Source organism: Paraburkholderia unamae (genome assembly GCF_003268775.1).
GTDB lineage: Bacteria > Pseudomonadota > Gammaproteobacteria > Burkholderiales > Burkholderiaceae > Paraburkholderia > Paraburkholderia unamae.
The window spans coordinates 287314-340184 of record NZ_QLSU01000007.1; the positions used below are offsets into that span (position 1 = coordinate 287314).

The following is a 52871-nucleotide window of genomic DNA, read 5'->3' on the forward strand; positions in this document are numbered from 1 at the left end:
AAGGAACTCGGGCAGCTTGATGTCCTTGAAGCGGTTGTACAGCATGCCCGCAACGACGCCGGCGACCACGCCCGACAACACGCCCATGTTGAGCTTGTCGTTGATGTCCTTCATCACGGCGGTCTGGACCAGATAGCCCAGCGCGCCCGCGAGCGCCGCGACGCCGTTGTTTTCCTTCGCGAAGCCCACCGCGATGCCGATCGCGAACAGCAACGGCAGGTTATCGAAGATCGCGCCGCCCGCGTCGGCGATGATCTTGATGTTGAACATGTCGGCCTGCCCGAAACGAAGCAGGATGCCGGCGACCGGCAGCACTGCGATCGGAAGCATCAGCGCGCGGCCGAGGCTTTGTATCTTGAGAAACGGATTGCCATCCATTGAACTGCCTCCAGTCCCTGTCTCTTGCGTGACGTACGTGGGTGAGAGAGGCCGGCGCGCGATCGCTGCGCACGCCGGCGCATTTTTTAAGGATTACTTAAAGCGTGGTGAATAGAGAAACTCGATCGAACCCTCGATCAAACAATCGACCGAACGATCAACCGAACGATCAACCGAACGATCAACCGAACGATCAATCGAGCGGCCAACTTTCGCGGCTCGCGGCGCGCACGGCTTGCGCCGATTCGAACGCGAGCGCGTCCTGCGCACGCTGGCGACATTCGCTGTAGTCAAGCTTGCGCACGCGCGCCTTGATCGACGGCACGGAAACCGGATCGACGGAAAGCTCGCTCACGCCAAGGCCGACGAGCAGCGGTGCCGCGAGCGGATCGCCCGCCAGCGCGCCGCACACGCCCACCCACTTGCCGTGTTTGCGCGCGCCTTCGACCGTCGCCGCCACGAGGCGTAGCACGGCCGGGTGCAAGCCGTCGGCCTGCGCCGCGAGATCGGGCTGGCAGCGGTCCATCGCGAGCGTGTACTGCGTGAGGTCGTTCGTGCCAATCGAGAGGAAATCGGCGTGGCGCGCGAGCTGGTCGGCGAGCAATGCGGCCGAGGGCACCTCGATCATCACGCCCACTTCGATCGGCTCGGTGCGGCCCGCTTCGCGTGCGAACGCGTCGATGCGCTCGCGCAAGCGCACGAGTTCGCCCACGTCGGTCACCATCGGCAGCAGGATGCGCACCTTGCCCGCCGGCTTCACGGCGAGAAGGCCGCGCAACTGGTCGTCGAGCAGGTCGGGGCGCACCTGCGCGAGGCGAATGCCGCGCAGGCCCAGCGCCGGGTTCGGTTCGGGCGGCAGCGTCAGATAGTCGACTTCCTTGTCCGCGCCCACATCGAGCGTGCGGATGATGGCGGTGCGGCCCGCTAGCGCGTCGGTAATGGCCTGGTAGCTCTGACGATGCTCCTCCACCGTCGGCGCGGCCTGGCGGTGGATGAACAGCAGCTCCGTGCGCAGCAGACCCACGGCGTCCGCGCCGTTTTCCACCGCCGTCGCGGCGTCTTCCAGCGTGGCGATGTTCGCCGCGACTTCGACCGCGTGACCGTCGCGCGTGCTCGCCGCTTCGTGCGAGGTGCGGCGGTTCGCTTCGCGCACGCCCGCAAGGCGCTGCTTCTCGCTGCGCGCACGCTCGACATCGAGCGCGCTCGGCGTATAGGCGAAGCGGCCCGCGCCGGCATCGACGACCACTTCCGTGCCCTCGGCCACCGCAAGGAGCGCGTCGCCGAGCGCGACGATCGCCGGAATGCCGGCCTGGCGCGCGATGATCGCCGCGTGCGAGGTCGCGCCGCCGCGCGACATCACGAGCGCCGTCACGCGCTTGCGGTCGAGCGTGGCGAGATCGGAAGGCGTGAATTCCTCGGCGGCAAGCACGGCTTCTTCGGGTAGCGTGCGCGCGGCCGTGTTCGAGAGTCCGAGCGCGCGCAGCACGCGCTTTTCGAGGTCGCGCAGATCGGCGGCGCGCTCCGCGAGCAGCGGATCGTCCACCTTGCCGAGCACGGCGATCTGCGCGCGAATCGCTTCGCGCCATGCGTAGCCCGCGCTCTTGCCGAGGCTGATCGCGTCGCGCGCGGCGTCCACGAGCGTCGGGTCTTCGAGCAGCACGCGGTGCATCGTGAAGATGCCCGCCTCGCCGATCGCGCCGCGCTGCGAAGCGGTGCGCACGCTCTGGTTCAGCTCGGCGTCCACCTCCGCGATGGCCTTGTCCAGCAGGCGGCTTTCCGCGGCCGAGCTGCCGCTCGCGAGTTCGGGCGGCGTGAGTTCGGCTTCGTCCCAGCGCACCAGCTTGCCGACCGCGACGCCCGGCGCCGCGCATACGCCCGCGAGCACACCCGGCTCGGCGGATGACGCCGCGGCCGCGGCTTGCTGTGTCACGGGCGCGGGCGAGTGCTGCCGCGCCGGCGCTTCGCCGCCCTCGCCGGGCGCTTCACGCAGGAGTTCGTTCGCCACGGCGTCCACGGCGCGCTGCGCCTCGTTGCCGATGCCGACGAGTTCGATGGTCGCGCCCTCGCCCGCGCCAAGGGCCAGCAGGCCCACGACGCTTTCGATAGCCGCCTTGCGCTCGCCAAAGCGGACTTCCACGCGTGCGTCGATGCCGCGCACGGCTTCGCGCGCTCGCGCTGCCGGACGCGCATGGAGGCCGCCCGCATGCGTGAGCGTGATGCTGCGGCGCACTTCGTTCGCAACCAGTTCGTTGGCCGGGGCGATCTGGGCGCCGTCACGCGGGCGCAGCACGAGCAGTGCGCTCTTGCCCGCTTCGACGTGGCCGGCGCCTGCGCGATCGACCACTTCGAAGGCGTCCGAATTGGCGATCGCAACGACCGAGACGAGGCTCGGCGCATTGCACGCCACTACATCGAGATCGAAATCGATCAGCGTGTCGCCCCGGCGCACCTGCGCGCCCTGCGCGACCTTCGGCGTGAAACCCTTGCCGTTCAGCTCGACGGTGTCGATGCCGACATGCACGAGCACCTGCGCGCCTTCGGCCGTTTGCAGCGTGACCGCGTGGCTGGTGCGCGCAAGATGGACGACGATCCCGTCGCACGGTGCGACCACACTGCCGACGAGCGGATCGACGCCAATGCCGTCGCCGAACAGGCCTTCCGAGAACACCGGATCAGGCACCGACACAAGCGGCACGACCGGCCCGGTGAGCGGCGAGACCAGTACGATCTGCCCCTCTACGCGAGTATGCGGATCCATCAGGCGAGACTCCTCGATGCGTTCCATTCGCTTTCCAATCTAGTGGGTTTCGGTGACTTTGTTCAGGTAGCGCGGCTCGTCGGGGTTGCGGCCGCGCGCGGCGGCAAGTCCCGCCGCCATCACGTAGAACGACAGAATGGCCGCGATGGGGTCGAGCGCCGCGTCGGCGGCCGTCTCCAGCGGCAGTGCCGCGCCGGGCACGTCGGCGGGTGCGGCGAGCAGCACGCGCGCACCGCGCTTTTCCATGTCGCGCGCGAAGTCGATCAGGCCCGCCTGCTCCGGCCCGCGCGGCGCGAACACCAGCAGCGGGTAATCGCGATCGATCAGCTCCATCGGGCCGTGCCGCACTTCGGCGCTCGAAAACGCCTCGGCCTGGATACCCGACGTTTCCTTGAGCTTGAGCGCCGCTTCCTGCGCAATGGCCAGGCCCGGGCCGCGTCCGATCACGATCATTTGCTTGACGTCGCGCAACTCATCGACGGCCTTCGACCAGTCGAGCGTGCCCGCGCGATCGAGCGCGTCGGGCAGCGCGCGCACGGCGGCGAGAAATGCGGTGTCGCGCTGCCAGAAGCCCACGAGTTGCGCGGCCATCGCGAGCATCGCGATATAGCTCTTGGTGGCCGCCACGCTCAACTCCGGCCCCGCGAGGAGCGGCAGCTCCGTGCCAGCGGCCTCGGCGAGCGGCGAGCCCGCCACGTTGACCATCGCCGCCGTCAACGCGCCCGCTTCGCGCAGCGCCTTGATCGTCGCAACGAGATCAGGACTCCTACCCGATTGGGAGAAAGCTAGGGCAAACTGGCCGCGCACGCGTAAGGGCGCCTGCTGGAGCGTGGCGATCGACATCGGCAGCGTGGCCACCGGCACGCCGATGCGGCTCATGGTGAGCGCGGCGAAATAGCTCGCCGCGTGGTCCGAACTGCCGCGCGCGACGGTGAGCGCGACGTGGCGCGGCTCGGCTTCGAGCGCGCGGGCGAGCGCCTCGACGCGCGAGGTGTCCGCCAGTTGCGCGGCGACGACGCCGGCCGAGGCCAGCGCTTCCTTAAGCATATTCGACAATCGATTCTCCTTCGACGTAGGTCGCAGTGAGCGCCAGCTCGCGGTCGAACACGTTGACATCGGCCCATGCGCCGCGCTTGAGGCGGCCACGGTCTTCGATGCCGAGGTAGTCGGCGGCATAGCGCGACAGGCGTGCGGACACATCGGCGATCGGCAGGCCGATCGAGACGAGGTTGCGCAACGCCTGGTCCATGGTGAGGGTGCTGCCCGCGAGCGTGCCGTCGGCGAGACGCACGCCGCCCAGGCACTTCGTCACGTGCTGGCTGCCGAGGCGGTATTCGCCGTCGGGCATGCCGGTGGCCGAGGTGCTGTCGGTCACCACATAAAGTCGCGGAATGGCGCGCAGCGCGGCGCGGATCGCGCCCGGATGCACGTGCAGCAGGTCGGGAATGATCTCGGCGTACTCGGCATGCGCAAGCGCGGCGCCCACCACGCCCGGGTTGCGATGATGCAGCGGCGACATCGCGTTGAAAAGGTGCGTGAAGCCGCAAGCGCCGTGCTTGAGCGCGGCCACGGCGTCGTCGTAGGTCGCGAGCGAATGGCCGAGCTGCACGCGCACGCCGCGCGCCGCCATCTCGCCGATGATCTCGATATGGCCCGCAATCTCGGGCGCCACGGTCACCACGCGAATGGGCGCGATCGACAGGTACTTGAGCACTTCGTCGAGCACCGCCGAAACCGCCGCGTCGGGTTGCGCGCCGAGCTTGCCGGGGTTGATGTACGGACCTTCGAGGTGCACGCCCAACACGCGTGCGCCGCCCGGCGTGCGGTTGCGGGTGACGTCGCCGAGCCCGGCGACCACGTTCATCAGTTCGTCGCGCGGCGCGGTCATGGTGGTGGCGAGCAGGCTCGTCGTGCCGTAGCGCGCGTGGGTGCGCGCGATGGTTTCGATCGCGTCGCCCGCCTCCATCACATCGGCGCCGCCGCCGCCGTGCACGTGCAGGTCGATGAAGCCCGGCAGGATGTAGGGCGCGTCGTTCTTCGCGGGATCGGCGGCCACGCCCGTGATCGCGGTGATGCGTCCGTTCTCGAACGACAGGGAGCCGTTGATCCAGCCGTCAGGGGTGAGTATGTTTCCGCTCAGCATGAGATTCTTCCGATAAGGCGCTTCAATGCGCGGTAGGACGTTTCGGTGACGTGCATGAGAGAGATAACGGCGGCGTTCCGTTCCCGCGGGCGGCGCTCACTGGCGCAGCTCCGCAACGAAGTCGTAATAGCCGTCGCGGCAATAGGTGTCGGTCAGCTCGATGGCGCGCTGATCGGCGGAAAATCCCACGCGCGTGATGACGAGCAGCGCCGCGCGCGGCTCCACGTCCATCAGCGCGGCGATCTCGCCCGTCGCATTGACCGCGCGAAAGTGCTGCAAGGCGCGCACCACGGGCACGCGGCGCTGCTCCAGATACGCGTAGAGCGAGCCTTCGATGGCCTGCGGGTCCGGCACGATCGAGGCCGGCAGCGCCGAATGCTCGACGGCCATCACGATGCCGTCCGCGCGGCGCAGCCGGCGCAGGCTCGCCACCGACGAGACCGGCGAAAGCCCGAGCTGCACGATCTCTTCGCGGTGCGCCGGGCGCACTTCGCGCTCGAGCCACACCGAATCGGCCGTGAAGCCGCGCTGTTCCATCTTTTTCGTGAAACCGGTGAGGCGTGACAGCGGATCTTCCACACGCGGCGTGATGAAGCTGCCCGCGCCGCGCGCGCGCCGGATCAGGCCCTGCTCGACAAGCAACTCGATCGCCTTGCGCGCGGTGATGCGCGACACGCCGATGGCGTCCGACAGCGTGCGCTCCGAGGGCAGCGCCTCGCCCGCCGACCACACGCCGCAGTGGATGGCCGTGGCAAGGTTGCGCGCCAGCTGCAAATAGAGCGGCGTCACATTGCGCGCATCGGGCATCAGGGCAGACCAACGGGTTTCCATGGACTTGGCGCCAGCGGTTGGACAGATCGTGGGATGGCCGGACGGTTGGACGGGCCGCATGGCGGCGCAGACAGGTCCGGTGCGAAAGCGAGCCCATTATATAACCACAATAAGACCAGTCAACACACAGCAGCGCACTGAACCACGACAAAAATTATCACTAAAAATCAAATACTTACACGAACACATAAGGCTCAGCGCGCAGCCCGTCTGGTACCAGGATTTACCCTGGAAGTCCCTCAGTGGACTCCTCATCAGGACCAGATTGGCATTACACAGGGGACCGCCGATAGCCCAACGCAGTACCGCCATAGGACCAACGGTCTGACTTCCGTGGGAAAGATAGCGCGCGTCCAGGCGATCCCCTAGCGTCTCAATTGATCACCATCAAAATGACGCGTTGCGCCGCCCATTTCTGATCGATTCCGACCCGGCGTGCACCCAACAAAAAACGCCGTGGCTTTCGCCACGGCGTTCGGGTGCTGCTGGAGGCTTGCCGCGTCGATCGGACGCGGACCGCAGCTCGAATATCGCTTAGAACGACGGGACCATCGCGCCCTTGAATTCGTTCTTCATGAACTGGCGCACGTCTTCCGACTGGTATGCGGCAACCAGTTTCTTCACCCACGGCTTGTCCTTGTCCTGGGTGCGCACGGCGATCACATTCGCGTACGGGCTGTGGATGTCTTCCAGCGCAATCGCGTCCTTGGTCGGCTGAAAGCCGGCGGCGAGCGCGTAGTTCGTGTTGATCACGCCGGCGTCGACGTCGGCGAGCGAGCGCGGCAGTTGCGCGGCGTCCAGTTCGACGAACTTGATCTTCTTCGGGTTCTCGGCCACGTCGAGCGGCGTGGCGTTGCTGCCGTTCGTGCCGGCGCCCGCGCGCAGCTTGATCACGCCCTTCGATTGCAGCAGCAGGAACGCGCGGTTCTCGTTCGACGGATCGTTCGGCACCGCGACCTTCGCGCCTTGCGGCAGGTCGTTCACCGACTTGAGCTTCTTCGAGTACACGCCGATCGGCGAGATGTAGGTGGTGCCCACGCTCACGAGCTTGTAGCCGCGCTGCTTGACCTGGCTGTCGAGGTAAGGCTGGTGCTGGAAGCTGTTGGCGTTGAGGTCGCCGGCGTCGAGCGCGGCGTTCGGCTGCACGTAGTCGTTGAATTCGATGACCTTGACGTTCAGGCCTTCGCGCTTGGCGACCTTCTGGACGACGGCCCAGACTTGCGCGTCCGGACCCGAAACGGTGCCGACCTTGATGACCTGGTCGTCGGCGCGGGCGCCGAAGCTGGCCGCGAGGGTGGTCGCGGCAACGCCGGCGAGGAGTGCTTTAATCAGATTTCTGCGCTGCATGGAGGTGATGTTCCTGCGTGGTTTTGTTGTCTCTCCGGTACGGCGGCATCGTGTGCCGCCGGTCGGACAATATAAATGGTCTCATATGGGCGAGGCCGCGCGAAATAAAGAATTCGCATACCGGTATGCCGGCGCGACGCTGAAGCGCGCACCGTGACGCATGAGCGCCAGGGCGGGCTTCAGTCGGGCCTCAGACGGACTTCAGTCCGGATTGGAGCCGAGGAGGATCTTCAGATCGTGCAGCCAGGGCGTGACGCCCTGCCCGTCGCGCGCGAAGAGGCGCAGCTTGCCGGTCGTGTCGAACACGTAGCTCGCGGCGGTGTGGTCCATCGTGTAGCTGTCGGGCGTCGTGCCGGGCACCTTCGCGTAATACACGCGGAAGTCCTTGGTCACCTGCTTGAGCTGCTCCTCGTTGGCGGGGCGCAGCGCGATGAAGGTCGGATTGAACGCGGCCACGTACTGGCCCAGGATCTGCGCACTGTCACGATCGGGATCGACGCTCACGAACACCACCTGCACGCGTTTCGCGGCATCGGGTCCCAGTTGTTCGAGCGCCTGCGAAAGCTCGGCCATGGTGGTCGGGCAAACGTCCGGGCAGTGCGTGTAGCCGAAGAACAGCACGACCACCTTGTCCTTGAAGTCGGCGAGCGTGCGCGTCTTGCCGTTCGAGTCGGGCAGCGAGAAGTCCTTGCCGAACTGCGTGTTGCCGGTGATATCGAGATTCGAGAACGACGGCGGCTGCTGGCCGCAGCCTTCCAGAACCAGAGTGCCGCCCAGCGCACCGGCAGCGGCAAGCGCGACAACCGTGGCGCGCACGAGGCGCGCTAGCGTGCGATGGGCCATAGCGTTACGCCGCGATGAGCGCATGCACGTAGTGATCGACGAGCAACGCCACGAACAGCAACGAGAGGTAGATGATCGAATAGCGGAAAGTCCTGCGGGCGAGTGCGTCGGAGTACTCGACATAGATCTTCCACGCGTAGGCGAGGAACACCGCGCCGAGCAACACGGCCGAGGCCAGATACAGCACGCCGCTCATGCCCGAGATATAGGGCATCAGCGTGACCGCGAACAGGATCACGGTGTAGAGCAGGATATGCAGACGCGTGTACTTCTCGCCGTGCGTGTTGGGCAGCATCGGCAGGCCGGCGTTTTCGTAGTCCTTGCGGCGGTAGAGCGCGAGCGCCCAGAAGTGCGGCGGCGTCCACACGAAGATGATCAGCACGAGAATCCAGGCGTCGCCGGGCACGTGACCCGTGACGGCCGCCCAGCCGAGCGCGGGCGGCATGGCGCCCGAGGCGCCGCCGATCACGATGTTCTGCGGCGTGGCAGGCTTGAGCAGCAGCGTGTAGATGATCGCGTAGCCGATAAAGGTCGCGACCGTGAGCCACATGGTGAGCGGATTGGTGAAGGTGTACAGCACCCACATGCCGATGCCGCCGATCACCATGGAGAAGATCAGGATTTGCGTGCTTGTGATCTCGCCACGCGCCGAAGGACGCCAGGCAGTGCGACGCATGCGCGCATCGACTTTTTGCTCGACCAGACAGTTGATCGCGAAAGCCGCGCCGGCCGTGAGCCAGATGCCGACGGTGCCGCCGATCAGTTGCTGCCAGGGCACCATGCCCGGCACGGCGAGGAACATGCCGATGACCGCGCAAAACACGGCCAGTTGAGTCACGCGCGGCTTGGTCAGCGCAAGATATTGCGAAATCCGGCTGCCGGGCGATTGAGGGAGGGTTGTACTTTCCATAGGGCGGGATCACACCGCAGCGGTGTCGCGCGCAGGGAGAACGGCGCGGCCGGGGCGGCTACAAGCAATTCGAAAGTTTAGCACGACGAGCAAAAGCAGCAGGATCGCCGCGCCACCGTTGTGCGCCACCGCCACAGGCAGCGGCCATTGCAACACGATGTTAGATAGTCCTGTCAGAAACTGGAGCGCGATCACGATGATGACCCAGTTTGCCGGACGCCGGAGCGAGGCATAGCGTCGCAACTTGAGGGCGAACCATACCAGATAAGCGATCACGATGAACGCGAACGTGCGGTGTGTCCAGTGAATCGCGACGAGCGCGTCCTGCGTGATCACATCGCCGTTGGCGTCCATGCCGAGCGCGCGCCAGAGGTGAAAGCCGTGATGGAAATCCATCGGCGGAATCCATGCGCCGTTGCAGGTCGGAAAGTCGGTGCAGGCGAGCACCGCATAGTTCGTGCTGACCCAGCCGCCCAGCGCGATCTGCACGACGAGCAGCACGAGCGCCGCGAGCGCGGCCACGCGCCAGCGCGCGGCGTCGGGCTCGAACGCGGGCAGCGGCGTCATGCGTGCGCCGAGCCACGCGAGCGAACCGAGCAGCGTGAGGCCCAGCAGCAAGTGCGTGGTCACGATGACGGGTTGCAGTTTCATCGTGACCGTCCACGCGCCGAACACGCCCTGCACGACAATCAGGCCGAGCAGCGCGGTGGGCCACCACGGCGAAACGTGCAGCGGCAGGCGCTTGATGCGCGCGCGCCAGGCAATCGCCATCTGCGCAATGATCAGGACACCGATGGCCATGGCGAAATAGCGATGGATCATCTCGATCCATGCTTTCGTCATGCTCACGGGGCCGCTCGGCATGGCCAGATGCGCGGCGGCGATCTGCACGTGCGCGATGAACGGCGACGACGTGCCGTAGCAGCCCGGCCAGTCGGGGCAGCCGAGGCCCGAGTCGGTCAAGCGCGTGAAGCCGCCGAACATCACGAGGTCGAGCGTCATGAATGTCGTGAGCCACACGAGCTTACGGAACTTGTCGTCGTCGGCCTTCACCCAGACCCACGACAGCGGCAGCAACGCGACGCACAGGCCGATCAGGCCCAGCTCCAGGATAAACATCTCGATTACTCTTTTCTGTCAGATTCGCGCTGCGCACCTTAACCGATGCGCGACCACTTGAGGAGCTTAGTCACGTCTTGTTTGATTTTCGACGGATCGGGGTTCGCGGGGTACCGCATCATCAGGTTGCCGTTCGGATCGACGAGGTAAATGTGGTCGGTGTCTTTCGTCGTATCGGTGGCGGGCAGCCACGCGGCAACCGCAGCGGGATCGACGCGCAGCATGCGTGTGTCGGCATACGCGCCCTTCACTTTCTCGGGCACGCTTGCGTCGTCGGTGCGCAGCCATACGGTGACGATGCGTTCGCGCTCAGGCCCCTGCGTCGCGCGCACCTGGCGCATGAAATAGAGCTTCTTCGCGCAGGCTTCGTCGCAGGCGCCGCCATTCACCGAGATCATCAGCCAGCGGCCCTTGAGCGAGCCCAGCGGCACTTCATGACCGTCGTCGCCCGTCACCAGCAGCGCGCCGGGAATGGGCCGCTGCGGTTCGATGAGCGCGCCATAGCTCGTCGTGCCGCCCTTCGGCTTGATCACGTAGTACGTGAAATAGGAGATCGCGATGGGCGCGCCGCAGATCAGCACGATGAGGAGCAGCGTCCAGCGGCCACGCCGCCGCGCGGCCTGGGCTTGCGGGGCGGCCGGCTGCGCGACCTGGGCGGAACGGGGGGATTGCGTCGACACTCTCGGGGAACCTCGCTTCTGTCGCTTTCAGTTGTCCATGTGCTGCATGCGCCGCGCCGATGTCCGCACGATGTCTGGATGACATTGATTCGTCGGACAGATCATCAGGCGTCCTTCGCGCTGCCGTTGCTGCCGGCCTGGCGTCTGGTCGCACCTTCGGTGCGCTCTTTTGCCGCAGCCTTGCGGGCCGCGTAAATCCCGAAACCGAGCGCCGCGAGCGCCATGCCCCACCACTGGAGCATATAGCCGTAGTTACGCTCGACATCGGTGTCCGGCACCGGCCAGTCGCGCACGAGCCCGTCCTTGAAGCCCGGCACGAAGCCGGTTTGCTGGATCACGAACGGTTGCAGCGGCAATCCGGTTTCCGCTGCGTAGGAAGCGACGCCGAGATTCTGCCGTATCTTCTGATGCGGTGCAGAGCCGCCCGCACCGAGTTCGAATGCCTGCGTCGCGGTCGCACGCGCGATGCCCACGACTTCGACCGGCCCCGGCGGCGTTTCGTAGGGCGCGATCGCCGTGCGGTCCGCGATGTTGCGCGGCAGCCAGCCGCGATTCACGAGCACGTAACCGCCGCCTTCGAGTTTAAGCGGCATCACGACATAAAAGCCCGGCTGGTCGTTATAGGGACGATTGTCGAGATACACCACACGCTCGGGCAAGAACGTGCCCTTCGCGCTCACGCGATGAAATTCGATGTCCTTCAACGCGAGCGGGGCCGCGCCCACCGCTTGCGGGGTCGACGTCGCGTACTGCGTGATCTGCGCCTGCAACGCTTCCTTTTGATGCGCGCGGTCGCGTTGCCAGAAGCCGAGCCGGATCGTCACGGCCATCGCGATCAGGATGAGCAGAGCGGGAACGAGCCGGATTTTCATTGGGCACGTCCGATGCGGAACATACCGGTGATCGAACCCCGCGCTGCGCGAGCCGGTGCCATAATGAGACAGGCGTTTTCAGGCATGCCAAATTCCGTGAACTTCATGCACATACTGGTCCCCGTTGCGTTCGCGCTGATCATCGCGAGCATGATCTCCGCGCTCTATTTCATGATGCACGACCGGGGCCGCACCAAGCGAATGGTCTGGTCGCTCGCCACGCGCGTGGGCCTTTCCATCTCGCTCTTTCTCTTCATCCTGTTCGCGCACTGGATGGGCTGGATCCAGTCCACCGGGATTCCTTACGGTCGCTGAACGCCGCGCCGAAGCGAAGCCAAACCGAAGCCGGAACGAAGCCCAGGCGAACCCCGCACCGCGCAAAACACAAGGCGCCGCGCCGACTACGTCGGGCGGCGCCTTGTTGCATTTTCCGCTCTTGCGCCGCTGCATGCGCGCGGCGCGGCGCGCGTCACAACCAGTACACGACGATGTAAAGACCGAGCCACACCACGTCGACGAAGTGCCAGTACCAGGCGGCGCCTTCGAAGGCGAAGTGATGTTCGGCGGTGAAGTGCCCGCGAATCATCCGGACCAGCACCACCGTGAGCATCGTGCCGCCCAGGAACACGTGGAAGCCGTGAAAGCCCGTGAGCAGGAAGAACGTCGAACCGTAGATACCCGAAGCGAGCGTGAGGTTCAGTTCGCCGTACGCGTGGATGTACTCGAACGCTTGCAGGAAGAGAAAGCACACGCCCAGCACGATCGTGGCCGCGAGCCAGGCGATGGCCTTCGAGCGATGATTGTCGCGCAGCGCATGGTGCGAGACCGTGAGCGTCGCGCCCGAGGAGAGCAGCAGCGCCGTGTTGATGGTCGGCACGGGCCACGGCGTCATGGAACGGAAGTGCGAAACCAGCGCCGCAGGACCGGTGTTCGGCCACACAGCGGAGAAGTCCGGCCAGATCAGCTTGTAGTCGAGGCTGCCGAGTTGATGCAGGGCGATCGCGCGCGCGTAGAACAGCGCGCCGAAAAACGCTCCGAAGAACATCACCTCGGAGAAGATGAACCAGCTCATGCTCCAGCGGTACGACACGTCGACACGCTTGCCGTACATGCCGCCCTCGGACTCGGCGATGGCGTCGCCGAACCAGTGCCAGAGCGTAAAGAGCAGCCACAGCAGACCGATGGCGACGCCGATCGGCGCCCACGAATCGCCGTTGATCCACGACGCCAGCGAGGCGAGCATGACCAGAAGGCCAATGGCCGCGCTGATCGGATGCCGCGATGGGTGCGGTACGAAGTAGTACGGGCTATCGTTTTGGCCGCTCATGCCTGTTTCTCCAATTTCCAGTTGCACCGGACACCGCCGGCTGCTTTTGCTCGAGTTCGTCCTCGTTATTCACTGCTTCGCACACGCCGCGGCGCGCGCGCCCTCATCCCACCACCGCGTGCACGATCAACAGCAGCACGACGATGAACAGCACCGCGCCGACGATGCCCGCGATGATCAACTGCACCGGGTGCAGTTGCGCGGCGTCGGATTCGAGGTCGGCGCGCTTGCGCACACCAAGGAACGACCACGCCACGGCCTTCACCACCTGAAGGAAACCGCCCTTCTTCTGCTTTGCCGGTCCCGCGCCGCCGCCTTCGTGACTCATGCCCCGTCGCCTCCGTGTCCCTTCGCTGCTTCCCGCACTTGCCGCACGAACATCACGCCCCGGCCGACTGCTTCGGCGGCGGCGGCACGCCCGGCTTGTTGAGCTCGAAGAACGTGTACGACAGCGTGATCGTCTTCACGTCCTTCGGCAGCTTCGGGTCGATCACGAACACCACCGGCATGCGCTTCGTCTCGTTCGCCTTCAAGGTCTGCTGCGTGAAGCAGAAGCACTCGATCTTGCGGAAATACTCCGTTGCCTGCTTCGGCGCGTAGCTCGGAATGGCCTGCGCGTCGATCGTGCGTCCTTCGTTATTCGAAATGTCGTACATCACCGTCATGACTTCGCCTGGATGCACGTCGATGCTCGACTGCTCCGGCTTGAAGCCCAGCAGTCCGCGCGCGTTCGCGTCGAGCTCAACCGAGATCGTGCGCGTCATGTCCACCTGCGTGTTGCGCGCCTCGCGCTCGGTGGCGTCGCGCTGCACCAGGTTGTTGATGCCGGTGACCTGGCAGATCGCGCGATACATCGGGATCAGCGCGAAGCCGAAGCCGAACATCAATACCGCCACGACGACGAGCTTGATGAGCATCGACCGGTTGAACGCGCGATCGCTACGGGCATGCGTGGACATCGGACTTCCTCGAACGGTCTTCCGGCAAACGCCTGCGCGTCAGTGGCCGGCGAAATACACCTGCTTGATGACGCCGGCCAGAAAAAACGCGGCGACCACGGCGAGCAGAATGAGGCCGATTCGCCGGTTGCCCGCGCGAATTTCCGCAGGCGTGCGTCGTTGTTGTGGATCGCGGGTCATGCTTGCAGCGCGGCTGGCCGCGGCCTCTCCTTCGATCGTGATGCGCATCGTGAAATGTTCCTCGTGCGTGCGTCGATGAAAACCGCGGGGTTCGTTTGCATCCGGCGCGCTGCGCTGCGTGTGCGTTGCATGGACACTGCGCGCGCGGCCGGACGCTTCGGGCCAACGGCTTATTCGACCGTCGGCGGATTTTCGAACGTATGGAACGGCGCCGGGCTCGGCACGGTCCACTCGAGGCCCGTTGCACCGTCCCACGGCTTGTCGCCGGCTTTTTCGAGTTCGCCGCCGCCGCGATACGCGGGCAGCGCCACCGCGAACAGGAAGTACACCTGCGAGAGGCCGAAGCCGAAGGCGCCGATCGTGATGACCTGGTTCCAGTCGGTGAACTGGGCCGGATAGTCGGCATAGCGGCGCGGCATCCCGGCGAGGCCGACGAAGTGCATCGGCAGGAACGCGAGGTTGAAGAAGATGAGCGAGCACCAGAAGTGGATCTTGCCGCGCGTCTCGTTGTACATCCAGCCGGTCCATTTTGGAGACCAGTAGTACCACCCTGAGAACAACGCGAATAATGATCCCGCCACCAGCACGTAGTGGAAGTGCGCCACCACGAAGTAAGTGCCGTGGTACTGGATGTCGAGCGGCGCCATGGCGAGCATGAGGCCCGAGAGACCGCCGAACGTGAACACGATCAGGAAGCCCACGGCCCACAGCATCGGCGTCTCAAACGTGAGCGAGCCGCGCCACATCGTGGCGACCCAGTTGAACACCTTCACGCCCGTGGGCACCGCGATCAGCATGGTCGCGTACATGAAGAACAACTGGCCCGTGACCGGCATGCCCGTGGCGAACATGTGGTGCGCCCAGACCATGAACGAGAGAATCGCGATCGACGCCGTGGCGTACACCATCGAGCTATAGCCGAACAGCGGCTTGCGCGAGAACGCCGGAATCACCTGCGACACGATCCCGAACGCCGGCAAGATCATGATGTAGACCTCGGGGTGCCCGAAGAACCAGAAGATGTGCTGGTACATGACCGGGTCGCCGCCGCCGGCCGGGTTGAAGAAGCTCGTGCCGAAGTGGCGGTCGAACAGCAGCATCGTGATCGCGCCCGCGAGCACCGGCATCACGGCGATCAGCAGGTAGGCGGTGATGAGCCAGGTCCACGCGAACATCGGCATCTTCATGAGCGTCATGCCCGGCGCGCGCATGTTCAGGATCGTCACGACGATGTTGATGCCGCCCATGATCGACGAGGCGCCCATGATGTGCACCGCGAAGATCGCGAAGTCCATGCCGGGGCCCATCTGCGTGGAGAGCGGCGCGTAGAGCGTCCAGCCCGCGGCGGTGGCGCCGCCCGGCGCGAAGAACGAGCCCACCAGCAGGCACGCGGCGGCGGGCAGCAGCCAGAAGCTGAAGTTGTTCATGCGCGCGAAGGCCATGTCCGAGGCGCCGATCTGCAAGGGCACCATCCAGTTCGCGAAGCCCACGAACGCCGGCATGATCGCGCCGAACACCATGATGAGACCGTGCATCGTGGTGAGCTGGTTGAAGAACTCGGGGCGCATGATCTGCATGCCCGGTTCGAACAGCTCCGCACGAATGGCGAGCGCCATGACGCCACCCGAAAGGAACATCACGAACGAGAAGATGAGATACAGCGTCCCGATGTCCTTGTGGTTCGTCGCCAGCAGCCAGCGGCGCCAGCCGTGAGGCGTGGCGTGCCCGTGGTCGCCGTGCACGTGGCCGTGCCCTCCAGCTACATCGTGTCCGATGCTAGACATGACTATTCTCCTGAAGCGAATTGCTTTGCGTCTCTTGCTGCAGCGTTTGCTTGCTTGTTATGTGCTCGCGCAGCGCTTGTCCTGCGTCTGTGCTGCTTGCGGGGCGGCCCGCTTGCTCGTTCAGGCCGCCGCGCTGATCTCAACGCGGCGCGCTTCCTTCGCGTTCGCGCCGCCAGTAATCGTTTCCGGCTTCTTCAGAATGATGTGGTCTTCGGCAATGCCCGCCGCCTTCAGCGCGTCGCGCACGGCTTGCGCGCGGCGCTTGGCGAGATCGGCGTTCACGTCGGCCTTGCCGCTCGCGTCGGTGAAACCCGAGAGCGTGAACTTCGCGTCGGGGTGCGCCTTCGCGTAATCGGCGGCGGCCTGGATGGCGTCCTTCGCGTCGGCGGGCAGCGTGCTCTTGCCCACTTCGAAGTAGACGCTTGCCGGCAACGCAGCGGCGCTCGGCGCGGCTGCGCCCGATGCCTGGTCGGCGCCACTGGCCGCCGCTGCGCCGCTCGCTTCGGTGGCACCGCTCGCCGCGGCTGCCTGTTCCGCGCCGCTCGCCGCACCACCCGCCGCAGCGCCGCCGGCCGCTGCGGTGTGGTCGCCGCCTTCGGGCATCTTGCCGTTGCGCGCGTCGGCCACCTGGCGCGGTTGCAGAATGTCGCCGGTGTGGTTCCCCCACGAGTTGCGCTCGAACGTGATGACAGAAGCGATCTCGACGTCGTTGAGCGTGGGCGCCCACGAAGGCATGGCGTTCTTGCCCTTCAGGACGATGCTCACGTGCTCGGCGATCGGGCCGTTGGCGACCTTGCTGCCGTCGAGCGCCGGGAACGCGCCCGCGCCCTTGCCGGTGGGCTGGTGGCACACCGCGCAGTTCGACGCGTAGACCTTCTCGCCGCGCTCCTTGAGTTCGGCCAGCGTGTAGGTCTTGTTCGGGTCGTCGTTGGCCGCGGCCATCTTGGCCTTTTGCGTCTGGACCCACTTTGCGTAGTCTTCGTCGGAGAGCACTTCGACCACGACCGGCATGAACGCGTGCTCCTTGCCGCACAGCTCGGTGCAGAAGCCGCGATAGGTGCCGACCTTGTCGGCCTTGAACCACGTGTCGCGCACGAAGCCCGGAATCGCGTCCTGCTTCACGCCGAACGCGGGCACGTACCACGAGTGCACGACGTCGTTGGCCGTGGTGATGATGCGGATCTTCTTGTTGACCGGCACGACGAGCGGGTTGTCGACTTCCTGCAAGTAGGTGTCGGTAATCGGCACGCGGTTGTTCACCTCGGAGCGCGGCGTGCTGAGCGTGGAGAAGAAACCGATGCCTTCACCGGGCCCCTTCACATAGTCGTAGCCCCATTTCCACTGGTAGCCCGTCACCTTCACGGTGAGGTCGGCGTTGGACGTGTCCTTCATCGCGACGACGGCCTTGGTCGCGGGCAGCGCCATCAGCACGACGATGATGAACGGCACCACCGTCCAGATGATTTCGACGGTCGTGCTCTCGTGAAAGTGGGCGGCCTTGTGGCCCTTCGATTTACGGTGCGCGTAGATCGAATAGAACATGACGCCGAACACACCGATGAAGATCACGGTGCACAAGAGCAGCATCATCATGTGGAGGCTGTAGAGCTCTTCGGCGATGCGCGTGACGGGCGGCTGGAAATTGATCTCGTTCACCGCAGGACCGCCGGGGCTGTCTCCGACTGCGAGTGCCGCGCCGGCGACGAGGAATCCGCTGCACGCCAGCACCCCTTGCAGGGCTCGCTTGATTGTTTTCATAGCTTCCTTACCCATAATTTCCATTCAAACCCTCGGCCCCGCAGGAAGGTTTTGCAACCAGGGCGCCCCCTGGGACGCTCACGCCACGCCGGCCGGACTCACGCGCCGCGCATCAACCCGCGCGCGCAAGCCAGCTACGCAGTTCCCGCGCGAACTGCGCACGCCGATATTGCGGCAGATGCAACCCGACAGCGACCGCCTGGCCGCGGGACACGAGACGCACCGGGTCGCGTGGGGTCGCGCCCGGCTCGACCCGGACCCAGCGGGGATTGAATTCGAACTGTGTGAGCGCGTCAGCGCTCATCTGCTCGATCACCAGCCGGTTCGGATAAAGCCTGATACGTTCGTAATCGACAGCATGGCGCGCGTAGATGACAAACGCGCCGCCCACTACCAACAGATCGATGCCCGTAAACGGCAAAACCAGCCAGGCGCCGTGGATCAACAGCAGAACGGCGATCGCGATGGAGACCAGCGCCAGCGAAACATAGAAGAACACAAATTGCCTGGGCGAAACCGAACAGTTGCGCTTCATGGTCCAGTCCTGAAGGACCGGCTCCGGACTCGCCAGCAGATCAGAAGCCTGCATCGCTCGCTTCCCCCACAACAACCTCCCCAGACTATCGCCGCGTCGCGCCTCGCACAACTACGGGGAGATCTGGACTTGCCACAATGGATTTTGGGGTCCCTTCCGTGCAGCAAACTGACGCATTATAGGCGTGATCCCCAGCCCCCACAAGCAACGCCCAATCTCTCGCAAACCCATGCCAGACGGGCTTCGCCGCGATTTTTCAACAGTTTTTCGAGGGCTTTTCAGGCGCTAATTTCAGGCATAACGAAAGCCCCCTTACCACGTTACCGATTCCTTGCCGGACCGCGTCCGATGTCCTCGATGCGCACAATCCCATGGCCTTCGGCCGTCGTGTGCGGCACCGCCTTCCACGCGTGACCGTAGATGATCTCAAAGGTCAGCGCAATCGTGCCCGCATGCGGCCCGTCCGTGCGGCGGCGTGCTTCGAGCGCGGCCACGAGCGCGCGATAGAGTCGCCGTGCGCCGTGCGTGCCTTCGGCATCCCCCTCGCGCTCGAACGGATACGCGCCCCAGCGGCGCACGTCTGCGAGCAGCTTCTCCGGCGTCTTGTAGGTGATGGTGAGCGTTTCCTGGTCCATCACCGGAATCTCGAAGCCGTTCTCGACGAGCATGTCGCCGAGATCGTGCATGTCGACGAAATCGATGACGTGCGCGCGCGTGGGCACGCCGTGCGCGGCCTCGACTTCGGCGAACGCGCCGCGCAGTTCCTTGAGCGTGTCGGGGCCGAGCGTGCTGAACATCAGCAGGCCGTTGACCTTGAGCACGCGTTGCCACTCGCCGAACACGAGGTCCGGACGCGGATGCCAGTGCAACGCGAGATTGGACCACAGCAGCTCGAACGCGCCATGCGCGAACGGCAGGTCGCCGAAGTCGGCCTGAGCGAAGCGCGGACCGCGCGAGCCGAGCGCACGTCCGACCGAGGCGGGCAGGAAACGCCGCCAGCTCGTGTCGGCGGCATCGTGCGCCCGCGCACGGCGCAGCATGGCGAGGGAAAGATCGGCGCCGAACACGGGCGCTTCAGGAAAGCGCTCGCGCAGCGCGGGCAGGTCGTCGCCGGGCCCGCACCCGATATCGAGCACGGCGGCGGGACTCACCTTGATGTATTCGAGGCGCTCGCGCATGCGTTGCGCGATTTCACGCGGCAGGAAGGCGACCTCGTCGAAAGTCGCCGCACGGCGATCGAAGATGCGCCGCAGGTGCCGGGTGTCATAGTCCGGACGGCCAGTTCTTGCGGAAGACGGGGACATGTCGGTCGTATTGGCGAAGTCTGCGAAGTATACTCGCTCACTCCTTTCCTTTCAGTCACGCGAGCCCGCTGCCCGGACGTCCTTCGATGCCACCGCGCCTTTTTTCACGCGAGCCACGCCATGCACCGCGTGTCACGCCGCCCAGTTCGCGTCACACCCCGGACCGCAGTCGTCTTGCGGGCGTTGCGCGCGTCTGTCGAAAGGCGCGGGGGCTGCCGTCGCAGCTCGCCCACTTCGTACTGCCCAACCTCTGCCCATTATGCGGCAATTTGTCGCGAGCCACGCTCTGTGTGTGCTGCGACGCCGCGTACTGGAACGAGGCGCGCCTGCGCTGCACCGTGTGCGCCATGCCGCTCACGCACCGGCGGCGCGCGGCGGGACGCGCGCGCTACCGCTGCGAGGCCTGCATCGACGCGCCGCCTGCGTTCGACGCCACGCTTGCGCTCGCCGACTATCGTGCGCCGCTCGATCTGCTCGCACGGGGTCTGAAGTTTCGTGCGCGCCTCGCGCTCGGCGAGGAGTTCGCCCGGCGCCTCGCGCTGGTCGCCCAGGATGCACCCGATGCGTCCGGGATCAGCGGCGTGCCCGACATCGTCGTGCCCGTGCCGCTGTCGCGCGAGCGCCTGATCGAGCGCGGCTACAACCAGGCGTGGCAGATTGCACGGCCGCTCGCGCGACGCCTCGGCACGCGCGCGGACGCCACGCTCGTGCGACGCATTCTGCATACGGCCCCGCAATCGAAGCTCGACCGCGAAGCACGCCGCCGCAACGTCGGCCGCGCGTTCGCACTCACGCGGCCGTTGCATGGCCAGCACGTGGGCGTGGTCGACGACGTGATGACCTCGGGCGCCACGCTCGACGCGCTCGCGCACACGCTCAAGGCCGCCGGCGCGCGGCGCGTGACTAACTTCGTCGCGCTGCGCACGCCGAAGGACTGATCGGCCTCATCCATTCAAGACATCGCAAGACATCGAGAGAGTTTCATCGTCATGTTCAACGTCGTTCTCGTCGAGCCCGAAATTCCGCCGAACACCGGCAACGTGATCCGCCTGTGCGCGAACACGGGCGCGCGCCTGCATCTGATCGAGCCGCTCGGCTTCCCGCTGGACGACGCGAAGATGCGCCGCGCGGGCCTCGACTATCACGAGTACGCGCAAATGCACGTGCACGCCAACTGGGATGCGTTCCTCGCGAAAGAAGCGCCCGACTTGTCGCGCATGTTCGCGTTCACGACACGCGGCTCGGGCCGCTTCCACGCGCATGCGTTCCAGCCTGGCGACTGGTTCGTGTTCGGCGCGGAAACGCGCGGCCTGCCCGACGCGGTGCTCGACCGCTTCGAGGCGCAGCAGCGCGTGCGCCTGCCGATGCGGCCCGGCAATCGCAGCCTGAATCTCTCGAACACGGTGGCGGTCGTGGTGTTCGAGGCCTGGCGGCAGACGGGGTTCGAAGGCGGCGAATAAGGCAAATGCGAAGGCAGGCGCGTCGCTACGCCTTGCCGCGCGCTGCCAGCTCACGCTCGTAGCGCGCGAGCATCGCATTGTCGAAGCACGCGAAGATCACATGGACGAGCGCAGGCGAGTCCGGCAATGCGTCGATGACGGTCGCGACGGCGATCTGCACTGCATCGTCGGCGGGAAAACGGTAGACGCCGCAACTGATTGCCGGAAACGCGATGCTCGTCACACCCGCCTCGCGCGCGCAGTCGAGCGAGCGCCGGTAGCACGACGCGAGCAGATGCGCTTCGTCGCGGCCGCCGCCGTACCAGACGGGGCCAACGGTGTGGATCACGTGTTTCGCGGGAAGGCGGTAGCCGCCGGTGATTTTGGCGTCGCCGGTCGGGCAGCCGTGTAGCGTCTCGCACTCGCGCAGCAGATCGGGCCCGGCGGCGCGATGGATCGCACCATCCACGCCGCCGCCGCCGAGCAGCGACTCGTTCGCGGCATTGACGATCGCATCGACCTTCAAGGTGGTGATGTCGACGGCCTGCGCCTCGATGCGGCAATTTCCGATACTAAGCATACGGTCCTCCAATGCGATCTGGAGTTAGTGCTTTAGCACTCACTCTGGTCTCACGCAAAGCGAGCGCGCATCATCAAACGCCCTACTCCGCCTTCGCGTCGCGCCGCAGCAGTGCGCTCACGGCGTCGCGCGGCGCGACACCGTCGAACAGCACGGCGCATACCGCCTGGGTAATCGGCATTTCAATGCCATGCGCACGCGCGAGCGCCAGCACGGCCTGCGCGCAGCGCACGCCTTCGGCCACATGACCGAGCGCGCCGAGAATGTCGTCGAGCGTGCGCCCGCTCGCGAGCTGCTTGCCCACCGTGCGGTTGCGCGAGAGGTCGCCGGTTGCGGTGAGAATGAGGTCGCCGAGGCCGGTCAGGCCCGTGAAGGTTTCGGCACGGCCGCCGAGCGTGACGCCAAGGCGCGTCATCTCCGCGAGTCCGCGCGTGATGAGCGCGGCGCGCGCGTTCAGGCCGAGACCGAGGCCGTCGGAAATGCCGGTGGCGATGGCGAGCACGTTCTTGACCGCGCCGCCCACTTCCACGCCGACCACATCGTCGCCGGTATAGATGCGCATGGCGCGGTGATGGAACGCCGCCAGCGTGCGCTCACGGCAGGCGGCGGAGGCGCTCGCCACCGTCAGCGCGACCGGCAGGCCCTCGCCCACTTCGCGCGCGAAGCTCGGGCCCGAGAGCACGCCGTTGCTCGCGTGGCCCGGCAGCTCGGCGGCCACGACCTGATGCGGCATCAACTGCGTTTGCGCCTCGAAGCCCTTGCAGAGCCAGACGAAGTGCGCGGGCACGCGGCCCATGTCGCGCAGCGTGCACAGCATGTCGCGCAGGCCCGCAACGGGCGTGGCGAGTACGACGAGATCCGCCTCGCCCGACGCATGGTCGAGCGCGGCGGCAAGATCCGTTTCGTATTGAAGCGCCTTGGGGAGCGCGACGCCCGCGAGATAGCGGGCGTTTTCGTGCGTCTTGCGCAGGGTGTCGACGAGCGCGCCGTCGCGCGCCCACAACAGGGTCTGATGCGCCTGGGCGAGGTGCCCTGCCAGCGCGGTGCCCCACGCTCCGGCGCCGAGAACGGCGATGTTCATTCCGATACTCCGCACCGGTAGTTCGTGAAAACGATCAGCGTACGCGGTTAGTGCGTCGCGCTGCTTGCGCCGTCTTGCTGGGCGAGCTGCTGGAGGCGTTGCTCGTAGAGCGCCTGGAAGTTGATCTCGGCCAGGTGGATCGGCGGGAAGCCCGCGCGCGTGATCGCGTCGGCGATGTTCGAACGCAGGTACGGGAACAGGATCGTCGGGCATGCGATGCCGACGAGCGGATCGACCTGTTCGGCCGGGATGTTGCGGATGTCGAAAATGCCGGCTTGCTTGGCTTCGATCAGGAACGCAACCTTGTCCTTGACCTTGGCCGTGACCGTGCCGGTGACGATGATCTCGAACACCGATTCGGCAAGGCGCTCGGCCTTGACGTCGACTTCCACTTCGACCGAAGGCATGTCCTGCTCAAGGAAGATGGCCGGCGAATTCGGCTGCTCGAGCGACATGTCCTTGAGGTAGATGCGCTGGATGTTGAAGAACGGCTGGTTGTTCTCGTCAGACATGGTGTATGGCTTCCCTGATTGAATGGATCACGGCCGCATTATCGCGACATCTCAAGGTCTCGAAAATGAGCCGCATTACGGCAATGAACGGCAACAGGCCCGCGCAAGCCTTGCGGGCTCGCGCGGGCCGAAACCCTGCGGCGCTACGTCACGCTGCGCAGCCCGCCCGCTGACCGAGGCCGTACGGCCGGATCGAACCACGGCGGGGCTGCAAACCAGATTTTCGTCAGGCGGTTTCGAGCAGCGGCATCAAGCCGCCCGCACGATCGAGCGCGGAGAGGTCATCGTAACCGCCCACATGCGTCTCGCCGATGAAAACCTGCGGCACGGTGCGCCGGCCGGTGCGCGTCATCATCTCTTCGCGCCGCGCCGGGTCCCGGTCGATCAGCACCTTCTCGATGTGTTCGACGCCGCGCGACTTTAAAAGACGTTCGGCCATCTGGCAATACGGGCACACCTGGGTGCTGTACATGACGACTTTGCTCACTTCGAAGCTCCTTGTTTCACGACCGGCATCCCGGCCTGCTGCCAGGCGTTCACGCCGCCGTCCAGCACGTGGACCTCGGCAAAACCGGCTTCCTTCACGAGGCGCACGGCCTTGTGCGACTGCTGGCCCGTCTGGCAGACCAGCAATACCGGGTTGCTCTTGTTCTTCACGAGCTGACCGATCTTCGCCGTCAGCTCGCCGAATTCGATCTGGCGCGCCGCGGGCAGATGGCCCTTCGCGAATTCACCTGCGGGACGCACGTCGATCACCACCGCGTTGCGGCGGTTGATCAGCTGCGTCGCCTCGGCGGTCGAAACGCCGCCGCGGCCGCCGCGCTTGAGCGTCGGCCACAGGAGCAACCCTCCTGAGATGAGGACGATCGCGATGAGTACAAGGTTGATGTAATTGGTGAAGAACGTCACGGAGGGTCCGCCGGCAAAAGTGGAAATCGGGTGGAAAAACGGAGAAATCGTGCGAAAACGGATTCGGGCAATCCGCTCATTATAAAATAAGCGTTTGTCGCAGGGTGACCGCCCCCCAGCCCGGGCGCGCGCCCGCCGGACCGTGCCGCCGCCGCGCCGTTGCGTTTTCGCCGCCGCCGCGCCGCTGCCCCCGTCCCCGATTACCGCTTCCTTCACTACCGACCGGCATCCTCATGTACAAACTCGTACTCATCCGCCACGGCGAATCGACGTGGAACAAGGAAAACCGCTTCACCGGCTGGGTGGACGTCGACCTCACCGAGCAGGGCAACCGCGAAGCGCAGCAGGCTGGCCAGCTGCTCAAGGCGTCCGGCTACACGTTCGACATCGCCTACACCTCGGTGCTCAAGCGCGCGATCCGCACGCTCTGGCACGTGCAGGACCAGATGGACCTCATGTACCTGCCCGTGGTCCACTCGTGGCGTCTGAACGAGCGTCACTACGGCGCGCTTTCGGGCCTGAACAAGGCCGAAACGGCTGAAAAGTTCGGCGACGAGCAGGTGCTCGTGTGGCGCCGCAGCTACGACACGCCGCCGCCCGCGCTTGAGCCGACCGACTCGCGCACGGCCTACAACGACCCGCGCTACGCCAAGGTGCCGCGCGAGGAACTGCCGCTCACCGAGTGCCTGAAAGACACCGTGGCGCGCGTGATGCCGATCTGGAACGAGTCGATCGCCCCGGCCATCAAGACCGGCAAGAAGGTGGTGATCGCCGCGCACGGCAACTCGATCCGCGCGCTCGTGAAGTACCTCGACGGCATTTCGGACAGCGACATTGTCGGTCTGAACATTCCGAACGGCGTGCCGCTCGTCTATGAGCTGGACGAGAACCTCAAGCCCATCAAGCACTACTACCTGGGCGACGCCGAAGCTATCGCGAAGGCGCAGGCGGCCGTAGCGAACCAGGGCAAGAAGGTGGGCTAAACGCTCCCCGCCGCCCATCCGTGCTCGCCCGGACCGCCCGATCCGGCGCGGGCGAGCACCGGACCCGCCAACCGCGGCAACGTTGGCGCCCCCGCACAGACCGTTGCACATTCCCCTTTATCCGCGCTTCCTGCGCTTCCCGCATTTTCACGCCACTATCTGGCAGAAATGCCAGCTTCCCGCCAGCGCCGCGCCAGGCTTGGGTTTGCGGCGCACGTCTTGCGAACCAGGCGGCGGCTGCACTGTCTTAGTCCCATCGTACGCGCCATATACACAGTCACGGCAGGTGTGCAGTTATACTTGTCCGTCGCTTTTCCATTAGACGCTGCCACGCGCCTTTTCGACCGCACGCAACAATCTCTATGCGAAAGAACCTGAAAAACATCGGCCTGATTGCCGCTGGCCTCGCGACCGGCGTATTTGCCACTCTGCAGATTTCCGCCGAGGCGCAGCAAACCCAGCAGACGGTCATCGAGCCGCTGCCGCTTGACCAGCTACGGCTCTTCGCCGAAGTGTTCGGTCAAATCAAGCATGAGTACGTCACGCCGGTCGACGACAAGAAGCTCCTCACCGCGGCCATCAAGGGCATGGTGTCGAGCCTCGACCCGCACTCGTCGTATCTCGACAAGACCGATTACCAGGAGCTCCAGGAGCAGACCAAGGGTCGCTTCGCGGGTCTCGGCATCGAAATCTCGTCGGAAGACGGCCTGATCAAGGTGATCTCGCCGATCGAAGACACGCCCGCGTACCGCGCCGGCATCCGTCCGGGCGACCTCATCACGCGCATCAACGACAAGCCCGTGCGCGGCATGACGCTCGACCAGGCCGTCAAGCAGATGCGCGGCGACCCCGGCACCAAGGTCACGCTCACGATCTTCCGCAAGACCGACGACCGCACTTTCCCGCTCACCATCACGCGCGCCATCATCAAGGTGCAGAGTGTGAAGTCGAAGATCCTGCAACCGGGCTACGCGTATATCCGCGTCACGAGCTTCCAGGAGCGCACGGTCCCCGACCTCGCGGCCAAGCTCCAGGACATCGCGCGCCAGGAACCGAACCTCAAGGGCATCATCCTCGACCTGCGCAACAACGGCGGCGGCCTGCTGCAAAGCGCCGTGGGCGTGGCGGGCGCGTTCCTGCCGCCGGATTCGGTCGTCGTTTCGACGAACGGCCAGATCCCGGACTCGAAGCAGGTCTACCGCGACACCTACGAGAACTACCGCCTGCCGTCGTTCGACGGCGACCCGCTCAAGGGCGAGGCGGCCGAGTTCAAGACCGTGCCGATGATCGTGCTGACCAACGCCTACTCGGCGTCGGCCTCGGAAATCGTGGCGGGCGCGCTGCAAGACCAGAAGCGCGCGCTCATCGTCGGCAAGACGACGTTCGGCAAGGGTTCGGTGCAGACCGTGCGCCCGATGACGGCCGACACGGCGCTGCGCCTGACCACGGCGTACTACTACACGCCGAGCGGCCGCTCGATCCAGAACAAGGGCATCCGTCCTGACATCGCGGTCGACCAGTACGCCGACGGCGATCCGGACGACGCACTCGTCACGCGTGAAGTGGACTACCAGAACCACCTCGCCAACACGCAGGACCCGGACGAGAAGAAGGAGCAGGAAGTGCGCGAGCAGGAGCGCATGGACATGCTGCGCCAGCTCGAAGAGCAGAACGACAAGAAGACGCCGGAGCAGCGCCAGAAGGATCGCGAGCGCAAGCCGGTCGAGTTCGGTTCCACCGACGACTTCATGCTCCAGCAAGCGCTGAACAAGCTCCAGGGCAAGCCGGTGGCCGAATCGAAGTCGCCGATGGAGCGCCGCCTCGCGCAGCAAAAGCCGCCCACTTCGGCTTCGGCTCCGATCGCCGTGAAGCCGGGCGCGCTCATCATGGCGCCGGGCGCTTCGGCTCCCGCGCCCGCCTCGGCTCCGGCTCCGGCGAAGTAACAGGCAGTACCCGCTTCGCGGCCCACGTTGATCGACCAAGGTCGACCAACCTCGACCAACGTGGGCCGCGAAGACGAACCTCCCGCCGCCGGTACAATACGAATTCTGTATTTCCGGCGCGCGTCCCCGGCCTTCGGCCCGTCGCGGCGCCTCGCAACGAGTGCAACGCGATGAACGACGACCAACTCCTCCGCTACTCCCGCCATATCCTCGTCGACGAAATCGGCATCGAGGCGCAGCAGCGCTTTCTCGACGCGCATGCGATCGTCGTGGGCGCGGGCGGCCTGGGCTCGCCCGCGGCGATGTACCTCGCGGCCTCGGGTGTGGGCACGATCACGCTCGTCGACAACGACACGGTCGATCTCACCAATCTCCAGCGGCAGATCATGCACGAGACGGCGTCGGTGGGCCGCCCGAAGGTCGAGTCGGGCCGCGACGCCATCGCGTGCCTGAATCCCGAGGTGAAGGTGAACGCGCTGCAAACGCGCATCGACGATGCGTGGCTCGACGCGCACGTGCCCGGCGCGAGTGTCGTGCTCGACTGCACCGACAACTTCGCCACGCGCCACGCCATCAACCGCGCGTGCGTGAAGCACGGCGTGCCGCTCGTTTCGGGCGCGGCGCTGCGCTTCGACGGGCAGATCAGCACGTTCGACTTTCGCGACGAGGCCTCGCCCTGCTACGCCTGCGTGTTTCCCGAGGATCAGCCGTTCGAGGAAGTGGCGTGCTCAACGATGGGCGTGTTCGCGCCCACGGTGGGCATCATCGGCGCGATGCAGGCCGCCGAGGCGCTGCGCGTGATCGGCGAGATCGGCACACCGCTCGTGGGGCGGCTCATGATGCTCGACTCCCTGCGCATGGAGTGGAACACGATGCGCGTGGCGCGGCAGCCGGACTGCGCGGTGTGCGGCGAGCCGCACCGGCACGCCTGAAGCACGGTTGAGCCAGACAGCAAAAAGCCCCGGACGTTGCCGGGGCTTTTTGACTTTGCGCCCGTTGCCCGCGAGCGCTCAGGCCTGCGTCACGCGTTGCAGCGCCGCCTGCAACTCTTCAGGCTCATAAGCCGCCAGCACATCGGCCACGGGCTTATCCAGCGACTTGAGCTGCGAGCGCAGGATCTCCTGCTTCACCACGAGCAACTGGCTCGGATGCATCGAGAACTCGGTGAGCCCCATGCCGAGCAGCAAGCGCGTGAACGCCGGGTCGCCCGCCATCTCGCCGCACACCGAAACCGGCACGCCCGCACGCTTCGCCTCGCGCAGCGTATGCGCGATCAGTTGCAGCACGGCCGGATGCAGCGGGTCGTACAGATCGGCCACGGCGTTGTCGGCGCGGTCGATGGCGAGCGTGTACTGGATCAGGTCGTTGGTGCCGATCGAGAGGAAATCCAGACGCCGCAGGAACATCGGCAGCGCGAGCGCCGCGGCCGGAATCTCGATCATCGCGCCGACCTGGACGTTCGGGTCGTAGGCGAAACCGGCGTCGTCGAGCTGGCGCTTCGCCTCGCGGATCAGGTCGAGCGTCTGGTCGATCTGCTGCGCGTGCGCGAGCATCGGAATCAGGATCTTGACCGCGCCGAAGGCCGAGGCGCGCAGGATCGCACGCAACTGCGTGAGGAACATCTGCGGCTCGGACAGGCTCCAGCGGATCGCGCGCAGGCCGAGCGCCGGATTCGCGGCGGTTTCGTAGCCGTCGGCGCCGGTCATGGCTTCGAGCGGCTTGTCCGCGCCCACGTCGATCGTGCGGATCGTCACGGGCAGCCCGTTCATGAGCTCGACCGCGCGGCGGTAGGCGGCGAACTGCTCGTCCTCCTCCGGCAACTGGTCCTTGTGATTCATGAACAGAAACTCGGTGCGAAAGAGACCCACGCCCGTCGCGCCCGAGTCGAGCGCGGCCTGCGCGTCTTCCGGCAGCTCGATGTTCGCGTAAAGCTGGATCTTCGCGCCGCACAGCGTTTGCGTGGGCGAGAACTTCAGGCGTTGCAGCTTGCGCCGCTCGAGCGCCATCTCGCTTTGCCGGTAGGTGTACTCCTCCAGCACGATGGGCGCGGGATCGACGATCACGATGCCATGGTCGCCATCGACGATGATGAGATCGTCCTGACGGATCAGCGCGCTCGCCTGCTGCACGCCCACGGCCGCCGGAATGCCGAGACTGCGCGCGACAATGGCCGTGTGCGAGGTGCGGCCGCCCAGATCGGTCACGAAGCCCTGGAAGGTTTGGCCCTTGAACTGCAACATGTCGGCGGGCGCGATGTCGTGCGCGACGACGATCATCTCGTCGCAGCCGCCGTGCAGCGTAGCGGGCATCGCGCCCGCGAGCGACTTCAGCACGCGCTCCACGACCTGCTCGATATCGGCCTTGCGCTCGCGCAGGTACTCGTCCTCCACGTCGTCGAAGTGACGCGAGAGGCGTTCGAGCTGTTCGGTAAGCGCCCACTCCACATTGAAGCGGCGCGTGCGGATGAGGTCGATAGTCTCCTGCACGAGCATCACGTCGTTCAGGATCATGAGATGGACGCCGATGAACGCGCCCATTTCAGAGGGAGCGTCAGCGGCGAGGTCGGCGCGCAGCGCGTCGAGTTCCTGCTCGACGGCCTTGAGCGCCGCGCGAAAACGCACGATTTCGTCCTCGATCTGCGCGGGCTCGATGAGGTAATGGTCGACGTCGAGTGCAGCCGGGGCGATCAGATACGCTCGCCCGATGGCAATACCGCGTGATACGGGAATTCCATGCAGCGTGAACGGCACGCGCACCTCCTCTGGTTATTTGATGCTGCGGCAAACCGCTGCAATGCGCTCTCTCAGACCCCGGCGATGATTATAAATTCCGCGGCGGCCGAATGTGGCGATGTGCGCCTGCAAAGGCCTCACTGCGTCCTCGTGCAGCAGCCTGCGGCGTCGCCCGGAAGCATCGTCAAGCATCCTCACGAAGGCGCCGCACAAAAGAAAACGCCGCGGCTAAGCGCGGCGTTCCGGACTGACGCGAGAACTACGCGCGTCTTACTGACCTTCACCGAACTTGTCGGCGATCAGCTTGAGCAGCGCGCTCATGGCGTCGGCTTCGTCCGGGCCTTCGGTTTCGATCACCACGGTGCTGCCGATGCCCGCCGCCAGCATCATGACCCCCATGATGCTCTTGGCGTTGATGCGGCGGCCATTGCGGCTCATCCAGATTTCCGCCTGGTAGTTGCCTGCAAGCTGCGTCAGCTTCGCCGACGCCCGCGCGTGCAGGCCGAGTTTGTTCACGATGGTCGTTTCTTGTTGCAGCATAGGTCGATCCGGACGCAGTGTGTGGAAGTGTGGCTATGTTCTTGCGGTGAGTCTTGTGGCCTGGCTCGCCGTGGTGCGCCCCGCGCTCAGGTGCCCGCCGGCCTTAGCAGGCCCGCCTGGGCGCAATCCGCGCCAACCGTGCCACGCGTCACGCTCGTTGCGCTCTCGCTTGCAGCCTGGCTCGCAACCGGGTTCGCAGCCTGACTCGCCACCTGGCTTGCGGCGTCGGCCACGGCCTCGGCGCACGGGGTGGGCGCGCAGCCGCACTCGGCGGGAGGCGGCGTGCAGGGCCCGATGGTCTGGACGCCCTTGCTCGCCCCGGCCAGCGCCTTTTCGACAAGCGTGTCGAGCGGCGTGGCGCGGTAGCACACGGCGCGCACGAGCATCGGCAGGTTCACGCCCGCCAGCACGCGCACCTCGGGCACGGTGGCGAGACGCGCCGCGATGTTCGAGGGCGTCGCGCCGAACATGTCGGTCAACACGAGCGCGCCGTTTTCCTCGCGCAGTCGCTCGATCTCCGAATTCGCCTTGGCGACCACTTCCGCAGGGTCGCTGTCGGGCAACACGTCGAGCGCGCCGATGCGCGCCGGGCAACCGCCATAGATATGCGCGATGCACTCGCGTAGCGCGGTGGCGAGCGGTGCGTGCGCAATGATCAGAATTCCTGCCATGTCAGCGTGACTGCAATAAACGGCTCTGGTTGACCCGCCGGATACGCATCCGGCAGCGCCGAACCCGCGGCCAGCCGTGGGCTCGCAGGGTCGGAACACGCACCGCGCGGCAGCCGGAGCATCTTGTATGACGCCGGCTTGCCAGCCCGGAACGCAGGCTCGCGGCATTGTAGCAGGGTCATTTTCGCGCACGCGAGGCGGTTCTGCTCACAGCGGCGACAGATGTCGCGCGCCGTTCACAGACCTGCGCCGCCTGCGTGACCTTTCGTGGTCCGAAAAGGCCAGAAGCCGCCCGACCACGCAAGGTCCTGGTGGAGCGCCTGCCCTGCAAAGCGCCCACATCCGTCAGATGCCGCCATACAGCGGGCTTTCAAGCCCGCACGCCAGGTGCGGCCCTCGAAACGCGGCCGCAACGCCGATCACAGCACAGTTCAGGCAGCCGCGCGCTCCAGCGCGTCGATGAACATCGCGGCCACGTCGAAGCCGGTCTGCTCCATGATTTCGCGGAAACACGTCGGGCTCGTGACATTGACCTCGGTGAGCCAGTCGCCGATGGCATCCAGCCCCACGAGCAGCAGGCCGCGTGCCGCGAGCGTCGGCCCGAGCGCTTTGGCGATCTCGATGTCGCGCGCGGTGAGCGGCCGGGCCACGCCCAACCCGCCCGCAGCCAGGTTGCCGCGCACTTCGTTGCCCTGAGGAATGCGCGCGAGCGAGTACGGCACCGGCTCGCCGCCGATCAGCAGAATGCGCTTGTCGCCGTCCTTGATCTCGGGGATGAACTTCTGCGCCATCACGCTGCGCGCGCCGTCATGGCTCAGCATCTCGATGATCGAGCCGAGGTTCATGCCGTCCGCCTTCACGCGGAACACGCCCATGCCGCCCATGCCATCGAGCGGCTTCAAGATCACGTCCTGGTGCTCTTCGTGGAACTTGCGCAGGCGCGCGGCGCTGCGCGTGACGAGCGTGGGTGCGACGAAGTCCGGAAACTCGCCGATGGCGAGCTTTTCCGAATGGTCGCGAATCGACTGCGGCTTGTTGAAGATCTTCGCGCCCGCGCGCTCGGCGATCTCCAGCAGCCACGTGGACGTGACGTACTCCATGTCGAACGGCGGGTCCTTGCGCATGATCACGGCGTCGAAGCCGGTGAGCGCGCGCGAATCCGGCGCGTCCTTGAACCACGTTTCGCGATGCAGGTCCGCCGTATCGCCGACGATCTCGAAGCGCCGCACGTCGGCTTCGACCTGGCCATTGATCCATGCGAGGTGCTGCGGCTCGCACGCAAAGAGCGTGTGGCCGCGCTTCGCGGCCTCGGCCATCATCGCGTAGGTCGAGTCCTTGTAGATCTTGAACCGCTCGAGCGGATCGGCGATGAAGAGAATATCCATATCGTCCCTGTCGTTTCCCTGCGTGGCACCGGGTGTGATGCCGGGTGTCATGACGGCAACGCCCGCACGGTGGCGGGCGCTGCGTTGTATTGTCCGAAGAATGGCGAACGAGCCCTTCGCGCGGTTCAGACCTGGATCGCCTCGGGGTCGGTCTTCTCCAGCTCGACCGACGCCGCGAGCAAACCGAGCCGCGCGACCACGCCGTACATGTAGAAGCGGTTCGGCGGCGCGGCGCCCGCTTTCGCGCGCGTGTCGGGCAGCGCCGTGTGCTCGAAGCCGAGCGGCACGAAATGCATGCCCGGCGCGTTCAGGTTCTGGTCGCGCTCGCGGCTGCCGTGCGCGCGGTAGAAGCCGCCCACCACGTAGCGGTCGATCATGTACACGACCGGCTCGGCCACTTCGTCGCCGATGTGCTCGAACGTGTACACGCCTTCCTGCACGATCACGTCGCGCACTTCGAGTCCGTCCTTCGTGGCCGACATCTTCGCACGTTCGCGCTTCGTGAGTGCGGCGACCTCGGAGGCGTCGTGCACCGTCATCACGCCGCGGCCGTCCGTACCGGCATCGGACTTGATGACGACATAAGGCTTTTCGGTGATGCCGTACTCGCGGTACTTCTTCGCGATCTTCTTGAGCACGGCGTCGATGGCGGTGGCCAGTTGCTCCTCGCCCGTGCGCGCCTCGAAGTCCACGCCTTCCACGTGCGAGAAGTACGGGTTGATCATCCACGGGTCCACGCCCACCATCTTGGCGAACTTCTTCGCCACGTCGTCATAGCAGGAGAAGTGCGTGGACTTGCGGCGCACCGCCCAGCCCGCGTGCAGCGGCGGCAACACATACTGCTCGTGCAGGTTTTCGAGCACGGGCGGAATGCCGCCCGACAGATCGTTGTTCAGCAGGATCGAGCACGGGTCGAAGTTCTTCAGACCCAAACGGCGCTGCGAACGCTCGAGCGGTTCGAGCACGATTTTCTGGCCGTCCGCGAGCGAGATCGTGACCGGCCCGGCGATGGTTTCGTCCAGCGTGCCGAAGCGCACGTTCAGGCCCGCCTGGCGCATGATCGTGGCGAGCCGCGCCACGTTCTCCAGATAGAACGCGTTGCGCGTGTGCATCTCGGGAATCACGAGCAGGTTCTTGGCGTCGGGGCAGATCTTCTCGATCGCGGCCATCGCCGCCTGCACGGCGAGCGGCAACACTTCCTGCGGCAGGCAGTGGAAGGCGCCGGGAAAAAGATTGGTGTCGACCGGCGCGAGCTTGAAGCCCGCGTTGCGCAGGTCCACCGAAGCGTAGAACGGCGGCGTGTGCTCCTGCCATTCGAGGCGGAACCAGCGCTCGATGGCCGGCGTCGCGTCGAGAATGCGCTGCTCCAGTTCGAGGAGCGGGCCATTCAACGCCGTAACCAGATGCGGGACCATAAGGGGTGACTCGCGGACGTAATGCTGAGATTGTAGGGAAACCGGCCCTTTATCTGGGGACGATTGCGCCAGTTGCAAGATGGCTTTGCGCTCACGGATCCCCTTGGGCAAAGCGGGGTTCATCGCCTTGATCACGTTAAGCGATTCGACCCGGCCTCACCCGGCCCGCGCGGAAAACTCACGCCGGATATCCATTCTGGACCGCGCACCCGGCTGGACGCAATTGGGCACACGGTTTGAAGGGGCACTATGCGAACGCACGGGCGCATGCGTTATTCCCGCCGCGCCTCTTTTTACGCTCCGGCGGCGCCAAGAAAAAGGGCCCGCCAAAGAGGCGGGCCCAGGTCGCTGCTGCTTGCTGCCTTGCTACATCAACACTGCATCAAACCTTGAGGCACGAGACGCTTACTCCACGCGCTCGCCATGCAGGATCACGTCCAGACCTTCGCGCTCTTCTTCTTCCGTGACGCGCAGGCCCATCACCATGTCGATCACCTTCAGCAGGATGAAGCTGACCACGCCGCTGTAGATGAGGGTCGTGGCCACGCCCTTGATCTGAAGGATCACGCTGCCGTCGGCGCCGCCGATGTCCTTGACCGCGAACACGCCGGTCAGGATGGCGCCGATGATGCCGCCGATGCCGTGCACGCCGAACGCGTCGAGCGAGTCGTCGTAGCCGAACTTGTGCTTGAGCCACGTGGCCGACCAGAAGCAGACCACGCCCGCCACCACGCCGATCACGATCGCGCCCAGCACGCCGACGAAGCCCGACGCCGGCGTCACGGCCACGAGACCGGCCACGGCGCCCGAAGCGATGCCGAGCACCGAAGGCTTGCCCTTGGCGATCCACTCCGCGAACATCCAGCCAAGCGCCGCGCAGGCGGTGGCGATTTGCGTGGTGAGCATTGCGAAGCCGGCACGGCCGTCAGCGGCGACTGCCGAACCCGCGTTGAAGCCGAACCAGCCCACCCACAGCATGGCCGCGCCGATCAGCGTGAGCACGAGGTTGTGCGGAGCCATGACTTCGCGGCCATAACCCACACGCTTGCCGAGCACGATACAGCACACGAGGCCCGCGATACCGGCGTTGATGTGCACGACCGTGCCGCCCGCGAAGTCGAGGATGCCGGCGCTGGCGAGCCAGCCGGTCGGTTCCCACACCATGTGCGCGATCGGCGAGTAGACGATGATCGACCACAGCGTCATGAACACGAGCATCGACGAGAACTTCATGCGGTCGGCAAACGCACCGGTGATGAGCGCGGGCGTGATGATCGCGAACGTCATTTGATAGACGAAGTACACGCTCTCGGGGATGGTCGGCGCGAGGTGGCTCACGGTGAGCGTCGTCGCCTTGTCGCCCTTGATGTAGTTCATGCCTTCAAGGAACACGCGCGAGAAGCCGCCCATGAACGAGCCGCCCGGCGTGAACGCGATCGAGTAGCCCACCACCGTCCAGATGATCGTGACGAGGCAGGTGATCGCGAAGCTTTGCATGAGCGTGGCGAGCACGTTCTTCTTGCGGACCATGCCGCCGTAGAAGAGCGCGAGGCCCGGGATCGTCATGAACAGCACGAGCGCGGTGGAAGTCAGCATCCAGGCGGTGTCGCCCGAGTTGATCTTCGAAGAGTCGACCGAGAACGGCGCGGTCGGCGCGGCGGGAGCCGCTGCTGCTGCGGCTGCCGACGCATCGGCCGGCGCGCTTGCGGCGGCAGCCGGAGCCGAAGCGGCGTCGGCGGCGGGTGCGGACGCCGGTGCGGCCGCGGAAGCGTCAGGTGCCGACGCGGCGGTAGCCGGCGCGGAGGCCGCGGCCGGAGCGGAGGCGTCGTCCGCCAGCGCGGCGCCGACGCCGCCGGCCAGCAGCGAGCCGGCCATCAGCAAGGACATCAAAAGTTTGCGCATCTCGGTTTCCTCTTTCCTCTTGTCTCTCTGTGTGTCGACCAGAGCCGGCGCTGCGGCCTTGACTCTGGTCCCATGACCGCGGGTCGCCCTTACAGCGCGTCGGCGCCCGTCTCGCCCGTACGGATGCGGATCACCTGTTCGATCGGCGTCACGAAAATCTTGCCGTCGCCGATCTTGCCGGTGCGGGCCGCGCGCTCTAGCGCCTCGATGGCTTGCTCGACGATGTCGTCGGCCACGGCGGCCTCGATCTTCACCTTCGGCAGAAAGTCGACGACGTATTCCGCGCCGCGGTACAGCTCGGTGTGCCCCTTCTGGCGCCCGAAGCCCTTCACCTCCGTCACCGTGATCCCCGAAACGCCGATCGCCGAGAGGGCTTCGCGCGCCTCATCGAGCTTGAACGGCTTGATGATTGCTGTAATCAGTTTCATGTAGTCCTCGCTGTGGTTGCTTCATGTCTTGTTTGCTTCTGCTACGGGCGCCTTGCGTGCGGTGCCTGTGCTCGCCTCCGCTTCGCCGGCGCACCGCGAGTCATCTGTCGTTCGGTGCGCGGGGCAGTAGTAGCAACACCCGTGCCAATTTGCTGCACCCCACGTCAAACCCTGTGTGACGGACTTCGATGCAAGCTCGGCCAAAGCCGGGGACAATGCCGGTCCGCGCCTTGAGGGGCGCGGCGCGCAAGGCCCTGGCCGAACGGCCAGCGTGGCGCGCGCGCGGTGGCGTCGCGGGGGGAACGTTGCTACAGTGTTCTGAGGCTTCGCTCCCGCGTGGGGCCCCGCAAGATGGCCATCACTGGGCTATGAACGGGCTACCGGCGGGCTACAAGCGGCCGGCAGCGGACAGGGATCACACGCGGGCGGGCGTTGCGCACCAGTTGCGCGCACGCACGCCGGCGCGCCGGCCGGTTCGCACCAAGATCGACCACGATCCGAAGCGGGGCACAGCCGAAACGAAATTTGCACATTTTTTGTGCAGCGAAGGGGAACCGAATGAAACAACCGAACGACGTATTCAACGATTTGCAGTCGCGTGTGAGCGATCTGCTCAAGAACTCTCCGGCGCGCGACGTCGAGCGCAATGTGCGCGCCATGCTCTCGCAAGGCTTTTCGAAGCTGGAGCTCGTCACGCGTGAGGAGTTCGACGCGCAAACGCAGGTGCTCGTGCGCACGCGCGCACGCCTCGAAGAGCTCGAACGCCGCGTGGCCGAGCTCGAACAGAAGCTGCCGGTGACTCACCAGTCGTCCTGATCATTTTGCCGTGCACGTTGGCGCTCACTCACCTGCGCGCACGTGCCCGGCTGACTGACGCATCACCGCAAGCGATCCGTACGCGCAACGAAATGGAACCGTAAAGGGGCATACGCCTCACCAGCCTGGCGCATGCACGGCGCACGGTACGTGTACGAAGCGTCTACACAACGCGTACGCGGCGCGCACCGCTCCCGCGTGCCCGCCTTCCGGAGAATCCCATGTCGCTTGCCGTGGTGCGCAGCCGCGCGCCGGCTGCTGGCCGCGCGCCCGAAGTCACCGTAGAAGTCCATCTCGCCAACGGGTTGCCGTCGTTTTCCATCGTCGGCCTGCCCGACCTCGAAGTGCGCGAGAGCCGCGAGCGCGTGCGCGCGGCGCTCTCGAACTGCGGCTTCGACTTTCCCGTGCGTCGCATCACCGTCAACCTCGCCCCTGCCGACCTGCCCAAAGAGTCGGGCCGCTTCGACCTGCCGATCGCAATCGGCATCCTCGCGGCGAGCGGGCAGATCCCGGCCGCCTCGCTCGCGCATCGCGAGTTCGCGGGCGAGCTTTCGCTCACCGGCGCCGTGCGGCCCATGCGCGGCGCGTTTGCCATGGCATGCGGCGCGGCGCGCGCCCATCGGGACAATGTTGCGTACGACGACGTGACGGTTTCACCCGCCGATGATTCTGGCGTCGGCGAAATCTTTCGGAATCCTGACACTGAGGTAGACGAAGCAACGGCCTGCGTCGCGCTCGCACAGCGCAACAGACCCGGCACACCCGAGCTCTATCTGCCCGCACAAAACGCGGCCGAAGCGGCGCTCGTGCCAGGCGTCGCCGTGTATGGCGTGGCGGACCTGCGTTCGCTGTGCGCCCACCTCGCGGGCACGGCGCTCGACGCGCGTCTCGCACCCGTGCGCGCCAGCGACCTCGAAGCCGCGCCAGGCGCCGCACCGCCCGACATGGCCGACGTGATCGGCCAGCGCGGCGCGCGCCGCGCACTCGAAGTCGCGGCGGCGGGCGGTCATCATCTGTTGATGGTGGGGCCGCCCGGCGCGGGCAAGTCCATGCTCGCCGCCCGCCTGCCGGGCCTGCTGCCGCCCATGACCGACGACGAGGCGCTGGCGTCCGCCGCCATCCTCTCGGCCAGCGCAATCGGCTTCACGCCGCAGCAATGGCGACGCCGGCCGTTTCGCGCACCGCATCATTCGTCGAGCGCGGCGGCGCTGATCGGCGGGCGCAATCCGCCGCAGCCGGGCGAGATCACGCTCGCGCACCTGGGCGTGCTTTTTCTCGACGAGTCTTTGTTTAGGTGTCTTTGGGCTGTCTGTCTTCAGCTATATTTTTCCGCGGGTTTTGAGGGAGGTACAAGGAGGGAGTGCGATAAACGAGGATCGAATAAAGTGCCAAGTTGGGCCTCAACTGAGCATACAATTGCGCTTGCTAGACTGGGGCTAGTCCAGTCATCACGCTGTGAATGCCGCACAGGCGCGGAGCGCAGCCTGAACGACATCATTACACCGATCAAGCGCGTCCTTCGGCGCGACTGGCACGCCGCGGTGCTCGCCGCCGCCGGCAATCCACCCGTTGGGATAGTGAAACCAGGTCGCGGTCCTCCAGCTACCGGCCCCGGCGTCTTCAAGACCTCCTAGGTGACAGGTAGCGGCTGGCACATAGAGTCGAATTCATACCTGCAAAGTACTCTCGGTTACCGCATTTCACACCGAATATTCGGCCTTGGCGTTTCCAGTCACTGGTGGGATGCGATAGACGGGCAGACGGCACGGCCTGAAGCGCATTGAATTGCCCTGCCGTGAGCCAGTCGCCATGGGCAAAAATCTCCTGCGCTGTCTTCCGGCGACGGATGCATTCCTCTATCAACGGAGCGCCAGGCACCACCAGACCAGTAAGGGCAGCCGTATTGTCATCGGCCTTCTGGAGAATCCCTGCATCGAACCCGGGTAACGCCAGAGCAGCCGCAAGCAACTCCTCCAGCCCGCGCTTCAGGGATAACGCAATGGCGGGATCGGCACTCCGAGGGAGCAGCATATTTAGCTCGATCTGCGAGCGAGCCACGACAATCACGAAATAGACCCATATTCACCCCGCCCCCATTCAATACATGCTCGTGGACCACATCTTTACAGGATACAGACGTATTTCGACACGCCGGACGGGACGGCAAGAGGATGCTGGTTTCCACACTCTGCCGTAAAACACCGGCTGCACCTGCCGCTGGGAGAAAAGTCGTGAAGATGCACCGTCGTGAGAGCGTGCGGCAATCATCTCCGGCCACGTATCCGACCTGGTTGTCGGTCACACATATCCTTGAACTTGCCCTCGATAATGGCCGCTATCACAGCCAGCCCTCTGGCCCGTGCATCGCCCCGAGCCGCGCCTGCAATTCCGCGAGGACTGATGGTGCGCTGATGCCGTGTACGTGATCAGTGCGTACCAGATTCCGACGGCACACTGCCGGCCACCCCGCATCATCGTCGTCGAGTGCCAGCCAAGCCACTGGCTTGCGTCGGCATACATCGCCCCAGACCTGCACACCTCGCGGTAAAGCGCCGAAGCGGACTGAATCCATTCGGCCGTGAAAGGTTGCTCCGATCACCCGGCTACGCAAATCCGGCGGCAGGCGCCGAGCGACTTTTTGCACACTGCGGAACACGCGCACCCAACTTGTGGATAGCACAATGCGCAGCGCAGGGTACGGCTCAAGGCAGCGCACGAGTAGCTCCGCGTGTTCGAACAGTTCATGTCCGGCCGGACTTACGACATACGGCCCAGTGCGCAAACGGCGCCAGACGTTCTCAGGGTGAAGGACCCCATCGAAATCGAGATACAGCACGACACCACCGCGATGCTGCGGCAGCCAACTTCCATCCCGGTCCGGAATGCCCGGCAATGCACGCGCAGCTCCTTGCACAGATGCCCCGGTTCAGCAGGTAGTCGGCGCGGCTTGCTTCTTCGCTCGCCAAACGCGTTTTCCACGTGCGCGGCGGGTCGCGAGCGCATGAGGCACAGAAAACTTGCGCCCGTCAGATGTGGTGAATTGCGTAACCGACAGCAATTGTTTGTCACTGTCGATGCCATATTCCGTCGCCCCAACCCGGATCTCGCTCAGAGGATCCAGATACCAGTCCTCAACCGGGCGTCCTCTGCGCGTACTCACGACCGCGGCTCCACGCAACACGTTATCGCCACTGAGAAACTGGCCCAGCGCGGCTGCTCCAGACGTGAGATCCATCCAGATCACGGACGGCAGGCCACGCGCGCGTTTCTCCGATACACGCAGGACCAACATTTCCCCGGGCGTCCACTGCTCTGCAACAGCCCATATGCCCGCGCCCTCGCCTGCTATCGTCGACTGGAGAGGCAAACGGTTTTCCTTCCGAATCAGAAACATAAAATCAACCACCTCTAATTCCTCAGCCATCGGGAATCTGCGGACCAGCCCTATGGATTCGGTATCCAGATCGGCGAGCGCCACGGCAACCGCTATCGCGCGAGCTTCTTCACCGAGCCACGATTGATCGCTACCCGCCCGGAATCATTCTAGAAAATGGCCGAACTAGAAATTTCCCGTAGTCCCTTCATTCCCGGGCAGTTTGACTGCTCAAACACCCTTCAATTCCCAGTTTACTAGGAAGACAAATTATAGCGCCAACGCAACAGTTCTCCCATTTCACTGGGAGGAAAATTTGGAGTTGGCCCAAACGTTCGGTGCGGTCTTGCGTGAGTATCGCCTTCGCGCCCAACTCACTCAGGAGCAACTCGCCTTTGAGGCGGACATCCGGCGAAATTACGTCAGCATGCTCGAGCTCGGGCAGCACCAGCCAACACTGACGATGATTTTTGCGCTCGCAGCGGCTTTGAAGTGCGCGCCTAGCGATCTGCTGGCAAGCGTGGAGACGCTCCTGAAGAACGCACCAAATTCGAAAAGAGCGCGTCGCAAGCCGACGCAGCGACGAGTAACGGCATCCGGCAGCAACTCTCCCGCTAAATCTCGTGCTTAACCATAGTGCCGTGGCGGGCAATCCATGGATACGTTGCTCGATCTGCTCCTGACGACGTGCAATCGCGTTGGTATTGAAATATTGCCGCGGCTATTAAGCGCCTTGAACTTGCCGTTACCGCCCCTATTCAGGCATTCCGGCGTGGCTCGAACTCTGAAGCGCGATGCCACTTGAACGGAATGGATGAAGGCAATCTGTAAGCGGACGTATTCGGGCTCAGGCACGAATTGTCTGCTCAGGGCCGGTTTCACGTGGCCACGTCGGGCAGAGGTCGGCCAGTATCAGCCGTTCGAGAACAAAGAATTGCTGGGATCCAAATGTCTTCTTGAGACTGCAAGCAGTCACTCGATTCGTGTGAGAACACGTCACATTGCAAGCGCCAACAACAAGCAATTTGCTACCCGAGAGTGGAGCAACGGATGACAGCTCCAGAAAGGAATCTTGGCACTAGTGGCCGTCAGACCACCCACGCTGTCGGAATTGAGTAGCAAACTCAACGGCGTTGCGCCAAATGTGCTGCGCAAAATGCGTGTAACCTCTGGACCACATCCGACCGATAGTCCAGGAACCAACCTGCCCTTAGATTGAAAAGTCGCAGAAGGTCGGCTTCCTCCTTGGGAAAGGGCCATGCTCTCATCGTCACAGCCAATTCTCGTGAGGCCGCCACCAACCTGGCGCGTTCGAGCCAGTCGCACTGAACGCCGTTCGAACTCATCCATATCTGCGCAGACTCGATCAAATGATCGGTCCGCAGCCACGCTCCACTGACTGCGAGCGCGAAAAGCTGCCCTATCACGAGAAAAGTGAGCAGCTCCGCCCTAGCTTCGTCGTCAATCGGCGTCGTCCTGATTTTGGCTTGCATCCTGCGGCCACCCATGACGTCCATGCGACTGAACATTATGCCGCCGAGAAATCAAACTGGCGATGTTGTCCCGACGAGAATCGCGATTCCGTCGATCAGAGCTCCACTACAGGCTGGAGACGAACCTCTACTGAATTCACTCCGGCGGCTGCGCCCCTATTATTGTTCAATTGACTCAACTTCAACTATCGCTTCAAGCGCGCTAAGCAACTCAGGATAATGCGCGCTCAGGTAATTTGTGACTGCCTCGTTCTCCAGCAGCTTGCCGAGATATCCGCGGGCGAGCACAAGATTCAGGACGTCCTGCCCGTAAGTTTGCTCGACGAGCTTGTACTGCGCCTGCAGGTTTGACATTTCCCGCTCCATCTTGGCGATTTGCTCCTGGGTCATTCCCGCAATCCTGGACGGCTTCTTTCCATCGACAAGAGCGCTCGCAGGCGTAGCGACCAAGAGCGCATTTGCATATGCCGCCGTCACGCAGTTCGCCGCAACCATTAGCTCAACGCACTCTACCTGACGCGTCGGCTTCATTTTCCTCAAAGCCTTCGAAAGCGCGGGAGAAAACTGCTGATCCTTTAGCATCGTGATGGCTTCCGGGCACAATCCATCGAGCAACGTGATCCGTGCAATTAGATGGCTAACGTCGACTCCCAATGCCTTCGCCAGGCGGCTCGGTGGTACGCCACGGTCGATCGCCCTGCGAATCATGTAGTGCTCCTGTACCGTCGCGAGACGGTTCACACGATTGTTGTAGGTATATGCCTCGTCGTCTGTTGCTACAAGACAGGCTGCGTCTGCACGCCCCAGTTCTCGCAACGCCAGCAAACGCAGATGACCATCGAGCAGCGGGTATTTTCGCGTTACTGCGTCTCTCGCAGTTACAGATAGTGGCTCTATTAGTCCCACTTCGGAGATCGACGATACAATTTGCCGGAACTTGCGCGTCTTCAAAGCGCTCGATGGAAACTTGCGCGTCGGCAGGATATCGTCGACCGCGACGATGACCGGCTCGGGGACAAAGCCAAGCGTTACCCCGGTCATACGTGGCTCCCGCTTGGCCACACGCGCTCTGCGAGGTATTTGGGCATCGTGGTAAGCGTTTCCGCCCGCAGAAGGTTGACGAAATTCTCATCGCTTAGCAACTGGCGCAACGCACCAACTACCAGCAGCAATTTCTGTTGCGAGAACTCTGCCTTCCGTACCAGCGCAGTTTGCCGTTTGACCTCGTCTTGATAGGTTCGTATGACAGTCGTAGTCGAAACATGAGCATGCGTCGTTGTGCTCGTGCGTGCGGCAGCACGCCCTAAACGCTGCCGCTTGTCAATTACCCGCCTTGCAAGTATCAGTTGGCGACCGCGTAGCGCGCCGCTCTCATAAGCGCCTTGAAGAGCCGCCTGCACAGCCTTGTCGTCGTCTCCCGCCCCAGCAATTGTGACCGCGACATTGATTGGAATCGCGCCACTCTCTACTGCGACAAGGAGGCGATCTTCGCCCAAACGCAGCAAATTGCATATCTGTTGCAGGTAGTAGTGGTTCAAGCCAGTTTTTTCTGCTATTGACCTGATCGAGTACCCTTTATCCATCAATTGACGGATTCCGGATAGCAGCTCAAGGGGATGATGTTGCCTTCGCGCAATGTTCTCCGCGAGACTCATGATGAATGCGTCTTCATCTGACACATCAACCACCAGCGCGGGAATCTCTTCCTCACCCAATGCCTGATAAGCCTTTAGACGGCCTTCTCCGCAAATAAGGAGAAATTTCTCGACTCCGCTCGCGTCAATCCGAGGCGTCACAGAAACGGGCTTCTTCAACCCGATGGTCTTGATGTTGCGAACAATTTCCTCGAATACCCGGCTGCCTCGTTCTCGTGGATTCAAGACTTCTATTCGGTCCAGACGAATCAGGCGAATTTCACCGGCACTTCTCGACGCACTCATGCTGCCCTCCTCAGGCGCACTCGCTCCGCCATGCTATATAGGTAATCCAACGTATCAAACCTGTAACTCTCGAATTCAATAGGGTTACAGTCTCCAAGCCGGATCCCAGCTTGTCCGAAGTCCAGTCGCGGAAGGAGGTAAAAGTCGAGTGGAGCATCGTTACCATCATTAAGGCGAACGGCGACGGTAATGTCTGGAAGCAGGCCTGCATCGAATCGGACCTTCCATCTGTTCTTGCCGCTGGCAGTAATTTGGCACCGGGAAAGGACCAGTGATACGGTGAACTCGCGGTTGACTTTCAGCAAATCTGTTGCTAAGTCTCTCGTTACATCTCCGCCTACCTCTGTGATTTTTTCTTCAGTCTCCCGCACGATGTCAGGATGCAGACGGCGCAAGAAGCGGTTGACCTCGATGTACTGATAATCCCGGTCGGGGGTAAAACCAACTGCCTGATAGGCGCGAATCAGGCTGCCGAATCTGTAGATGTACACTGATGAGGACGGCATCCCTTCGGCTTCGTCTATAACCAGGCCAGAGAGAAACCCCCTGGATTTGTACAGGACGCGCAAGCGTTCAATCAGATCCTCGTCGGTATATCGACGCGCACGAGCTCGCAGTATGCCCTGAGCAGTGTAGAAAACATCCTTTGCCACAACAGATGGAAACGCGCTGTCTTTGCGGATCCACATATCAGAGGGATTTACGACCCGACGCACCTTGAGCTTGAACGATGTGCGGTTGTATATGTTGTTGCCGATGTATTTTTCGTTTGTGAGTATCTCGTGGACTGTACATCGACTCCACTCGCGATCAAGATCGGTTTTAACCTTCATGGCGTTCAAGCGCGCGGCGATCTCATGCTCGTTTCGCGATTCTTCAACAAACCACTTATAGATCAGGTTGACGATGCGTACCTCGTCCGCCGGACCGGGCATGAGTACGACCCTGTCAGTCTGAAGGCTCTTGTGTTGCCCGCGTTCCAGCTCGGCCTTCATTAGACCGTCCTGACCCACCAGGATGCGCCGCAACCCATACCCAGCTGGGCCGCCTTGCCTGAATCCCAACTCGATTAGCCTACACTGCCCGGCGAACACCTTTGCAGATAATTCGCGGCTGTACTCGCCGGCCATGGCACGTTTTACACCCTTAACGATTGTCGAAACAGGCGACCCGTCGTTCTCAAATTGCTCGGCGCAATAAATGACCTGAATGCCCGCACGACGGCAAACGTACTCGTAGTAGGCACTTTCATCTGCATCCTGGAATCGCCCCCATCGACTGACGTCGTACACCAGGATGACTTGAAAATCCGCCTGCCCGCTTTCTACGTCAAATATCAGTCTCTGCAATGCGGCTCGACCGTCGATTCTTAACCCGCTCTTCCCTTCGTCAGCATACGTCTTGACGATGTAGAATCCGCGTCTGGTTGCGTATTCTCGAATCTTGTCCTGCTGATTGCTCGTCGAGTATTGCTGATGTTCTGTCGACATACGCACGTACTCCACCGCACAGATCAGTTTCTCCCGATCTTGAAGTGACTCAGCGTTGAATTCGACTGGCATAGTGCACTCCCGGACGAAGCTGGTTAGTCGAGCTGCGTGATGTCGGTGCAGGGATGTTCGGACGCCAGTCGCTATCGTGACTCATGGAATTGAGAAGACGAAAGCCGGCAGTGCGCCGTTCTACGGTAACAGGCGAACACCACGACTACTACGTGTCATCTCTTTGCAATATTCAATGGCTAACCGGAAAGATCAGAGATCACCGTCAAATGGACAATCCAGGCGCCAATCTTTGCAATATCGTCACACACCGCCTGCGCAAGCACATAGAACCCGGTACATAGGCGCCCATCGAGGGCGGACACGTCCATCTTTGCAATATGTCTGGGCTGGCTGTTGCGGATCCGTTGTAGTTCGCGATTGCGTTGTTTATAAGCCTGATGTGTATCGCGGTAAGTTCGCCAATAGTCTGGATGCGATTCACTCCACCGAGCCTGGGCGTGCCGTTGGTTCTCGCGGTAATCCGGATCTGATTTGATCTTCTGTTTTTGCCATCGGGCTTTTCGCTCGCGCTGGCAATCTCGTTTCGAGCAATATCTCTGGCTCGGGCTTTGCGCTCGAGGCAGGAATATTTGGCCACACACCGCGCACGTTCGATCTTCGTTCATGGGCAACCTCGCAAGGGCAGACTATCTGATCGATTGGTCCGAGTGGCGAGCCTGCACGAGGCCATATGCTCCTCATGACAAAGGCCGATGCATGGCTGTCCCACGATTTTTAAATAGGGCCACATAAAATACAAGGAGCGCCACGCCGCAGTGCGTCATCTGCAAAGATAGCAACGCCGAAAACAAACTGAGGCCTATCCAACAGACGGAGATTGCATCAAGAGCGGACGTTGGGGCGCCGATGGTGCTACTGACCGAGTTGGGTCGCACTGAGTCAGTCGCCTGAGGATGCTCACTCGCCCATCGATGCAAAACGCATGAGTCGGCACTCGGCCACAAGCCGTCGTTCACATGCGGTGTTGCTTGGATGTTCAAGCGTCGGCTACACCCCGTAACCGGCCATCGAATCGTAAAAGACGAACGCTCGGTCGTCGGCCGAAGCGGTCATTGGCCACCCGGCAACCGATGACCAAAAGTGGCTGAACAACAGACATTGAGGTTAAACTTCAGTGCAGGATTTGAGAGAGTCCGGATCGGCCAGTTTCGGACACTCGACCTCGGCACATAGATCGTAGACAATCATAACGACTCATTTACTTAAGCTCCCATCGATGAAAGTATCCCGGGATTTCGGAATTGTTATCCGACGGGCCGCGCTTGCGGTCAAGGTATTCTGAAAGCGGCCACAGCGAAATTCATCGGGCTTCGGCCAAAAGCAGCCTGTTGTAACAAGCCTGAACCAGGTAGCTTTCTTACAGCGCTGAGTTCACTGCTCGCAGGCTGGACTCTGATGCCAACTGCTACTAATTACGGGGAGACGTTGAGAGCTCTGTTTCTTCGGCCAAGCCGTCTCGCTATTATATAGCCACCTTCCATCGGTGTATTGGGTAACGAAATGCTTGAAGGGATTCAGAATGATAAGAAGGTTCCGGCTTGAGCAAAAAAGCCGTTACGAGAAGCTGGTAATTGCTCAACGTTTGTCGGACATGGTGGACAAATACCTGGAGGGACGCACTGCACCGTTGCTGATCGGTGCCGAGCAGGGCGGTATCGGTGAATGGGATGACGTAGTCATTTACCATGCGGATGAGCATTACGAGCACTTCCAGATCAAGCGGCAGACGACCCCCTTCAGCGATAAGCACATCGATAAAGCCGACTACATCAGGTCCTATAGACCCAAGGCCAGCAGCAATGCGGCAGCGAGTGCAACGCCAGTTGCCCCTCCTGATAGCACCATCGATTCTGAGCTTGATAAGGCCATGAAGAGCTTGTCTGCCTGGAGTCTCACTCCGCAGTCTAAGCATACGCCGGTCCGTGCCTTTTCGCTCATCCTGCTCGGCCTAGAAGTCACTATCAAGGGCAAACTTAGTGATTTCATTACCGCCAACCACCTGAATGAGTTTTGTCGACTCTGCAAGCAGGATGGCCTTGACTTGGCCGCGCTCTCCAGCCGCGCCGATACGCCAACGCAAAATGTCTATAAATGGTTGACGACCTGGTGCGGTTTTACCGACTGGGATCACGTTCGCCAAACGATGCGGACACTCACTATCCATGCCGTCGGGAGTGACGAGAACCTTGAAGATCGTGCATGCGAGTCGTTAGGACGGCACTTCAATGATCCCGGGGCAACCCTTGAGAAGCTGGTAGGGTACATCTCTACAAATACCACAGATGTTAACGCCATCAGCTGTCATGCGATGGTGAACCATCTCAAAGACGCACGCCGGTCAGATGCTGAGACCTGGACGCAGTACCTCATGAACCCGCTGGCTGCGCAGAGTTGGATGGTCGCCGGCACCCACAACTTAAATGGTACGACGAGCTTGCCCGCGGCCCATGCTGCCACGGAAGTTGTTTCTCACCACTGGGCAGCGGGCGGTAACAACAGAAGGCTGCGGTTGCACGCTACCTATTGCCCGCCTACGCCAAATACCGTGGCCCTCCCCTCGGCCATCCTTCGGTTGGCCCTGCACTTGAAAAACGGGAGTCATTGCCTGCTTTTGGGTGAGCCGCTTTGGCGCCAAGGCGCTGGGAATGAGTTGGGTAGAACGCTTGGCATCAGCGAAAATGACCTTGATGAGCTTCCTTGGATAGACAACTCTGAGGCGCTGTCCTGTGCGTCGGGTCGCGAGCTCTCGACGATCCTGGAAACGCGAGATGAATCTTCAGCACTTCACAGGGCAATGAACAATCTTGTGTGGGAGCAGCTACAAGCCCGTATCGCGGCCAGGTTGAACTCAGTATCCGACACGCCATTGCTGGCAGCATTGGAACCGAAGTGGCGCTCTTGGGCCGCTGAGCTTACAGCTGACGCTGCTGCGCGTGATTCGCTGTTTGGGCAACTGATGTACCCCAAAACAGAAGGTTTGGACGTGAAGCACGCGCTGCGCGTCGGGCCTCGTACTGCAGATCTGATGGAAACCGCTATTTTGATGCTGCTTCTGGTGTGCGTTGCGATCGGTAATGACGATGGCAATTGGCGCGAAATTCCAGATCTTGGGGAAGTTCTCAGCATCGCGTTGAAGAATTGGTCAGGCGCTTCAGGCGATCACACCGGCGCCAGGCCTCTTGCCGATGACCTGATGGCTGTTTTGGGGCCTTCACCGGCGCCGGTGGTCATTCTTGCAGGCGTCGAAGGGTCTCCCACGAGCTTGCTCGAGTCCGGCATGGCTGATGATTTTGAAACAAGTAATAGCATGGCAGCTGAGCGACAGCCCAGGTTGCTGGTGACACGATTTGGGGTACTCAAGTACCTGCGAACCGGGACACTCGCCCAGCTGCAGGGGCAATTTAAACGTCATTGGGATGCTTGGCGCGATGCGCGCGAAGATGCAATCCAATCTTATGGGGAAAGAGACTAATCATGCTGACACTGCAAGAATTGACTGGCGCAATCATTCAGCGTGTAGAGGGTCGGTATGACGTGTGTCCCACGGACGTAACGGAGCTTATGCTGCCTGAGGTCGAATACAACTCGCATGTTGTTCGCCTCAAGCGCTCCCACATCGAACTGGCGGGTTGGCGGACGGTTTTGCTCATCGAGCTTCCATTAACGGCCCTGCAAGCTGCCAACCAATGGGCTGCCGATGTCCGGGATGTGCTACCGGAGCCTGAGACTGCCGACCTCTATATGTTTCTGATGATCAGCGATATCTCTAAAGATGACGCTGCGCGGATTGAGACTGATGACAGGTTTTGCCGCAAGGTTGTTGTGCGCGAATCTGAAGCCGCTGGTGATTTTCTTAACCGGACATTCCTGGCGGCCTTGGATCCTGCTGGCGATGTCGAGACGCTGAGCGACCCTTTGGTATCTGCGCTGAACACGCTGTCCGCTGCACGCCCTTGGTCGGCGCCCCACATCGCTGCCTGGAGAGCGCAGCTTCTGACCAACAAAAACGGAGCGGATGTCGTGCGTGTACTCACCGATTCGCTGAGTGATAGCGAGGTTCAGCCGTGAGCAAGTTGAATTCCATCACCCTGTCGAACCTGCGTAAATTCGGGTCTGACGTCACCATTGAGCTGAGTCCCGGGGCGACTATTTTGCTCGCACCGAATGGTACGGGCAAAACAACGGTATTTGAGGCGATCGAGTTTGGTCTGACCGGGAAAATCGCACGGCTACGTGACGACATTGCCCACATCATTCGTGACGATCAGACCGCAGCGGCAGTCAGTCTAAATTTTACTGAGCTGACCGCGACATCACGAGTGACTGCGGCGGGCGAGGTCAGCCAGAACGGGGATTTAAGCAGCGTCTTTCCTAATGTGTCCGCAAGTGATATCCCATTCTTACTGCGCCTAACCCACCTTTTGGATCAAAGGGAGAACGGGTGGATCGTCAATGCGGAAGAAAAGGAAGCCGGATCCCAGCTGGCTAAGCTTCCGATTGGTAGCGACGGTTCTAAAGCTCGTGCCACCCTTGCTGCTGCGCGACGGTCGCTGACGGAGCAAAAAGCCCGTGCGGAGGAAGTGTTGATCAGGCATGAGACTGCATTGAACGAGTGGATTCGCCTACTTCAGGAGCGTGACATCGCTGCTGCTGGTGCAGTAGGTGCATTACGCCCGCGCGATCGAATTGCTGACGTACTCTCTGATGCTGCAAACCAGACGCAAAGCCTGAGCCAGTTTCCACCTGGCTTGTTGACCGGACCTGTAAGCCAGGAGGGGTTGACGCTTGCACACTCCGCACTGTCCGAGATTGTGCAAGGAAAGGTCGAGCGGGCTCGGCAGCATGTCTCAAGCCTCGCCTTGGTAAATGATCTTGTTGAAAGCTTCGTGGCGGCGCGGAAGCAGCTTGAAAAGCTCAATGCAGACCTCACGGCGGCGAGTGAGACGTTTGACCGCCACACAACTTCAAGGGCTCAAGGCAGTGCCGTGTTGCAGCAGCATCAGGCCAGTATCCACTCTGCACAGCAAGAACTTACCAGTATCGGGCAGCAACTTGAGCGCCTGGTTGGAGAAACCACAGCCAAACAGGAGATCGATCACCGTAATGACGCGTTGACGTCGGCGATTGCTGCCCTGCGTGACGCGGAAAAAAATTCTCATGTACTTCGCGGGCAGCATGAGCAAAACCAACGTGTTCGTAACCAGCATGCTCAGATTGACGTCCAGCTTCAGGGAATCAGCCAGACGGAGCAGCGCCTGGACGCGGGTCGACTAATGCTTGCCGACTGGCAGGCCACAGAGCAGCGGATCAGCGAGGTCGTCCAGAAAATCACTGCTCTCGAAGTGCTCATCGATAAACAGAGCACAGATCGGGATGCCGAACGTTCCTCGTATGAGACGTGTAAAGCCGCGGAGGCCACTGCCCGATCACATTATGAGATGCTCAGTGCTTCCGCCAACGCAATCCGTCAGGCCGTTGCATCCATAGCGCAACATCTTCCTGCTGACCAAGATCAATGCCCACTTTGCCTGGAGCCGCATGGTGCAGCCAAGCTTCAGTCCCGTGTGGCTCAAGCCCTTGAAGCGATCAATCCGAGTTTGACTGCGGCTGAGCAGCAATTGCGAGCTGCGGTGGAAGCGATGACGGCCAGTGAGGTCGCGGTTAAGAAAGCGCAGCAAGCACTAGACCTCACACGAGGGGAGTTAGGTGCTTTGGAGTCCAGCCGCCAGGATCTGGGACGGCAAGTTATGCAGTTTCGTACCGATCCGATTTTGGCTAGTGACTCGCTCCCGTTGGCAAGAGAGGCGCTCAGGCAGCAACTCGATAACATTGCTCCTGCCCAAAAGCGTTTGGCTGATCAGCGAGCGGCATTGGACGCTCTCCCTACTCCTGAAGCCTTTGAACAAACCGAGCGAGCTTTCAACTCGGCACAGCACGTGCTTGACTTGGCCCGAGTTCAACAGAGCGAAGCGGCTACACGATTGGATCAAGCAGTCGCCGCACTGGCCGCGCTTACCTCTGGGCAACCGCTGGCTCGAACGCTCGAGCAACTCACAGCAGCAAAAGCTCAGCTGGAACAGCAGATCAGCGACCTGAACGGTAAGGTCGGGACTGTGCAATCCGCCCTGGACACCCAACAGCATCAGTTGCTTGAGTCATCAACCCTTGTCCAGGGGATTGAGGAAGAAATCAGAAGGGTTCAAACGCTCCTTCTGCAATTCCGAGCAAGCTGGCAAGAGCTGGGGTTGACCGACGACCCACTTGCGGAAGCTGCGCAGGCCCGTGAAGCGACGCTGCGCGCCACGTTGACCCTCCTCGAGGGCTATGTTTCAGCACTCGAAGGCATTGGGGTGGAAATTTCTGCTTGGGCCAAGTTGAATGAATCACAACTGGCCCAGCGGCTGATTGATGCTCAGCGCCTTGACCGTTCAGAAGAGGCCTTCAAAGCTTTCCTCAATGACAGCATCAACGCGGCGCGATCCAGCTTCTTGCGATTGACCATGATCTCGGACGCGATGGATTTGCTGGACGGCTCGCTCAAGAAAGAAATTGAGAACGTTCAGAAGCATGTCGGCAAGGTGGTACCCCGCTGGCAGGCGCTGCTGAAACGAGTCGTGCGGGAGTCCAGGTTCCACGAGGCAAGCCTTAAGTTCTTCAGTTCGTATAACAAGGATCGTGCCGGCGTTTCTGTACCGCTTGGCAATAAAGCGGTACCGGTACCTGATATTGCGAGTGAGGCACAGTTGACAGATCTTCAACTGACCTTCCTGCTGTCAATGGCCATGAGTCATCAGTGGTCTCCTTGGAAAGCACTGTTGTTGGATGACCCGACTCAGCACCACGACCTGGTGCATGCCTCTGCTGTTTTCGATTTGCTGCGTGACTACATCGTTGATCATGGTTTCCAGGTTTTGATCGCTACCCATGACGCTCTGCAGGCACGTTACTTCCTGCGCAAGCTGCAAAACGACGGAATCGATGCCAAGATCTGGACGCTCGTGCCGACTGAAAATGGCGTCACCGCGCAAGCGGGGAGCTCGAAACAGCGCATTCAATAATGCCGATATTTTTACGAGCGTCGATTTGATGCTCGCTGAGCGCGAGCCAAGCCCTAACTGAGGTTTGGTTTCGTGCACTGGTAGGGACGGATCTATAGATTCGCCATCTTGCGGCCAAAAACAGGTCTTGGGAAATGACTGTTTTAAGCGAATTCGGCATTTTTTGGGTCGCCCGATAAGTTTAAACTCCGACGGCTGATTGCGGCGAGAAAACTGCCGCAAGATGCAATCTAGGGATTGCCGTCAGGGATCGCCGTATAGGAGCCAATCGGTGATCGTCGGATAACGTGTCCTGCGCGGGAGCGGCGCCACCCGCGCATGCAAGCAGGACGAACACGGCGAGCCTTGACGTCCGTGGCACATAGGTGAGTTTCATCT

The 52871-nt window shown here is 63.1% G+C and carries 49 protein-coding genes (1 of these 49 running past the window's edge); 12 read left to right on the forward strand and 37 right to left on the reverse strand.

The annotated features are described in order from the left end of the window. The 11 genes from nagE to C7401_RS14520 all read right to left on the reverse strand — a co-directional run. Window positions 1–378: the start of an N-acetylglucosamine-specific PTS transporter subunit IIBC gene (gene nagE / locus C7401_RS14470; RefSeq protein ID WP_112172061.1), read on the reverse strand. 1374 nt of this gene lie to the left of the window's left edge; only the first 378 of its 1752 coding nucleotides appear in the window; it begins with the start codon at window positions 376–378; the stop codon falls past the left edge of the window. 193 nt (window positions 379–571) lie between these two features. After that, a complete protein-coding gene (gene ptsP, locus C7401_RS14475; RefSeq protein ID WP_112172062.1) occupies window positions 572–3163 on the reverse strand; it encodes a phosphoenolpyruvate--protein phosphotransferase in 2592 nt (863 codons plus the stop codon). A gap of 12 nt (window positions 3164–3175) precedes the next feature. Then, window positions 3176–4183 (reverse strand): SIS domain-containing protein, encoded by a 1008-nt coding sequence (locus C7401_RS14480; RefSeq protein WP_112172063.1) that lies wholly within the window; start codon window positions 4181–4183, stop codon window positions 3176–3178. Beyond that, window positions 4176–5279, reverse strand: coding sequence for an N-acetylglucosamine-6-phosphate deacetylase (gene nagA / locus C7401_RS14485; protein ID WP_112172064.1), 1104 nt, complete (start codon window positions 5277–5279; stop codon window positions 4176–4178). The genes C7401_RS14480 and nagA overlap by 8 nt, the downstream gene beginning before the upstream one ends. A gap of 96 nt (window positions 5280–5375) precedes the next feature. Then, complete coding sequence (locus C7401_RS14490; protein WP_112172065.1) at window positions 5376–6110, reverse strand: GntR family transcriptional regulator; 735 nt, start codon at window positions 6108–6110, stop codon at window positions 5376–5378. Window positions 6111–6644: 534 nt separating this feature from the next. Continuing rightward, the gene (locus tag C7401_RS14495; protein WP_112172066.1) at window positions 6645–7457 is read right to left on the reverse strand and encodes a MetQ/NlpA family ABC transporter substrate-binding protein; all 813 of its coding nucleotides are present in this window, start codon (window positions 7455–7457) and stop codon (window positions 6645–6647) included. 201 nt (window positions 7458–7658) lie between these two features. Then, window positions 7659–8300 (reverse strand): SCO family protein, encoded by a 642-nt coding sequence (locus C7401_RS14500; RefSeq protein ID WP_112172067.1) that lies wholly within the window; start codon window positions 8298–8300, stop codon window positions 7659–7661. 4 nt (window positions 8301–8304) lie between these two features. Further along, a complete protein-coding gene (cyoE, locus tag C7401_RS14505) occupies window positions 8305–9210 on the reverse strand; it encodes a heme o synthase (RefSeq protein WP_112172068.1) in 906 nt (301 codons plus the stop codon). Between the two features lie 9 nt (window positions 9211–9219). Further along, complete coding sequence (locus C7401_RS14510; RefSeq protein ID WP_112172069.1) at window positions 9220–10329, reverse strand: COX15/CtaA family protein; 1110 nt, start codon at window positions 10327–10329, stop codon at window positions 9220–9222. Window positions 10330–10367: 38 nt separating this feature from the next. After that, entirely contained in the window at window positions 10368–11009 is a 642-nt protein-coding gene (locus C7401_RS14515; RefSeq protein ID WP_112172070.1) for an SCO family protein, read from the reverse strand. 104 nt (window positions 11010–11113) lie between these two features. Beyond that, entirely contained in the window at window positions 11114–11881 is a 768-nt protein-coding gene (locus tag C7401_RS14520) for an SURF1 family protein (RefSeq protein WP_112172071.1), read from the reverse strand. Between the two features lie 105 nt (window positions 11882–11986). Between C7401_RS14520 and C7401_RS14525 the strand changes: the two genes are divergently transcribed. After that, on the forward strand, window positions 11987–12196 hold the full coding sequence (locus C7401_RS14525; RefSeq protein WP_028201826.1) for a twin transmembrane helix small protein: 210 nt from the start codon (window positions 11987–11989) through the stop codon (window positions 12194–12196). A 154-nt stretch (window positions 12197–12350) separates the two neighbouring features. Here C7401_RS14525 and C7401_RS14530 read toward each other — a convergent pair whose 3' ends face one another. The 8 genes from C7401_RS14530 to C7401_RS14565 all read right to left on the reverse strand — a co-directional run bounded on the left by C7401_RS14530 (window position 12351) and on the right by C7401_RS14565 (window position 19728). Then, the gene (locus tag C7401_RS14530; protein ID WP_112172072.1) at window positions 12351–13208 is read right to left on the reverse strand and encodes a cytochrome c oxidase subunit 3; all 858 of its coding nucleotides are present in this window, start codon (window positions 13206–13208) and stop codon (window positions 12351–12353) included. A 103-nt stretch (window positions 13209–13311) separates the two neighbouring features. After that, window positions 13312–13536 (reverse strand): DUF2970 domain-containing protein, encoded by a 225-nt coding sequence (locus C7401_RS14535; protein ID WP_112172073.1) that lies wholly within the window; start codon window positions 13534–13536, stop codon window positions 13312–13314. A gap of 52 nt (window positions 13537–13588) precedes the next feature. After that, window positions 13589–14167: a cytochrome c oxidase assembly protein gene (locus C7401_RS14540; RefSeq protein WP_112172074.1), complete on the reverse strand. Its 579-nt coding sequence runs from the start codon at window positions 14165–14167 to the stop codon at window positions 13589–13591. A gap of 39 nt (window positions 14168–14206) precedes the next feature. Beyond that, window positions 14207–14347 carry a cytochrome oxidase small assembly protein gene (locus C7401_RS14545; protein ID WP_208948884.1) on the reverse strand — a complete coding sequence of 47 codons (141 nt, stop codon included), beginning with the start codon at window positions 14345–14347 and terminating at the stop codon, window positions 14207–14209. 170 nt (window positions 14348–14517) lie between these two features. Beyond that, window positions 14518–16131, reverse strand: a complete 1614-nt coding sequence (gene ctaD, locus C7401_RS14550) for a cytochrome c oxidase subunit I (protein ID WP_112172076.1) — start codon at window positions 16129–16131, stop codon at window positions 14518–14520. Between the two features lie 120 nt (window positions 16132–16251). Beyond that, entirely contained in the window at window positions 16252–17913 is a 1662-nt protein-coding gene (gene coxB / locus C7401_RS14555) for a cytochrome c oxidase subunit II (protein WP_112172077.1), read from the reverse strand. An 88-nt stretch (window positions 17914–18001) separates the two neighbouring features. Then, window positions 18002–18478: a DUF2244 domain-containing protein gene (locus tag C7401_RS14560; protein ID WP_112172078.1), complete on the reverse strand. Its 477-nt coding sequence runs from the start codon at window positions 18476–18478 to the stop codon at window positions 18002–18004. Window positions 18479–18744: 266 nt separating this feature from the next. Further along, window positions 18745–19728, reverse strand: a complete 984-nt coding sequence (locus C7401_RS14565) for a methyltransferase domain-containing protein (RefSeq protein ID WP_112172079.1) — start codon at window positions 19726–19728, stop codon at window positions 18745–18747. Window positions 19729–19940: 212 nt separating this feature from the next. On the opposite strand from C7401_RS14565, the gene C7401_RS14570 reads away from it, so the two are divergent. Further along, window positions 19941–20666, forward strand: a complete 726-nt coding sequence (locus C7401_RS14570; protein WP_112172129.1) for a ComF family protein — start codon at window positions 19941–19943, stop codon at window positions 20664–20666. A 51-nt stretch (window positions 20667–20717) separates the two neighbouring features. After that, window positions 20718–21188 (forward strand): tRNA (uridine(34)/cytosine(34)/5-carboxymethylaminomethyluridine(34)-2'-O)-methyltransferase TrmL, encoded by a 471-nt coding sequence (trmL, locus tag C7401_RS14575; protein WP_112172080.1) that lies wholly within the window; start codon window positions 20718–20720, stop codon window positions 21186–21188. A 25-nt stretch (window positions 21189–21213) separates the two neighbouring features. On the opposite strand, the gene C7401_RS14580 is transcribed toward trmL, so the two are convergent. From C7401_RS14580 to C7401_RS14600, 5 genes are all read right to left on the reverse strand, one after another. Continuing rightward, window positions 21214–21747, reverse strand: a complete 534-nt coding sequence (locus C7401_RS14580) for an O-acetyl-ADP-ribose deacetylase (protein WP_112172081.1) — start codon at window positions 21745–21747, stop codon at window positions 21214–21216. Window positions 21748–21829: 82 nt separating this feature from the next. After that, window positions 21830–22828, reverse strand: coding sequence for an NAD(P)H-dependent glycerol-3-phosphate dehydrogenase (locus tag C7401_RS14585; protein WP_112172082.1), 999 nt, complete (start codon window positions 22826–22828; stop codon window positions 21830–21832). Window positions 22829–22875: 47 nt separating this feature from the next. Next, window positions 22876–23340, reverse strand: coding sequence for a protein-export chaperone SecB (secB, locus tag C7401_RS14590; RefSeq protein ID WP_042270084.1), 465 nt, complete (start codon window positions 23338–23340; stop codon window positions 22876–22878). 226 nt (window positions 23341–23566) lie between these two features. Beyond that, complete coding sequence (grxC, locus tag C7401_RS14595) at window positions 23567–23827, reverse strand: glutaredoxin 3 (protein ID WP_112172083.1); 261 nt, start codon at window positions 23825–23827, stop codon at window positions 23567–23569. After that, window positions 23824–24249 (reverse strand): rhodanese-like domain-containing protein, encoded by a 426-nt coding sequence (locus tag C7401_RS14600; protein WP_112172084.1) that lies wholly within the window; start codon window positions 24247–24249, stop codon window positions 23824–23826. Before C7401_RS14600 ends, grxC begins: the two co-directional genes overlap by 4 nt. 233 nt (window positions 24250–24482) lie before the next feature. On the opposite strand from C7401_RS14600, the gene gpmA reads away from it, so the two are divergent. From gpmA to C7401_RS14615, 3 genes are all read left to right on the forward strand, one after another. Continuing rightward, window positions 24483–25232: a 2,3-diphosphoglycerate-dependent phosphoglycerate mutase gene (gpmA, locus tag C7401_RS14605; protein WP_112172085.1), complete on the forward strand. Its 750-nt coding sequence runs from the start codon at window positions 24483–24485 to the stop codon at window positions 25230–25232. Between the two features lie 362 nt (window positions 25233–25594). Next, window positions 25595–27175: a S41 family peptidase gene (locus C7401_RS14610; protein WP_112172086.1), complete on the forward strand. Its 1581-nt coding sequence runs from the start codon at window positions 25595–25597 to the stop codon at window positions 27173–27175. 170 nt (window positions 27176–27345) lie between these two features. Further along, complete coding sequence (locus C7401_RS14615; RefSeq protein WP_112172087.1) at window positions 27346–28107, forward strand: HesA/MoeB/ThiF family protein; 762 nt, start codon at window positions 27346–27348, stop codon at window positions 28105–28107. A 78-nt stretch (window positions 28108–28185) separates the two neighbouring features. Here the strand turns inward: C7401_RS14615 and ptsP (C7401_RS14620) are convergent, their stop codons facing one another. The 7 genes from ptsP (C7401_RS14620) to C7401_RS14650 all read right to left on the reverse strand — a co-directional run bounded on the left by ptsP (C7401_RS14620) (window position 28186) and on the right by C7401_RS14650 (window position 36248). Next, a complete protein-coding gene (gene ptsP / locus C7401_RS14620; RefSeq protein ID WP_112172130.1) occupies window positions 28186–29925 on the reverse strand; it encodes a phosphoenolpyruvate--protein phosphotransferase in 1740 nt (579 codons plus the stop codon). A gap of 252 nt (window positions 29926–30177) precedes the next feature. After that, complete coding sequence (locus tag C7401_RS14625; protein WP_112172088.1) at window positions 30178–30447, reverse strand: HPr family phosphocarrier protein; 270 nt, start codon at window positions 30445–30447, stop codon at window positions 30178–30180. A gap of 86 nt (window positions 30448–30533) precedes the next feature. Beyond that, window positions 30534–31118: a PTS sugar transporter subunit IIA gene (locus tag C7401_RS14630; RefSeq protein ID WP_112172089.1), complete on the reverse strand. Its 585-nt coding sequence runs from the start codon at window positions 31116–31118 to the stop codon at window positions 30534–30536. Between the two features lie 431 nt (window positions 31119–31549). Then, complete coding sequence (gene gshB / locus C7401_RS14635; RefSeq protein ID WP_112172090.1) at window positions 31550–32503, reverse strand: glutathione synthase; 954 nt, start codon at window positions 32501–32503, stop codon at window positions 31550–31552. A 125-nt stretch (window positions 32504–32628) separates the two neighbouring features. Then, the gene (gshA, locus tag C7401_RS14640) at window positions 32629–33918 is read right to left on the reverse strand and encodes a glutamate--cysteine ligase (protein WP_112172091.1); all 1290 of its coding nucleotides are present in this window, start codon (window positions 33916–33918) and stop codon (window positions 32629–32631) included. A gap of 405 nt (window positions 33919–34323) precedes the next feature. Then, complete coding sequence (locus C7401_RS14645) at window positions 34324–35820, reverse strand: ammonium transporter (protein ID WP_112172092.1); 1497 nt, start codon at window positions 35818–35820, stop codon at window positions 34324–34326. 89 nt (window positions 35821–35909) lie between these two features. After that, window positions 35910–36248: a P-II family nitrogen regulator gene (locus C7401_RS14650; protein WP_028209287.1), complete on the reverse strand. Its 339-nt coding sequence runs from the start codon at window positions 36246–36248 to the stop codon at window positions 35910–35912. A gap of 558 nt (window positions 36249–36806) precedes the next feature. On the opposite strand from C7401_RS14650, the gene C7401_RS14655 reads away from it, so the two are divergent. Together C7401_RS14655 and C7401_RS14660 are read left to right on the forward strand one after the other, a co-directional pair. Further along, on the forward strand, window positions 36807–37064 hold the full coding sequence (locus C7401_RS14655; protein ID WP_112172093.1) for an accessory factor UbiK family protein: 258 nt from the start codon (window positions 36807–36809) through the stop codon (window positions 37062–37064). A 221-nt stretch (window positions 37065–37285) separates the two neighbouring features. Further along, window positions 37286–38698 carry a YifB family Mg chelatase-like AAA ATPase gene (locus C7401_RS14660; RefSeq protein WP_258397066.1) on the forward strand — a complete coding sequence of 471 codons (1413 nt, stop codon included), beginning with the start codon at window positions 37286–37288 and terminating at the stop codon, window positions 38696–38698. A 704-nt stretch (window positions 38699–39402) separates the two neighbouring features. On the opposite strand, the gene C7401_RS14665 is transcribed toward C7401_RS14660, so the two are convergent. Both C7401_RS14665 and C7401_RS14670 read right to left on the reverse strand, forming a co-directional pair. Continuing rightward, the gene (locus C7401_RS14665) at window positions 39403–39978 is read right to left on the reverse strand and encodes an HAD domain-containing protein (RefSeq protein WP_309251994.1); all 576 of its coding nucleotides are present in this window, start codon (window positions 39976–39978) and stop codon (window positions 39403–39405) included. 12 nt (window positions 39979–39990) lie between these two features. Then, the gene (locus C7401_RS14670; RefSeq protein WP_258397067.1) at window positions 39991–40542 is read right to left on the reverse strand and encodes a hypothetical protein; all 552 of its coding nucleotides are present in this window, start codon (window positions 40540–40542) and stop codon (window positions 39991–39993) included. A 217-nt stretch (window positions 40543–40759) separates the two neighbouring features. Here C7401_RS14670 and C7401_RS14675 point away from each other — a divergent pair, with 217 nt between their 5' ends. Next, window positions 40760–41068: a helix-turn-helix transcriptional regulator gene (locus tag C7401_RS14675; protein ID WP_220092826.1), complete on the forward strand. Its 309-nt coding sequence runs from the start codon at window positions 40760–40762 to the stop codon at window positions 41066–41068. A gap of 1021 nt (window positions 41069–42089) precedes the next feature. Here the strand turns inward: C7401_RS14675 and C7401_RS14685 are convergent. From C7401_RS14685 to C7401_RS14700, 4 genes are all read right to left on the reverse strand, one after another. Further along, window positions 42090–42971 (reverse strand): plasmid partitioning protein RepB C-terminal domain-containing protein, encoded by an 882-nt coding sequence (locus C7401_RS14685; protein ID WP_112172097.1) that lies wholly within the window; start codon window positions 42969–42971, stop codon window positions 42090–42092. Then, window positions 42968–43870, reverse strand: a complete 903-nt coding sequence (locus tag C7401_RS14690; protein WP_112172098.1) for a ParB/RepB/Spo0J family partition protein — start codon at window positions 43868–43870, stop codon at window positions 42968–42970. The genes C7401_RS14685 and C7401_RS14690 overlap by 4 nt, the downstream gene beginning before the upstream one ends. Then, entirely contained in the window at window positions 43867–45432 is a 1566-nt protein-coding gene (locus tag C7401_RS14695; protein WP_112172099.1) for a recombinase family protein, read from the reverse strand. The genes C7401_RS14690 and C7401_RS14695 overlap by 4 nt, the downstream gene beginning before the upstream one ends. Before the next feature lie 179 nt (window positions 45433–45611). After that, entirely contained in the window at window positions 45612–46040 is a 429-nt protein-coding gene (locus tag C7401_RS14700; protein ID WP_112172100.1) for a hypothetical protein, read from the reverse strand. Window positions 46041–46939: 899 nt separating this feature from the next. Here C7401_RS14700 and C7401_RS14705 point away from each other — a divergent pair. The 3 genes from C7401_RS14705 to C7401_RS14715 are packed head-to-tail and all read left to right on the forward strand — an operon-like array spanning window position 46940 to window position 52493. Next, the gene (locus C7401_RS14705; protein WP_146757926.1) at window positions 46940–48907 is read left to right on the forward strand and encodes an ABC-three component system protein; all 1968 of its coding nucleotides are present in this window, start codon (window positions 46940–46942) and stop codon (window positions 48905–48907) included. Between the two features lie 2 nt (window positions 48908–48909). Then, window positions 48910–49503 (forward strand): ABC-three component system middle component 1, encoded by a 594-nt coding sequence (locus tag C7401_RS14710; protein ID WP_112172102.1) that lies wholly within the window; start codon window positions 48910–48912, stop codon window positions 49501–49503. Further along, on the forward strand, window positions 49500–52493 hold the full coding sequence (locus C7401_RS14715) for an AAA family ATPase (RefSeq protein WP_112172103.1): 2994 nt from the start codon (window positions 49500–49502) through the stop codon (window positions 52491–52493). Before C7401_RS14710 ends, C7401_RS14715 begins: the two co-directional genes overlap by 4 nt. Window positions 52494–52871: the final 378 nt, after the last annotated feature.

Excerpts from the sequence above, each read along its gene's own strand:
- ptsP (WP_112172062.1), bottom strand. The coding sequence starts at position 3,163 with ATGGAACGCATCGAGGAGTCTCGCCTGATGGATCCGCATACTCGCGTA.
- C7401_RS14480 (WP_112172063.1), bottom strand. The coding sequence starts at position 4,183 with ATGCTTAAGGAAGCGCTGGCCTCGGCCGGCGTCGTCGCCGCGCAACTG.
- nagA (WP_112172064.1), bottom strand. The coding sequence starts at position 5,279 with ATGCTGAGCGGAAACATACTCACCCCTGACGGCTGGATCAACGGCTCC.
- C7401_RS14490 (WP_112172065.1), bottom strand. The coding sequence starts at position 6,110 with ATGGAAACCCGTTGGTCTGCCCTGATGCCCGATGCGCGCAATGTGACG.
- C7401_RS14495 (WP_112172066.1), bottom strand. The coding sequence starts at position 7,457 with ATGCAGCGCAGAAATCTGATTAAAGCACTCCTCGCCGGCGTTGCCGCG.
- C7401_RS14500 (WP_112172067.1), bottom strand. The coding sequence starts at position 8,300 with ATGGCCCATCGCACGCTAGCGCGCCTCGTGCGCGCCACGGTTGTCGCG.
- cyoE (WP_112172068.1), bottom strand. The coding sequence starts at position 9,210 with ATGGAAAGTACAACCCTCCCTCAATCGCCCGGCAGCCGGATTTCGCAA.
- C7401_RS14510 (WP_112172069.1), bottom strand. The coding sequence starts at position 10,329 with ATGTTTATCCTGGAGCTGGGCCTGATCGGCCTGTGCGTCGCGTTGCTG.
- C7401_RS14520 (WP_112172071.1), bottom strand. The coding sequence starts at position 11,881 with ATGAAAATCCGGCTCGTTCCCGCTCTGCTCATCCTGATCGCGATGGCC.
- C7401_RS14525 (WP_028201826.1), top strand. The coding sequence starts at position 11,987 with ATGCACATACTGGTCCCCGTTGCGTTCGCGCTGATCATCGCGAGCATG.
- C7401_RS14530 (WP_112172072.1), bottom strand. The coding sequence starts at position 13,208 with ATGAGCGGCCAAAACGATAGCCCGTACTACTTCGTACCGCACCCATCG.
- C7401_RS14535 (WP_112172073.1), bottom strand. The coding sequence starts at position 13,536 with ATGAGTCACGAAGGCGGCGGCGCGGGACCGGCAAAGCAGAAGAAGGGC.
- C7401_RS14540 (WP_112172074.1), bottom strand. The coding sequence starts at position 14,167 with ATGTCCACGCATGCCCGTAGCGATCGCGCGTTCAACCGGTCGATGCTC.
- C7401_RS14545 (WP_208948884.1), bottom strand. The coding sequence starts at position 14,347 with ATGACCCGCGATCCACAACAACGACGCACGCCTGCGGAAATTCGCGCG.
- ctaD (WP_112172076.1), bottom strand. The coding sequence starts at position 16,131 with ATGTCTAGCATCGGACACGATGTAGCTGGAGGGCACGGCCACGTGCAC.
- coxB (WP_112172077.1), bottom strand. The coding sequence starts at position 17,913 with ATGGAAATTATGGGTAAGGAAGCTATGAAAACAATCAAGCGAGCCCTG.
- C7401_RS14560 (WP_112172078.1), bottom strand. The coding sequence starts at position 18,478 with ATGCAGGCTTCTGATCTGCTGGCGAGTCCGGAGCCGGTCCTTCAGGAC.
- C7401_RS14565 (WP_112172079.1), bottom strand. The coding sequence starts at position 19,728 with ATGTCCCCGTCTTCCGCAAGAACTGGCCGTCCGGACTATGACACCCGG.
- trmL (WP_112172080.1), top strand. The coding sequence starts at position 20,718 with ATGTTCAACGTCGTTCTCGTCGAGCCCGAAATTCCGCCGAACACCGGC.
- C7401_RS14580 (WP_112172081.1), bottom strand. The coding sequence starts at position 21,747 with ATGCTTAGTATCGGAAATTGCCGCATCGAGGCGCAGGCCGTCGACATC.
- C7401_RS14585 (WP_112172082.1), bottom strand. The coding sequence starts at position 22,828 with ATGAACATCGCCGTTCTCGGCGCCGGAGCGTGGGGCACCGCGCTGGCA.
- secB (WP_042270084.1), bottom strand. The coding sequence starts at position 23,340 with ATGTCTGACGAGAACAACCAGCCGTTCTTCAACATCCAGCGCATCTAC.
- gpmA (WP_112172085.1), top strand. The coding sequence starts at position 24,483 with ATGTACAAACTCGTACTCATCCGCCACGGCGAATCGACGTGGAACAAG.
- C7401_RS14610 (WP_112172086.1), top strand. The coding sequence starts at position 25,595 with ATGCGAAAGAACCTGAAAAACATCGGCCTGATTGCCGCTGGCCTCGCG.
- C7401_RS14615 (WP_112172087.1), top strand. The coding sequence starts at position 27,346 with ATGAACGACGACCAACTCCTCCGCTACTCCCGCCATATCCTCGTCGAC.
- C7401_RS14625 (WP_112172088.1), bottom strand. The coding sequence starts at position 30,447 with ATGCTGCAACAAGAAACGACCATCGTGAACAAACTCGGCCTGCACGCG.
- C7401_RS14630 (WP_112172089.1), bottom strand. The coding sequence starts at position 31,118 with ATGGCAGGAATTCTGATCATTGCGCACGCACCGCTCGCCACCGCGCTA.
- gshB (WP_112172090.1), bottom strand. The coding sequence starts at position 32,503 with ATGGATATTCTCTTCATCGCCGATCCGCTCGAGCGGTTCAAGATCTAC.
- gshA (WP_112172091.1), bottom strand. The coding sequence starts at position 33,918 with ATGGTCCCGCATCTGGTTACGGCGTTGAATGGCCCGCTCCTCGAACTG.
- C7401_RS14645 (WP_112172092.1), bottom strand. The coding sequence starts at position 35,820 with ATGCGCAAACTTTTGATGTCCTTGCTGATGGCCGGCTCGCTGCTGGCC.
- C7401_RS14650 (WP_028209287.1), bottom strand. The coding sequence starts at position 36,248 with ATGAAACTGATTACAGCAATCATCAAGCCGTTCAAGCTCGATGAGGCG.
- C7401_RS14655 (WP_112172093.1), top strand. The coding sequence starts at position 36,807 with ATGAAACAACCGAACGACGTATTCAACGATTTGCAGTCGCGTGTGAGC.
- C7401_RS14660 (WP_258397066.1), top strand. The coding sequence starts at position 37,286 with ATGTCGCTTGCCGTGGTGCGCAGCCGCGCGCCGGCTGCTGGCCGCGCG.
- C7401_RS14685 (WP_112172097.1), bottom strand. The coding sequence starts at position 42,971 with ATGACCGGGGTAACGCTTGGCTTTGTCCCCGAGCCGGTCATCGTCGCG.
- C7401_RS14690 (WP_112172098.1), bottom strand. The coding sequence starts at position 43,870 with ATGAGTGCGTCGAGAAGTGCCGGTGAAATTCGCCTGATTCGTCTGGAC.
- C7401_RS14695 (WP_112172099.1), bottom strand. The coding sequence starts at position 45,432 with ATGCCAGTCGAATTCAACGCTGAGTCACTTCAAGATCGGGAGAAACTG.
- C7401_RS14700 (WP_112172100.1), bottom strand. The coding sequence starts at position 46,040 with ATGAACGAAGATCGAACGTGCGCGGTGTGTGGCCAAATATTCCTGCCT.
- C7401_RS14710 (WP_112172102.1), top strand. The coding sequence starts at position 48,910 with ATGCTGACACTGCAAGAATTGACTGGCGCAATCATTCAGCGTGTAGAG.